The organism is Pseudomonas sp. MWU13-2862 (assembly GCF_023242495.1).
GTDB lineage: Bacteria > Pseudomonadota > Gammaproteobacteria > Pseudomonadales > Pseudomonadaceae > Aquipseudomonas > Aquipseudomonas gingeri_D.
On the sequence record NZ_JALMEZ010000026.1, the window covers coordinates 1 to 57671 of the forward strand.

Genomic DNA, 57671 nt, shown 5'->3' on the forward strand with positions numbered 1-57671 from the left:
GGCCGGTTCAGGCGCTGCAAGGCTTGCGGGCCTCATCGCCGGCAAGCCAGCTCCCACAGGTCGGTGTTCCACCTCAGGGACATTGTCGTGCCTGGCTCTTGTAGGAGCCGGCTTGCCAGCGATGACGGCCGTATGAGCGATACAAGGCTCAAGGCCTCCTCGGCAGCAACCCGCCCCCATGGCCAGGCACGGCTAAATCCCAGGCATAAAAAAACCACCTCTGCAGGTGGTTTCTCTATCAGCGTCCGGATCAGCCAAAGCGGCCAGTCACGTAGTCTTCGGTCTGCTTCTTCTTGGGATTGGTGAAGATGGTGTCGCTCATCGCATGCTCGATCAGCTCACCCATGAACATGAACGCGGTGTAGTCCGATACCCGTGCCGCCTGCTGCATGTTGTGGGTCACGATGATGATGGTGTACTGCTCTTTCAGTTCAGTGATCAACTGCTCGATGCGCCCGGTGGAAATCGGGTCAAGTGCGGAGGTCGGCTCATCCAGAAGCAAGACCTGTGGCCGCAAGGCAATCGTCCGCGCAATACACAGACGTTGCTGTTGACCGCCCGAGAGGCCCTGTGCGCTTTGCTTGAGCTTATCCTTGACCTCATCCCACAGCGCGGCACCACTCAAGGCCTGCTCGACACGCTCGTCCATCTCATGGCGGGATAGCTGCTCATGGTGGCGCACGGCATAGGCCACGTTGTCGTAGATCGACATCGGAAACGGTACCGGCTTCTGGAAGACCATGCCGACATGACTGCGCAGGCGGTTCATCGAGTAGCCCGGCGCGAGAATGTTCTCGCCGTTGAGCAGTACCTCGCCACGCGCCTCCTGCTTCGGATACATGGAGTAGATCCGGTTGAATACCCGCAGCAGTGTCGATTTACCGCAACCTGAAGGCCCGATGATCGCAGTGATGCGTTTCTCTGGAATATCCATGTCGATGGACTTCAGTGAGCGCTGGTTGTTGTAAAAAAACTCCAGGCCACGAACGCGAATTTTGGTTTTTTCGTTGCCAAGGTCACGGCTATTCATCAAGTCAACCTATTGCGCAAAAGGATCAAACGGGACAGAAGGCTGAGGATCAGTACGAACAAGGTCAGTACCAATGCGCCCGCCCAGGCCAGGGAATGCCAGTCCTCGAAAGGACTCATGGCGTACTGGAAGATCACCACGGGGACGCTGGCAATCGGCTTGAGCAGATTGCTGCTCCAGAACTGGTTGCCGAAAGCGGTAAACAGCAGTGGTGCCGTTTCACCGGTGATCCTGGCCAGCGCCAGCAAGATACCGGTCAGCACACCGGCTTTCGCCGCGCGCAGGACGATTTGCAGCGTCAATTTCCACTGTGGGACACCCAATGCCAGAGCAGCCTCGCGCAAGGTGGTGGGTTGCAGTTGAAGCATCTCGTCGGTGGTCCTGACCACCACCGGAATCACCAGGAGCGCCAAGGCCAGGGCCCCGGCGATCGCGGAGAAACCGGACTGGTGATTGGTCAGCAGGTTCAATGGCAGGATCACCGCCGTGTAGACGAACAAGCCCAGCACAATCGACGGCGCCGAGAGCAGGATGTCGTTGATGAAGCGAACGACGTTGCCCAGGCGCGAGTGACGGGCGAACTCCGCCAGCCAGATACCCGCCATCAAGCCGATCGGCGTGCCGATCAGCAGGGCGATCGCCGACATCAGGGCGCTGCCATAGAACGCGTTGGCCAGGCCGCCTTCCACACCCGGTGGCGGTGTCATCTGGGTGAAGAGGCGAAGATTGAGCGCCTGAAAGCCGTTGATGATCGTGGTCAGCAGGATCCACACCAACCAGACCAAGCCGAAGACCGTGGCGCCACAACTGAGCACCATCGCCAGCTGATTCTTGAAGGCACGGATTCGGTAGAGACGTTCGTTACCGGTCATACACCCTCCTTGCGTGAAAGCCGCATCAGCAGGAGTCGCGCCAGCGCCAATACGATAAAGGTGACGATAAACAGCAAGAAGCCCAGGGCAATCAGCGCCGAACGATGCAGGTCGGTATAGGCTTCGCTGAACTCGTTGGCGATGACCGAAGCGATGGAGCTGCTTGGCATCAGCAAGGAGGCCGAGAACTGTTGAGCGTTACCCAGTACGAAAGTCACCGCCATGGTTTCGCCCAATGCCCGTCCCAGTCCGAGGAAAATGCCGCCGACCACCGCAGAGCGGGTGTAAGGCAGGACGATGTCCCAGACCACTTCCCAGGTAGTGCCGCCCAACGCGTAGGCAGACTCTTTGAGTGGCGTGGGAACGCTACGAAACACTTCCTGCATGACCGAGGTGATGAAGGGCATGATCATGATTGCCAGGACGATGCCGGCGGTCAGCATGCCGATACCCAGGGGCGGCCCCTGAAACAGCGAACCGACCAAAGGCAGCGAACCCAGGTAATCGTTGATCCAGGGAGACAGATGTTCAGCCATGAACGGGCCGAATACGAACAGGCCCCACATGCCGTAGATGATCGATGGAATCCCCGCGAGCAATTCAACCGCCGAGGCGACGGGCATCCGTAGCCAAGGTGGTGCGACCTCTGTCAGAAAAATCGCAATGCCGAAGCTGACGGGAACCGCAATCAGCAACGCCAGGAAGGACGTCACCAGAGTGCCGTAAATCGGCACCAGGGCACCAAAGTGGTTATTGACCGCATCCCACTCAGTGCTGGTAAGAAAACCGAAACCGAAGGTCTTGAGCGCAAGACTGCCGCCCCAGAGTGTCGACGCTGCGATGCTTGCCAGGAGTAGCAGCACCAGCATCGCGGCGCCCATCATCGAGCGCTTGAACCAGAGATCATGACGATGATCGCGAGTCGCACGCGCATCACTCGCCACTTCGCCAGCGTAAATGGTCATGGTCGGAGGTTGCACTATATCGTTCATCAGAAGTCTGCTCACAAACAAACCCCTTCACTCGACAAAGACTGCTCGAGGAAGGGGTGTTTTAGCTATTGCTGGATCAATGGGCGAAGTCAGACTTCCAATAACCTTCGATGCGCTTGACGAGGGAGTCAGGCAAAGCCACATAGTCCAGCGCCGAGGCCTGTTGTTGGCCATTTTCCAGCGACCATTTGAAGAAGTTGAAGGCTGCCTGGCTCTGCTCGGCATTCTTCGGTTGTTTGTACATGATGATCCAGGTGGTCGCCGTGATCGGCCATGCGCCATCGCCAGGAGCGTTGGTCATGATCAGGTTGAAGTCTTTGGCGTTGGCCCAGTCGGCGGTGTCGGCAGCCGCCGCAAACGCTTTGGCGTTAGGCTGGATGAACTTGCCGGCGGCGTTTTTCAGCTGTGCGTGAGTCATCTTGTTCTGCAGAGCGTAAGCGTACTCGACATAACCGATGGAGTTCTTGATCTGCTTCACGTAGGCGGAGACACCTTCGTTGCCTTTGCCGCCGACGCCGACTGGCCAAGGCACGGTGGTACCGAAGCCGATTTTGGATTTCCAGCCATCGCTCACTTTAGCGAGGTAGTTGGTGAAGTTGTACGAGGTACCCGAGCCGTCAGAACGGTGAACCACGGTGATTTTACCGCCAGGCAGTTTCACGCCCGGGTTCAGGGCAACGATGGCCGGGTCGGTCCACTCGGTGATTTCACCCAGGAAGATTTTCGCCAGGGTTTCGCCGTCGAGCTTCAATTGGCCCGCTGCGACGCCGTCGATGTTCATCACCGGCACGATGCCGCCAATCACGCTAGGGAATTGACCCAGGCCGCCGGCCTTGAGGTCGTCCGCCGACAGTGGGGCGTCGGAAGCGCCGAAGTCCACGGTCGCCGCCTTGATCTGGGCAATACCGCCACCCGAGCCGATCGACTGGTAGTTGATGCGATTGCTGGAGTCTTTGCTGTAGTCCTGGGACCACTTGGACAGGACCGGATAGACAAAGCTGGAGCCAGCGCCGGTCACATCGGTCGCGTGAGCGACACCGCTCAGGCACAGAGAAGCCAGCAGGACAGACAGGCCTTTTTTAGTCAGCAACATCAAACACCTCAATGAAAGGGTTAAGTGGAGTGACCCACCTATAAAGAGACGTTACGATTTAATTCCTGAAATATTTCTGTCTGATGACTGTAGTGTGATTTTTAGTAATATTTTGAAATGAAGAATCATTCACGTGTCTCGGTTCCCTTGGGCGCATCAGGATGGACAGCGCCCTTTTCGAACCGTCAGACCCTGAAACGCTTGACCAGTAGTCCCAATTCCCGCGACAGCTGATCCAGCTCGACACACATTTCGTTGTTGCGCGTGGTGATGGCCTGGGTGTCGTTGATGTGCTGGCTGATTTGCGCCAGGCTCTGGTTCACCTCGGCGCCAATGCTCGACTGTTCTTCCGCGGCGGTCGCGATCTGGTTGTTCATGCCGTTGATTTCGGACACCGCATTGCTGACCTGGGCCAGGATCTGGCCGGTCCCGTTGACCTTGGTCACTGCCAGCTCGCTGCCACCGAGGCTGCTCTGCATGGTGCTGACCGCCGCTCGGGCGCCTTGTTGCAGTTGAGTGATCTTGGCCTGGATTTCCTGGGTGCTTTGCTGGGTACGCTGGGCCAGCGAGCGGACTTCGTCGGCGACCACGGCAAACCCACGTCCCTGTTCTCCCGCGCGGGCGGCTTCGATGGCGGCGTTGAGGGCCAGCAGATTGGTTTGCTCGGCAATGCCGCGGATCACATCGAGGATGGAGCCGATGGACTCCACATCGCTGCCCAGGGTCTGGATATCCTGGGCGGCTTTTTCGATATCCCGCGCCAGACCGCCAATGGCATTGACGGTGTCGCTCACGTTGGTTTGCATGGCCTGGGCCTGCTCATCGGTATTGCGGGTCGCCTGGGCGGCATTCTGCGCCGACTCCGCCACGTTGTGGGTGGCCAGGGCCATCTGCTCCATGGCGTGGGTGACTTGCTCGGCGTCACGGGTCTGGCGTGTCAGCGCATCGGCGGCATGCTGGGCACTTTGCTTGAGTTGTTCGTTACGCTCCTGCAACTGCTGGGCGCAGCGGGCCAGCTCCAGCACCATATGGCGGATTTTTCCGGCGAACTGATTGAAGGCACTGGCCAGCTCGGCGGTTTCCTCATTGCCATCGATGGGCAGCTGACGGGTGAGGTCGCCGTCTTCGCTGGCCAAGTCCTGCAAGCTGCGGGTCAGCAGGCCGAGTGGTCTGACGATGCTGCGAGCGACATAGGCTGCGACGAGGCTGAGCACGATCAGCAGCACCCCCATGATGCCCCATTGCTTCCAGCGCAGGGCATCCATGGCCTGCTGCTGGTGTTGCGTTTGCGTGGCGATCAGGGCGTCCAGGCCGTCGACATAAAACCCGGCGCCGACGATCCAGTTCCATTTGTCCAGGTAAATGGCGTAGGACAGCTTGGGGTAGGCGGTGTCGTCATTACCGGGCTTGGGGAAGTAGTAGGTGACGAAATCACCGCCGCGCTTGGCGGCACCGATCAGTTCTCGGATCAGGTAAGTGCCGTGGCTGTCTTTCAGGTCCCAGAAATTTTTTCCATCGTCCTTGCCGGCGGCCAGGAAAATCCTGTCGCCCTTGTCGTTGTAGCCGAAGAAATAACCGTCTTGCCCATAGTGAAGGTCGCGCAGTCGACGCTTGGCCTCCTCCTGGGTGGCGGGGCTCATGGCATCGGCCCCTTCATAAAGCGGCTTGATGGCGCTGTAGGCCAGATCGAGGTAATGCACCAGCTCGTCCTTGCGGGTTTTTATCAAGGTCTGGCGCGTCTCCTCGATACTTCGCTCGCCCATGGCCTGCTGCTCGGAAAAGGCCAGCAGTTGAATAATCAAAGCCAGCAGAAGGGCAGGAATCACGGATAGCAGCAGAACCTTGTTGCGTATTTTCCACTTCATAGGAAATCCCGGGTCGAGGAGCAAGCTTGTTATGTTTTTTTATATCGACTCACTGGCATGATTGTTCAGCTCCGTGAGTCGGTTTTTTCAAGGAGAGTCGCTACTGTTGTGACCATATCCGCCCATGGGGGCCGAAACATTGACGCAGGTCGACTGCACTCACGACCATGCATACTCTCTTTATTCAGCGGACGGGGCGATATGACTATCGACTGGCTTGACTTTACGCCGTGGTCGGCACTGGCTGGAGGCGCGCTGATCGGGCTGGCAGCGGCTCTGTTCATCCTCGCCAACGGCCGTATTGCCGGCATCAGCGGCTTACTCGGCAGCCTGCTTCAGCGCGGCAGCGAAGGGTGGGGCGAGAAGGCCTTGTTTCTACTGGGTCTGCTGCTGGCGCCGTTGTTGTGGGGGGCGTTCCATGCGCTGCCGACGATCCGCTTCGAGACCGGAGTCCCCGGCTTGGTGCTGGCGGGCCTGCTGGTGGGATTGGGAACCCGTTATGGCTCGGGGTGCACCAGCGGGCACGGTGTGTGTGGCATTTCACGGCTGTCGCCACGCTCCATTGTGGCCACGCTGTGCTTCATGGCCGCGGGATTTGCCACGGTCCATGTTCTTCGCCATGTGTTGGGAGTCTGGCTATGACCAAGCTGACGGCTTTTTTGGGCGGTCTGATATTCGGCATCGGCCTGCTGCTGGCCGGTATGGCCAACCCGGCCAAGGTGTTGGGGTTTCTTGATCTGGCGGGGGCCTGGGATCCTTCCCTGGGACTGGTCATGCTGGGGGCCGTGGTCGTGGCGGCCTTGCCATTCCGATGGGCCGGCAAACACAAGCACTCCCTGTTGGGAGCGCCCATGCAGATACCGCTCAAACGCGGGTTGGATGTCCGCCTGGTGGGCGGCAGCCTGCTGTTTGGCGTGGGCTGGGGAATCGCTGGCATCTGCCCGGGACCGGCGGTGGCGATTCTGCTGACCGGGCATTGGCAGGCCATCGTGTTCGTGCTGGCCATGCTGGCCGGTATCCAGCTGTTTGCGCTGCTGGAAAAACGCCAGGTGGGTCGTTAACGGGTTGCCTACTTGCCGTGGTCGATGCTGACAACCCTTCGTCCGAGTCTCAGGTTTTCGCGGCGCCTGACGATACCCTGTTGAAGACAACCGTAGAATCCGCTGCCGTGGGCTGAGGGTGTGTCTCAACTGGTTGATCAAGCCTCTATAGCTTTTGCCGCTACGCTTGGCAAAAGGTCGCTTTTTGCCTGGGATTTTGTACGATGCTGTAAAGTCGCTTGATGGCAAAATGCTGTTAGTTATTATCTGCGCGCGAAGGTAGCAGGGAAGCTGAACCCGCTCTGGTGATTGCCCACGGGCTCATCTTCTATTTCCCATGACAGGAATCTCGATGCTGGCGTATCACCAAAAAAACTTTCTTATCGTCGATGATTTCTCCGATTTCCGCAGTTCAGTCCGGTCCATGCTGCGGGAGTTGGGGGTCAAGGAAGTGGACACCGCCGACACCGGGGAACAGGCGCTGCGCATGTGTGCCCAGAAACGTTACGATTTCGTGCTGCATGACTACCACCTGGGCGATGGCAAGAAGAACGGCCAGCAGGTGCTCGAAGACCTGATGACCGACAAGCTGATCAGCCATGAAAGCGTGTTTGTCATGGTCACCGCCGAAAGCAGCCAGGCCATGGTGCTCTCGGCCCTCGAACACGAGCCCGATGCCTACCTGACCAAGCCGTTCAACCGTGCCAGCCTGGCCCAGCGCCTGGAAAAGCTGGTGCAGCGCAAGAACCTGCTCAAGCCGATCATGGAGGCGTTGGACCGCGACAAGCCGGCCGAGGTGCTGGCCGCCTGCACCCGCCTGACCCAGCAGGACAGCCGTTTCGCTCCGTTGTGCCTGCGCTACCGCGCCGACGCGATGTGGAACCTGAATCAGTTCGAACCCCTGGAGCGTTTTCTCACCGGCATCCTCGCCGACCGTCCGTTGCCCTGGGCTTATGCGCGCATGGGGCAGTTGTTGTTCAAGCGTAACCAGATCACCCAGGCCAAGGCGCTCTATGAGACCGCGCTCAAGGCCTTTCCAATGATGCCGGCGCTCTATGACGGCCTGGCCGAGGTGCTGGTGCAGGAAGGTGATACCCGGCGTGCGCAGAGCGTGCTGGAGGAGGCTGTACGCCTCTCGCCGCTGGCGGTGCGCCGACAGTCGATGCTGGGCAAGCTGGCCTTGGCCAACGAAGATTTTGAAAGTGCTTCCCGAGCTTATCGCCAGGCCGTGTACCAGGGCGAGCAATCGCGTTTCAAGGACCCTGAGAGCAACCTCGGCCTGGCCCATGCGTTGATCAGCAAGGGCAGCGAGCGTGGCCTGGACACCCGTACCCGGCTGGAGATCAACCAGACCCTGAGCGCGGTCGCCAAGGAAAACGCCAACGACCAGGGCTTGCAGGTGCGGGCGCGCTTGATGAAGGCCACCAGCCTGCTGCTCAACGATGCCGAAACCGCCGACAAGCTCACCGAGCAGGCGATGTCGCGCCTGGATGGCATGGAGAACTTCATGAGCGCCGAGGCCGCGCTGCTGGTGGCCAAGCAGCTGCAGCAACTGGGCCAGGCCGATGCCGGCGCTTCGATGCTGAAGAACTGCGTGGAAATCTACGGCGACGATCCGACGGTGATGAAAGGGATCGCCAAGCTGACCTCCGACCCGGAGATCCTTGGCGGCGGCAAGGCGGCCATCGATCTCAACGTGCAGGGCGTGCGCAGCTACAAGGGCGGCAACCTGGACGAGGCCGTGGACCTGTTCCGCCGCGCCCTGGCGCTGCAGCCGAAGAACATCAGTATTGCCTTGAACGCGGCCCAGGCCCTGCTCGTCATCGCCCAGAAGGGCGGTGATGCCGCAGTGCTCGAGGAGTGTCGCGGCTGTCTGAAAATGGTCGGCAAGATGCCGGACAGCGACCCCCGTTATGAGAGGTATCAGAAATTGCGTACCCGGGCATTTGGCGAATGAGTGAGACTCACGAGGGGCTGGATTTTTCCACGGTGATTGCATCCACCGTGCATGACATGAAGAACTCCCTGGCGATGTTGACACAGGCCCATGGCCAGTGGCTGGCGCGCTTGCCCGATGTCCAGCGCGAAACCCCCGAGCACAGTGTGATCGAGTATGAGTTCGCGCATCTCAATACCATGCTGGTGCAACTGCTCGGACTGTACAAGCTGGGGGTCAATCAGCTGCCGCTGCGTCCGGATTACCATGAGCTGGACGATTTTATCGGCGCGCAGCTGGCTGGGCGCCAGGAGCTGCTGAGCAGCCGTGGGATCGTCGCCAGCTGTGAGGTCGGCGATTTCAGTCCGCTGGGTTTCTTCGACCGGGAACTGATAGGTTCGGTGGTCGGCAATATCGTCACCAATGCCATCGGCTACGCCTGTCATGCGCTGCTGATCAGTGTCCGTGAAGAGGGCGAGCAGCTGGTGCTGACCATCAATGACGACGGTCCCGGTTACCCGGAGCAGATGGTCGAGCGCCAGGCCGATTATGTCCAGGGCATCAACCCGGCGACCGGCAGTACCGGCCTGGGGTTGTATTTCGCCGCGCGGATTGCCGGGCTGCACGAGCGCAACGGCGTGCGCGGGCGGATCGAGATCGCCAATGGCGGGACCTTGGGCGGGGCCTTGTTCAGTCTTTATCTGCCGTGAGTGCAATCGCCAGGGCGTACCCTGATTGTTCGGTCAGTCTTTTCTGTATTCCCTGCTTGAAATCCTGAACGGGTGATGCGTATTTTGTACAGGACGCCGTTAGCGGCCCGTACAACAACAAGGATTGAGTCATGACGACCGATGGCCAGCGTTCACTCGCCCAGCGACTGACCGGCATTGATGAGATTGAGTGTGTCACCCCGGACCTCAATGGCGTACCCCGCGGCAAGGTGATGACCGCCGAGGGCTTTCTCGAAGGGCGACGCCTGCAGATGGCTCGCGGGGTCTTGCTGCAATGCATCATGGGCGGTTACCCGCCGGCACGTTTCTACGGCAGTGACGACGGCGACCTGGCGCTCAACGCCGATCCCCAGCAGATTCACCGCCTGCCCTGGAGCCGGCAACCCCGTGCCCTGGCCATTTGTGATGCGGACGAACTGAGTGGCGAAAGCTCCAGCCTTTCGACCCGTGGCCAGCTCAAGGCGGTGATCGCGCGTTATGCGGCCCGTGGCCTGGCGCCAGTGGTCGCGACCGAGCTGGAGTTCTTCGTCTTTGCCCCGAACCCCGACCCGACCCAGGCCTTCCTGCCGCCAGTGGGCCTGGACGGTCGACGCGAGGAGGGCCATTCGGCGTTCAGCGTCAGTTCCAACAACGGCCTGCGCCCCTTCTTCAGCGAAGTCTACGAATGCATGGCCGCCCTGGGACTGCCCCGGGATACCTTCATGCACGAAATGGGCGTCAGCCAGTTCGAGATCAACCTGCTGCATGGCGATCCGTTGCTGCTGGCCGACCAGACTTTCCTGTTCAAGCACCTGCTCAAGGAAGTCGCCCTCAAGCACGGCCTGACCGTGGTCTGCATGGCCAAGCCGCTGGCTCACACCCCTGGCAGTTCCATGCATATTCATCAGAGCGTGGTGGCGGCCGACAGCGGGCGCAATGTGTTCAGCGATGCCAACGGCGAGCCGACCGCGACCTTCCGGCATTTCATCGGTGGGCAGCAGACCTGCCTGGCGGACTTCACCGCGCTGTTCGCACCGAACGTGAATTCCTACCAGCGGCTGTGCCATCCCTTTGCCTCGCCGAACAACGCTTGCTGGTCCCATGACAACCGCTCGGCCGGTTTGCGTATTCCGGCCAGCGCTCCAGTGGCGCGGCGGGTAGAAAACCGCTTGCCGGGAGCCGATGCGAATCCCTATCTGGCGATTGCCGCGAGCCTGGCGGCGGGCCTTTACGGGATCGAGCACGAGCTGGAACCGACGCCGGCTATCCAGGGTGAATTCGAAGTTCCGGATTCTTTGTCGTTGCCATGTACCTTGCATGCCGCGCTCGAACGTCTGAAACGTAGTCCGTTGGCCAGGGAGTTGTTCGGCAGCGTGTTCATCGAAGGCTATATCGCTTCCAAGAGCATGGAGCTGACCAGTTTCCTGGATGAAATTACCCCCTGGGAGCGTCGTGTTCTGGCCCCCCAGGCATAGCTGTAGCCGTCCCGTTCGGGCTATCTTGTCGGATAGCCCGATACCCTATTCAAGGAGCCGCTCGGAACGCCGATGCGCCAAATCTGGAAACCCTTTCGAGCACTGTATTTCGCCTCGCTGATGATGTTGATCGGCTCCGGCCTGCTGAGTACCTACCTGGCCCTGCGCCTGGCCGCCGAACATGTCGACAGCCTGTGGGTGGGTGCCTTGATGGCCGCCAACTACTTCGGCCTGGTGCTGGGCGGCAAGATCGGCCACCGGTTGATTGCCCGGGTCGGCCATATCCGCGCCTATGCCACCTGTGCCGGTATTGTCGGTGCGGCGGTGCTCGGCCATGGCTTGATAGACTGGCTGCCGGCCTGGCTGTTCCTGCGGATGATCGTGGGCCTGGGGATGATGTGCCAGTACATGGTCATCGAGAGCTGGCTCAACGAGCAGGCGGAAGCCAAGCAGCGCGGCGTGGTCTTCAGCGGCTACATGATTGCCTCCTACCTGGGGCTGATCCTCGGGCAGATGATCCTGGTCCTGCATCCGGCCCTGGGCCTGGAACTGCTGATGGCAGTGGCAATGTGCTTTGCCCTGTGCCTGGTGCCCGTGGCGATGACCCGGCGGATTCACCCTGCACCGCTGCATCCGGCGCCGCTGGAGCCGCGTTTCTTCATGAAGCGGGTGCCGCAGTCGCTGACCACCGTCCTGGGCGCCGGGATCATCGTCGGCTCCTTTTACGGCCTGGCCCCCTTGTATGCGTCCCAGCAGGGGCTTACCACCGAGCAGGTGGGTCTGTTCATGGGCTGCTGCATTTTCGCCGGTTTCCTGGTGCAGTGGCCGCTGGGCTGGATCTCGGATCGTTATGACCGGGCGGTGCTGATTCGCAGCATTGCCTTCTTGCTGGCGTTGGCCTCATTGCCCCTGGCAATCATGTCCCATGCGCCGCTGGAAGTGCTGTTCGCCTCGGGGTTCATGGTCTCCCTGCTGCAGTTCTGCCTGTATCCGCTGGCAGTGGCCTTTTCCAACGATCATATCGAAGGCGATCGCCGTGTCTCGCTGACGGCCATGCTGCTGATGACCTATGGCATTGGCGCCAGTATCGGGCCCTTGGTGGCGGGTGTGCTGATGAAACTGTTCGGCAGCCAGATGCTCTACGCGTTTTTCAGCTTCTTCGCCTTGATGCTGGTGTGGCGGATCCGGCCGAAGGCGGTGACCAACCTGCATCAGGTCGAGGATGCGCCGCTGCAACACGTGGTCATGCCGGAAGCCATGTCACCCCTTGGCGCGGCGCTTGACCCACGGGTCGATGAGCAGATCGTGCTGGATCAGATGTGTGACAGCGTCGTGCCGACACCGCCCGAGGCTGAGGTCGTGCCCGAGGTGGACGAGTCGGACCCGGAGCCGGCGCACAAGTCGAGCAACTGAAACGTTGAACGTAAAAAAACGGGCCACCTGATAAGGGTGGCCCGTTTTTTATGGCGACTGCTGGATCAGAAGTCGTCGTCTTTATCGAAGCGCCGTGCTTCACGCTGCAACTGATAGACGAAGCGCTCGACCTGGCGCTGGACCAGACCGCTCATGTTGTGGAAGCGCACGCCGGCGAAGGTGGTGTTGATCCTTTCCTCGAAGTGCAGGTGGCGCAGTTCCACGGGGGCGGTCATCGGGCCGAAGGGCAGGGCGGCAATAAAACGCTCGTAGACCTGGCCCAGTTGCAGGCGGTCGGAAATATCGCCGTCGAAACGCAGTTTGCAACCGGTGGCGGAGATGTCCAGCAGTTTGCCGGTCAACGGCGCCTTGAGCTTTTCGCCACCCAGCTCGACATTGACCAGCGCGGCCAGCTTCAGGGCGGCACGGAAGGCATTGCGACGTTGGTGATAGACCACTTCATCGGGCATCGAGCCACGGTAGCAACCATTGGTCTCGTCGATGGTCATGGGTTGCGGCTGTTCCCAGGCGATTCGCACGCCCTCATGGAAACCTTCGACCCGGAACGGCTCGCCGGCCAACAGGAAGCGTTCGCCGTCGCGCGGCATCATTTCGTCCAGGGCCAGGGTGCCGGCTTCGCGGTTGACGTCGATCACAAAACTCTGGAAGCGCTGGCTGCGCTCATGAAAGGTGATGATCAGCGGGTCGTGACTTTCCTGCAGCATCCGCAGGTTGGCGGAAATTTCCAGAGGCGTGCTAAGCACCTTGGGTGGCTGCGGAGCATCATCCGCGCTTGGGGCATTGGACACGGTTCATCAATCTCCAGACAAAATACAACTGCACGCAAGAGCTAGCATTTTGCCAGCATGTTGCGCGCCTTGATAGAGCACGCGCAAGGCCCGGTTCAAGCCTGACTGAGCGGGCGCGGTTTCATGGACCTGGCCGTTGAGCCGCGCGCATCATAGAGGGCGGGGGTTTCACCGCCGGTCAGGATCTTCAACTGGTTTGCGGTAGTTGCTTGCTGGACCTGGATATTACGACCGTTGAGCTCGTTGGCGGTCTGGCAATCGGCCAGCAACTGGGTCAACACATCGCTCTGACTCAGCAATTGCTCACCAATACTGGACTGCGCGGCGAGTTGTTCCAGGCCTGCACGGTTGGTGGGCAAATTGAGGCCGGCGAGTAGCTGGCTACGCTTGCGGCCATGCTGTTCCAGCAGAACGATCAGCGCTTGCTTGCGCGCCAGAATCTCTTCCAGCTCGAGCATATTGCGACCATGGAGCGCCAGGGATTCGGCGCGCAGCAACTCAAGCAGGTCTTGAGCGGGGGCAAAATCATCGGTGATCAGTTGCAGCAGAGTGGTGTCGTGCATGGCTGGCCTTGGTTTTTAAGCGTCCAAAAGCCTGACGCAGGCCGGAGCCTAGCGTTGGGCTTCGAAGTTGAGCAATTTGCTGGCGACGCGGTTGCTGTCGACTTTGTAGCTGCCATCGGCAACCGCCTGCTTCAACTCGGCCACGCGGGCGCTGTTGACAACAGGTTGGTCGCGCAGCTTGTCAGTGACTTGTTGCAACTGCTGAGCCTCATTACTGAGGTGTACCGATTCCCCGCTCTGGCTGACGGAGGCGGCCGGAGTGCTCACGGACGCGGATTTGCCTGAGCCGTCGGCTTCCTTGCTGGCGCTGGTGCGCGTACTGCCTGTCAGTGACGGGGGGTTATTCAAACGACTGAAATCGATGACCATGATGAAAAAAACCTCTGGGTATTTGGACGCTTGCCTTGTTTTCGGCCATACCCGGAAAAACTTTAGGCTCAGATAAGAATGAGCCGGCACGTGTTGGCGGTGCTCCTTGGTGCAGCACAGTTTAGGAAAAGCTGCGGCTTAGCGCCAGTTCTCTACAACGCGACTTCCACCTGTCCCGGCCCGGTCACCCGTGCCTTGATCACCCGCTGGGAGTTCAGGTTCTTGATCCTGATCTGTTCATTCAGGCCGCCATTGGACAAGGCCTCACCCGGCATCTTGACCACCAGGCCACCGCTTGTCGCGCTGATGACCACCTGATCGCCCTTGCGAACCACCTCGGCCTGCTCCAGATGAACCAGGGTGATGACCTGATCCATGACCATTGGTCGGACAAGTTTCTGCCCGATAGCCTCATCCGTGGACGTCAGGAAGCCCTGGCCGGCCAGGCTGATGTCGCGCTCGCGCAGGGTGACATCGCCGGGCTCAATGATTCCGGTGCGTTTCAACGGGCGCGTGGTGACCACCACATTGCGGAACAGCTTGACCTGGGCCGGCACGAACACGGTCCAGGGCGAGCTGCCTTCACAGCGGACCTTGACCGTGACCCGGCCAATCGGCGTGGCCGGGCTTTCCAGGTTGGCTGTCAATTCCTTGTCGCAAGCCGCCATGCGCAGGCGCGGGTCGAGCTGGTTGACCTGGATTTCGTAGCGTCCTTCGGTTTGACTGGTAGCCAGATAGTCTTCTACCGTGAACTCAAGAAAGCCTTGGGTCACGCCGATAAGCTGATCAGGCAGGGTCGCCGAGTCGGCAAAGGCAGGGCCGCCGGGGTTCAGACTGCATAAAACCGCCAAGACCCAGAGCAATCTGCGGTACTGTGATGTCAGGCGTCGAAAAAATGTCGTTTGTGCTTTCATAACAGTATAAAAAGCAAGGCTCGTGCCGTTTAATGCTGAATAGGCGTCGGATCATGAAGCTTGTGTGAGAGGTGGCTGGCATGGCGGGTGTAATGGATTCGGTGAACCAGCGTACGCAACTGGTCGGGCAGAATCGCCTCGAGTTGTTGTTGTTTCGTCTGGACGGTCAGCAGTTGTATGGGATCAACGTGTTCAAGGTGCGGGAGGTGCTGCAGTGCCCCAAGCTGACCCTGATGCCCAAATCCAGCCCGGTGGTCTGTGGCGTGGCGAATATCCGTGGGGCAACCATTCCCATCCTGGATCTGGCGATGGCCACCGGGGCGGGCGGTCTCAAGGATCAAAGTAATCCGTTTGTGATCATTACCGAGTACAACACCAAGACCCAGGGTTTCCTGGTGAAGTCGGTGGAGCGCATCGTCAACATGAACTGGGAAGAGATCCATCCGCCGCCCAAGGGCACCGGACGCGATCACTACCTGACCGCGGTGACCCGGATCGACAACCAGTTGGTGGAAATCATCGACGTGGAGAAAATCCTCGCCGAAGTCTCGCCGACCTCCGAATCCATCTCCCACGGGGTGGTCGATGTCGAGACCCAGGCCAAGGCGATTTCCATGCGGGTGCTGACGGTGGATGACTCCTCGGTGGCGCGCAAGCAGGTTACGCGTTGCCTGCAGACCGTGGGCGTGGAAGTGGTGGCGTTGAACGACGGCCGGCAGGCGCTTGATTACCTGCGTAAGCTGGTCGAGGAGGGCAAGAAGCCGGAAGAGGAATTTCTGATGATGATTTCCGACATCGAAATGCCTGAAATGGATGGCTACACTCTGACGGCCGAGATCCGCAACGACCCACGCATGCAAAAACTTCACATCATCCTGCATACTTCCTTGTCAGGGGTCTTTAATCAGGCAATGGTCAAGAAGGTCGGCGCCGATGATTTCCTGGCCAAGTTCCGACCCGATGACCTGGCAGCCCGGGTAGTGGGGCGGATCAAGGCAGCAGAATAAGCGATCAGGGACCTCCGTTCCTGGCGGTACGAACGATTGTAGAGGCGGCATCATTTGTCTACGGGTAATTTGGATTTCGAACAGTTCCGGGTCTTCCTGGAAAAGGCCTGTGGCATCCTGCTGGGTGAAAACAAGCAGTATCTGGTTTCCAGCCGTCTCAATAAACTGATGGAGCAGCAAGGGCTCAAATCCCTTGGCGAGCTGGTCCAGCGCATCCAGACCCAGCCCCGCAGCGGTTTGCGCGAGCAGGTGGTGGATGCCATGACCACCAACGAAACCTTGTGGTTTCGCGACACCTACCCCTTCGAGGTCCTGAAGAACAAGGTGTTGCCGGAAATGATCAAGGCCAGTCCCGGCCAGCGTCTGCGGATCTGGTCGGCGGCGTGTTCGTCGGGGCAGGAACCCTATTCGATCTCGATGTCGATCGATGAGTTCGAGCGGACCAACATGGGCCAGCTCAAGGGCGGTGCGCAGATTGTCGCCACCGACCTGTCCGGGCTGATGCTCACCAACTGCAAAAGCGGTGAGTACGACAGCCTGGCGATTGGCCGCGGCCTGTCGCCCGAGCGCCTGCAACGCTTCTTCGACCCCAAGGGGCCGGGACGCTGGGCGATCAAGGCGCCGATCCGCAGTCGCGTGGAGTTTCGTTCGTTCAACCTGTTGGACAGCTATGCGAGCCTGGGCAAGTTCGACATCGTGTTCTGTCGCAACGTATTGATCTACTTTTCCGCCGAAGTGAAAAAAGACATCCTGCTGCGTATCCACAGCACCCTGAAGCCGGGTGGCTATTTGTACCTCGGGGCCTCGGAAGCCCTGAACGGTCTGCCGGACCATTACCAGATGGTGCAATGCAGCCCGGGGATCATCTACCAGGCCAAGTAAGGCGCCAAGCCTCACACAAAACGGGAACCCCAATGGGGTTCCCGTTTTTTTTACGGCGCTTTTGCCGCTTTACCGGCATCCGGCGGAAATGCCTTGCCGCTTTTCTGGCATTGCCGCCCGCCACCTGCCCGCAAGCCCTTGATTTGCTTGCATCGAGAAATTGGCATGGGCCTTGCTTTGTCTCTTGCAACGAAAAGCCTGTTCCACAAAATCAGGTCAACCCGCTAAAGGTTTCCCGACATGAGCATCAACTTCGATAAAGCGCTCGGCATTCATGAGCAAGCACTGGCCTTCCGCGCCCAGCGCGCCGAAGTTCTGGCGAACAACATCGTCAACGCCGATACCCCGAACTACAAGGCGCGGGACATGGACTTTTCCTCGGTGCTCGCTGAACAGAGTGACAAGGCCAAGAACGGCAGTTTTGCGTTGAACACCACCAACAGCCGCCATATCGAAGCTGAAGGCCTGAGCAACGGCGACGCCGCATTGCAATACCGCACACCGACGCAGCCGTCGCTGGACCAGAACACCGTGGATGCGCAGATCGAGCAATCGAACTATGCGCAGAACTCGGTCGATTTCCAGGCCAGCTTCACCCTGCTGAACGCACGATTCAAAGGGCTGGTTTCAGCCCTGCGTGGAGAATAAGTCATGTCCCTAGCCAGTGTTTTCAACATTGCCGGTACCGGCATGAGTGCCCAGACCACTCGCCTGAACACCGTCGCCAGTAACATCGCCAACGCCGATACCGTCTCCTCTAGCATGGACCAGACCTATCGCGCCCGGCATCCGGTGTTCGCCACCATGTTCCAGAACGGCCAGGGCCAGACTGACAACTCGCTGTTCCAGAACCAGGACGGGGCGGGTGCCGGCGTGCAGGTCACCGGCGTGGTCGAGGACCCCAGCAACCTTGAAGCCCGTTATGAGCCGAACCATCCGGCCGCTGACGCCAATGGGTATGTCTACTACCCCAACGTCAACGTGGTTCAGGAAATGGCCGACATGATTTCCGCGAGCCGCTCGTTCCAGACCAACGCGGACATTATGACCACCGCCAAAACCATGATGCAGAAGGTCCTGACCCTCGGTCAGTGATAAAGGGCGATTCCTATGACGGTTTCCAGCACCCCTTCAAGTGGCAACTCGACACTTGATACGATCATCGCCAACTCCCAGACGGCGAACACTGGCAGTACGGATGCGTTGGGCAATGCCATCAGCAGCGCCGCCGGCGGCCAGACCCTGGGCAAGGACGCGTTCCTGCAACTGCTGGTGACCCAGTTGAAGAACCAGGACCCGCTCAACCCCCAGGACAACAGCGCCTTCGTCGCGCAGTTGGCCCAGTTCAGCAGCCTGGAAGGTATCCAGACGCTCAACACCAGCGTGAACAATATTGCCAGCTCCTTCACATCGTCCCAGGCGCTGCAGGCCTCGTCGATGGTCGGGCGTTCGGTCATCGTGCCGACCAGCCAGGCGGTGGTCGATACCAGCAAGACCTTCACGGGGACGGCAACAGTTCCGAGCTCGGTCAGCGATGTGACCCTGAAGATCAGCGATTCCACTGGCAAAGTGGTCCGCACCATCGACATGGGCTCGCAGGCGGCCGGTAATGCTGCCTTTTCCTGGGACGGCAAGGACGATTCCGGCACCTTGCTGTCCAGTGGTACCTACACCTTTGCTGCCACCGCGCCGATCAGTGGCACGGCCACGGCGCTCACGACCAACCTGCCGGCGACTGTCAGCAGCGTGACCCTGGGTCAGAACGGCGGCGAAATGATGCTCAACCTGGCGGGCCTGGGCAGTATTGCTCTGTCCAAAGTCCAGACCATTGGCCTGTAAGAGCCGACCAACACGAAGTAAGGAGTGAACCATGTCTTTCAATATCGGTTTGAGCGGTCTCTCTGCGGCCAGCAAGCAACTTGACGTCACCGGCAACAACATTGCCAACGTCAACACCACCGGCTTCAAGTCGTCCCGTGCGGAATTTGCCGACGTGTACTCGGCGACCAAGCTGGGTACGGGCTCCAAGAGCGTCGGTAACGGTGTGAACCTGGCCAACGTCTCGCAGAACTTCGGCAACGGCGGCATGGACAGCACCGGCAACGTGCTGGACATGGGCGTGCAGGGCAACGGCTTCTTCGTCCTGAGCAGCAACGGCTCGCTGAGCTACACCCGTGCCGGTACCTTCAAGACCGACAAGGACGGCTACGTCACCAACACCGACGGCACCGCGAAACTGCAAGGTTTTGCCGCCGATGCCAACGGCAACATCATTCCGGGTGTGCTGACCAACTTGCGGATCGACACCTCCAACCTGTCGCCGCAGACCACTACCCAGATCGGTTCGACGATCAACCTTGACTCCAAGTCGGCAGTGATCAGCGTACCATTTGATCCCGCGACGACTTCGACCTATACCAAGCCGTTCAGCACCACTATCTATGACACCCAGGGTAACTCCCACTCCCTGGACCAGTATGCGGTCAAGACCGGTGCCAATACCTGGAACGTCTATTCGTTGATCGACGGTCGCAACCCGAACGGTACGGCGCCGACGATTGCAACCGTTCCGCCTACCGTTCCGCCGGCAGCAACTGACCCTGTCCCGGTGGCTGTGACCTTTGACTCTTCGGGCAAGTTGGCAAGCATCGGCGGTAGCGCCACCGCGACCAGCATCACGGTGACCGGTTGGGTGCCTGGCACAGTGACCGCGGGCGTCTTCACACCGAACGGTGCGTCAGCCAATGCCGCCGGCATTGCCGTCGACTTTTCGAAAACCACCCAGTTCAATGCTGATACAGCTCGTAACAACATCACCAACGACGGTTATGCCACTGGCCAGATCACCGACGTCACCATCGATGCCTCTGGTGTGATCTCCGCCAACTTCAGTAACCAGCAGCACAAGGCGATCGGCCAGGTGGCCCTGGCTACCTTCACCAATGAGCAAGGTCTGCAGGCGGTCGGTGGTACCAGTTGGAAACAGACGTTCTCGTCCGGCCAGCCAGCCTTTGACGGCGGTGCGGTCGGCACCAACGGTTCGATCCTTTCCGGTTCCCTGGAAGCCTCGAACGTGAACCTCACCAGCGAGCTGGTGGACCTGATCAAGGGCCAGAGCTACTACCAGGCGAACGCCAAGACCATCTCCACCCAGAGCTCCATCATGCAGACCATTATCCAGATGGCGTGATGCGGCTTAGCTGAAAACGCTTGGCAAGAAAGCCCCTTGAATGGGGCTTTTTTGTGCCTGCGATCTTGCCCGTGAAAGCTTTTGGCGGCCGTGAGGGCACCATTGCCGGCAAGCTGGCTCCTACAAAAAGGCAGACAAAAGAAAACCCCCGCCAGGCCCAAGGCCTGACGGGGGTTTCTCAACCCGCGCGGTAAGGCGCGGGTCTGGCTCAGCTTATTGGCAAGCTTCGCAATCCGGCTCGTCGATCGCACAGGCCTTTGGCACTGGCGCCGGGCCGGCTGGCGCGGTAGGTGCCGCCAGGACCGAATCGTCGCCGTGGTTGCCGCCGCTGGAAACAGCGTTCAGCTTGCCGGTGTTGATGGTCGACTTCTCGGTGCTGGTCGCGGCCAGGGCACGGAGGTAGTAGGTGGTCTTCAGACCACGGTACCAGGCCATGCGGTAGGTCACGTCGAGTTTCTTGCCCGAAGCACCGGCGATGTACAGGTTCAGCGACTGCGCCTGGTCGATCCACTTCTGGCGACGGCTGGCGGCATCGACGATCCACTTGGTTTCCACTTCGAACGCGGTCGCATACAGCTCCTTGAGCTCTTGCGGAATGCGTTCGATCTGCTGCACGGAACCGTCGTAGTACTTCAGGTCGTTGATCATGACCGAGTCCCACAGACCGCGAGCCTTCAGGTCGCGAACCAGGTACGGGTTGATCACGGTGAATTCGCCCGACAGGTTCGATTTCACATACAGGTTCTGGTAGGTCGGTTCGATCGACTGCGAAACGCCAGTGATGTTGGCGATGGTCGCGGTCGGTGCGATGGCCATGATGTTGGAGTTACGAATGCCTTTCTGTACACGGGCGCGAACCGGTGCCCAGTCCAGGCTTTCGGTCAAGTCGACATCGATGTACTTCTGGCCACGGGACTCGATCAGGATCTGTTGCGAATCCAGCGGCAGGACGCCCTTGGACCACAGCGAACCCTGGAATGTCTCGTAGGCGCCACGCTCGTCGGCCAGGTCGCAGGACGCCTGGATCGCGAAGTAGCTGACCGCTTCCATGGACTTGTCGGCGAAGTCGACGGCGGCATCCGAACCGTAAGGGATGTGCTGCAGGTACAGCGCATCCTGGAAGCCCATGATGCCCAGGCCGACCGGACGGTGCTTGAAGTTGGAGTTCTTCGCTTGCGGCACCGAGTAGTAGTTGATGTCGATCACGTTGTCGAGCATGCGCACGGCGGTGTTCACGGTGCGTTGCAGCTTGGCCTTGTCCAGCTGGCCGTTGACGATGTGGTTCGGCAGGTTGATCGAGCCCAGGTTGCAGACGGCGATCTCGTCCTTGTTGGTGTTCAAGGTGATCTCGGTGCACAGGTTCGAGCTGTGCACCACGCCCACGTGTTGCTGCGGGCTGCGCAGGTTGCACGGGTCCTTGAAGGTCAGCCATGGGTGGCCGGTTTCGAACAGCATGGACAGCATCTTGCGCCACAGGTCCTTGGCCTGGACGACCTTGAACAACTTGATCTTGTTGTACTCGGTCAGGGCTTCGTAGTACTCGTAGCGCTCTTCGAAAGCCTTGCCGGTCAGGTCGTGCAGGTCCGGCACTTCCGATGGCGAGAACAGGGTCCACTTGCCGTCATCGAAGACGCGCTTCATGAACAGGTCAGGGATCCAGTTGGCGGTGTTCATGTCGTGGGTGCGACGACGATCATCACCGGTGTTCTTGCGCAGCTCGATGAACTCTTCAATGTCCATGTGCCAGGTTTCCAGGTAGGCACAGACCGCGCCCTTGCGCTTGCCGCCCTGGTTGACCGCTACGGCGGTGTCGTTGACCACTTTGAGGAACGGCACGACGCCCTGGGATTTGCCGTTGGTGCCCTTGATGTACGAACCCAGTGCGCGCACCGGCGTCCAGTCGTTGCCCAGGCCACCGGCGAATTTCGACAGCATGGCGTTGTCGTGGATCGCGTGGTAGATGCCCGACAGGTCGTCCGGCACGGTGGTCAGGTAGCAGCTCGACAGCTGTGGGCGCAGGGTGCCGGCGTTGAACAGGGTCGGGGTCGATGCCATGTAGTCGAAGGACGACAACAGGTTGTAGAACTCGATGGCACGCTCTTCACGTTGTTTCTCTTCGATCGCCAGGCCCATGGCCACGCGCATGAAGAAGATCTGCGGCAGTTCGAAACGCACGCCGTCCTTGTGGATGAAGTAACGGTCGTACAGGGTCTGCAGGCCCAGGTAGGTAAACTGCTGGTCGCGCTCGTGGTTGATCGCCTTGCCGAGCTTTTCCAGGTCGAACTCGGCCAGGACCGGGTTCAGCAGTTCGAATTCGATACCCTTGGCGATGTAGGACGGCAGGGCCTTGGCGTACAGCTCGGCCATTTCGTGGTGGGTGGCGCTGTCGGCGACTTCGAGGAAGCTCAGGCCTTCGGCACGCAGGGTGTCCATCAGCAGGCGAGCGGTCACGAAGGAGTAGTTCGGCTCGCGCTCCACCAGGGTCCGGGCGGTCATCACCAGGGCGGTGTTGACGTCTTTCAGGGCCACGCCGTCGTAGAGGTTCTTCAGGGTTTCGCGCTGGATCAGGTCGCCGTCGACTTCTTCCAGGCCTTCGCAGGCTTCAGTGACGATGGTGTTCAGGCGACCCATGTCCAGTGGCGCGACGCTGCCGTCGGCGCGGGTGATGCGGATCGACGGGTGAGCGTTGACCGGCTCTTCGGAAGGGGCGCGGATGGCGCGTTCCTTGGCCCGCGAATCACGGTAGATCACATAGTCACGGGCGACTTTCTGCTCGCCGGCACGCATCAGGGCCAGTTCGACCTGGTCCTGGATTTCTTCGATGTGGATGGTGCCGCCCGAAGGCATGCGCCGTTTGAAGGTCGCGGTGACCTGTTCGGTCAGGCGGGCAACGGTGTCGTGGATGCGCGACGAGGCGGCGGCGGTGCCGCCTTCAACTGCGAGGAACGCTTTGGTGATGGCGACGGTGATCTTGTCATCGGTATAAGGAACGACAGTGCCGTTACGCTTGATCACGCGCAGTTGGCCCGGCGCGGTGGCGGACAGATCCAGATTCGAATCGGCGGCCTGCGGCACGGTGCCTTGCGGGTTCTCGCGAGTTGTGTCGGTTTGCATGGGTGTCTCCACGTTCTCTATGTTTGTTTGGGCACCATGAAGGTGCCCACCGTTCTGTCCTGAAGCACTACAACCGAACGATGTCGGGCATAACCACTTCGGGACAGGGGAAGAGGGCTTTCGGGCGCCGCTTCCTTGCCGAAGTTTGCAACGCTGCGGGTCGCTGACCCGAAACGGTATTCCTGATGGGTGACAGTTTTGTCCTGCAACACCCGTACCGTTTTCCCACGCAAGAAGGAAGAACGGCTGCCATCCGCGTATGCGGTTTGGGCTTTCAAATCGGTGTTTAGTTCAACCCCGCGGATGCAAGAAAAGAGCTTGAGTTCCTGACGCGAAATGTGGTTGGGGATTTTGGGCGAAAACCCTACATGTTGGGTTTTTTTGCTGCCGAGATACAAGATAATGCGTTTTGGGGGATGATTGCAATGTACTGCCTGTGGATAAATCTGTGCGTAATTTGTGTATGAAAGCCTGAAACCGCGCGTAGGCCGCGGCAGGCCGGGATTACGCCGCCTGTCATTGTTTTTTACCGCTGCGGACCACGTGCGTGGATTTTTGCGGGCGCGAACCCTATCACAAAAAAAGCCCATGACCGAGCGCGAATCCTGACGTGTGTGCGATGACCCTGTCGTTGCTACAATCGGCCGGCCTTACCCTTTCTATATCCGCCTCAATCATGACAAAAAGACGGGCGGAGCCTTTCAACGCTGAACATTTGCACGCAGAGGTCGCCCGTGGAGCAAGCCTGGCAGGTATTGATAGTCGAGGATGACCAGCGTCTGGCCGAGTTGACTCGCGAGTATCTGGAGAGCAACGGCTTGCGGGTCTCCATCGAGGGCAACGGTGCCCGGGCCGCCGCGCGGATTATCGCCGAGCAGCCCGACCTGGTGATTCTCGACCTGATGCTGCCCGGCGAGGATGGTCTGAGCATCTGCCGCAAGGTGCGCGAGCGCTACGACGGGGTGATCCTGATGCTGACCGCGCGCACCGACGACCTCGACCAGATCCAGGGGCTGGACCTGGGGGCCGATGATTATGTCTGCAAGCCGGTGCGCCCGCGCCTGTTGCTGGCACGGATCCGCGCGCTGCTGCGGCGCGGCGAGCCGCTCCAGGGCGCGGCCGAGGAAAAGGTCCGGCGCCTGCGGTTCGGCCCGCTGCTGATCGACAGCGCCTTGCGCGAGGCCTGGCTGAGCGGGGCGGGGATCGAACTGACCAGTGCCGAGTTCGATCTGCTCTGGCTGCTGGTGGCGAATGCCGGGCGGATCCTCTCGCGGGAAGAAATCTTCACCGCCTTGCGCGGCATCGGTTATGACGGCCAGGACCGCTCCATCGATGTGCGTATTTCGCGCATCCGCCCGAAAATCGGCGATGACCCCGAGCACCCGCGGCTGATCAAGACCGTTCGCAGCAAAGGCTATCTATTTGTCCCTGAAGCGTTCGCAGACCTGCCGTCGTGAACTCGATCTTCCTGCGCATCTACGGTGGCATGTGTGCCGCCCTGGTGCTGGTGGCGTTGCTCGGGGTGCTGGCCCTGCACCTGCTCAACCAGGTGCGCGGCGAGCAATACCGCGAGCACCTGGCCCATGGCACCTTCTCGCTGATGGCCGACAACCTGCGGCCGATGGACGAAATCGAGCGCCGTCGGGCCCTGGCGATATGGGAGCGACTGCTGGGTATTCCACTGTCCTTGCAGCCGCTGGCCGATGTGCACCTGGATCTCGGCCAGCGTACCCGGGTGCTGCGCGGCCAGGCCCTGGTGGAACAGACCGGGCCTTATGCGGCGAAGATCTATCGATTGCTCAGTGACTCGGAGCAGTTGGTATTAACAGGCGAGGTCCAGCAGATCAGCGAGCAGTTGGCCCGGGCGACCATCTACCTGTTGGCCGACGAACTGGTGCGCTACCCCGATGCCGAGCAGCCGGCACGCCTGGCGGCGCTCAAGCGTGACAAGGGCTTTGGTTTCGACATGAAGCTGGTCACCCCGGACCAGGCCGATATGGATGAAGACCAGCGCCGGCGGATCAGCGAAGGCGATACGGTCATGGCCCTGGGCAAGGGCGGCGATTCGATCCGGGTGTTTGCCGGCCTGTCCGGTACGCCCTGGGTCCTGGAAATCGGTCCGCTGTACCAGATGAACCCCTATCCGGCGCAATGGCTGGTGTTGATTGCCGTGCTCGGCTTGAGCCTGATCGGCCTGATCGTCTACCTGCTGGTGCGACAGTTGGAACGGCGCCTGCGCGCAGTGGAGTCGGCGGCCACGCGGCTGGCCCAGGGCAATCTGGAAACCCGCGTGCCGGCCGCTGGCGCGGACTCCATCGGACGCCTGGCCGCGGCATTTAATGGCATGGCCGAGCACTTGCAACGCTCGCTGATGATCCAGCGCGAATTGGTGCGAGCGGTGTCCCACGAACTGCGCACGCCGGTGGCGCGCCTGCGTTTCGGCCTGGAAATGATTGGCGATGCGCAGACGCCCGAGGCGCGGCACAAGTATATGGAAGGCATGGACGGCGATATCCAGGACCTCGACCGGCTGGTGGACGAGATGCTGACCTACGCCCGGCTGGAGCAAGGCACCCCGGCGTTGAGTTTCCAGCGGATCGACCTCAGTGCCCTGGTCGACCAGGTGATCGGCGAGCTGGCACCGTTGCGGGTGGAGGTGCGGGTGACGCGCGGGCTGTGCTTTCCGCTGGCCGCCGGGGACGAGGTGTGGGTCGAGGCCGAGCCGCGTTACCTGCACCGGGCCTTGCAGAACCTGGTCAGCAACGCGATGCGCCATGCGCAGTCGCAGGTCTGCATCAGCTACCAGGTCGGGCCCTTGCGTTGTCGGGTGGATGTCGAGGATGACGGCCCCGGCGTGCCGGAAAGTGCCTGGGAGCGGATCTTCACGCCGTTCATGCGCCTGGATGACAGCCGGACCCGGGCTTCGGGCGGGCATGGCCTGGGGTTGTCCATCGTGCGCCGGATCATCCACTGGCACGACGGCCGGGCGCTGATCGGCAAGAGCCAGTTGCTTGATGGCGCGTGCTTCAGCCTGAGCTGGCCGCGTTATCAGGACAAGGCCTGACGCGGCGGTTCACGCCGGGATGGCGACCAGGCTCAGCAATTGCCCGTCATGCAGGCCGAACTGCGCCTGCAACTCTGTGCCGTGGCACCATTCACTGGACAGGTCGGTCAGCAGGCGCAAGCGCACCTGCCCACTGATATTCCACTCCAGCACTTCGGCGTGCTCGAAGTAAAAGCGTTTTTGCACCAGCGGGTAGAGCGCCTTGAACAGGCTTTCCTTGACCGAGAAGGTCAGGGTCACCAGCAGGGCGATCTGCTCGGCGGAACCTGCGGCCATGCGCTGCATTTCGGCTGGAATGAGGATTTCGCCGGCCAGTCGCTCGGCTCGTTCTGCGCTCAGCAGGTCTTCCAGGTCCATCCCCAGGCCCCGCCAGTGGGATTTAGGCGCGACGATGGCGGCGGCCCGGCCGGTGCCATGGGTGATAGAGCCGGTGATATGGGCCGGCCAGATCGGCGCACGGTCCTCACCGATGGCCGGAACGCTGTCGGTACCGTCCAACTGCCGCAGGGCGGCGCGGGCACAGAGGCGCCCGGCGAGGAATTCGGCCTGGCGCTTGGCCACCGAGCGCTGAATACTGGCCGGCGGATCGATGCGGCTACGCTGGAAGTCGTCCGCGGCGAGCTGCGACGGGTTGAATCGGGTGCTGAGCAAGACGCAATGCGCCAGAGCCTCGGGCAACGGCCAATGGGCGTCGAGGGGCGTGCAGCAAACGGGCAGGGCGGGGAGGTTGTTCATGGCGGGCATTTTGCCGGGTTGGAACGGCGCTTTCCAGAGCCGATTCCCTTGTCCATCCAAATGTGTTCAGGGGGAGTTCAGGGCCACTTGTTTACTCTGTAACAATGATGATGCGCAAATCTGCTCCTGGCCGGTCGGCCGTGTCTTTCATGAAACACTTTGGCTGAACTGAGTTACCGTTATGGGCGAAGCGATGCCGGTAGCGTTGGGAGAGCATTATGAAATTGCTGGTGGTAGAAGACGAGGCGTTGTTGCGCCATCACTTGCAGACCCGCTTGAGCGACAGTGGTCATGTGGTCGAGGCGGTGGGCAATGCCGAAGAGGCGCTGTACCAGACCGAGCAGTTCCATCATGACCTGGCGGTGATCGATCTCGGCCTGCCGGGCATGGGCGGACTGGATCTGATCCGCCAACTGCGCTCGCGCGGCAAGGTTTTCCCGATCCTGATCCTCACCGCGCGTGGCAACTGGCAGGACAAGGTCGAAGGCCTGGCCGCCGGTGCCGACGACTATCTGGTCAAGCCCTTCCAGTTCGAGGAACTGGAGGCGCGAATGAATGCCTTGCTGCGGCGCTCCAGCGGTTTCACCCAGTCGACCATCACCGCCGGCCCCCTGCTGCTGGACCTCAATCGCAAGCAGGCCTCCCTCGACGACCAGCCCCTGGCGCTGACGGCCTACGAATACCGGATTCTCGAATACCTGATGCGTCACCACCAGCAGGTGGTGGCCAAGGATCGCCTGATGGAGCAGTTGTACCCGGACGACGACGAGCGTGATCCGAATGTGATCGAGGTACTGGTCGGGCGCTTGCGGCGCAAGCTGGAAGGGCCGGTCGGGTTCAAACCTATCGATACCGTGCGGGGCCTGGGCTACCTGTTCAACGAGCGCTGCCGGTGATTCGTTCGCTACGGGTGCGGCTGATGCTGGCCGCCACCATCCTGGCGATATTGTTCATGTTGGCCTTGTTGCCGGCGATGCAGGGGGCGTTCAGCCTGGCCTTGCAGGATTCCATCGAGCAACGCCTGGCTTCGGATGTGACCACGCTGATTTCCGCGGCGCGCATCGAAAAACAGAAACTGCAAATGCCCGATCTGCTCCCCGACGAGCGATTCAACCTGCCCGACAGCCGCCTGCTGGGCTATATCTTCGACCGCGACGGGCGCCTGGTCTGGCGTTCGCGGGCAACCCAGGAAGAGCACATCAACTACCGTCCGCGGTATGACGGGCGCGGCAACGAGTTCGCGAAAATCCGCGAGGACAACGGCAACGAGTTCTTCGTCTACGACGTCGAGGTCAAGTTGCTCGGCGGCAAGAGCGCCGCCTACAGCTTTGTCGCCCTGCAGCCGATGCGCGAATACAACATGACCCTGGCCGGCCTGCGGGAAAAACTCTACCTGGGCTTCGGCGCGGCCTTGTCCGTGCTGCTGGCGCTGCTCTGGCTCGGCCTGACCTGGGGCCTGCGCGCGCTGCGGCGGTTGAGCCAGGAACTGGACCAGATCGAGAGCGGCGAACTGGAAAGCCTCAGCGAGGAGCATCCGCGGGAACTGCTGCGCCTGACCGGTTCCCTCAACCGCTTGTTGCGCAGCGAGCGCGAACAGCGCAGCCGTTATCGCGATTCCCTGGACGATCTGGCCCACAGCCTGAAAACGCCCCTGGCGGTTCTGCAAGGGGTCAGCGAGGGGATGGCGCAGCGGCCCCAGGATCGCGATCAGGCCAGGGTCCTGCAGAGCCAGATCGAACGGATGAACCAGCAGATCAGCTACCAGTTGCAGCGCGCCAGCCTGCGCAAGAGCGGTCTGGTCCGGCACCAGGTCGAACTGCGTCCGGTGCTCGACAGTCTGTGCAGCACCCTGGACAAGGTCTATCGCGACAAACAGGTGGTGGTCGCCATCGACGTGCCGCAGTTCAGTCATGTGCCGATCGAGCAGGGGGCGTTGCTGGAACTGTTGGGCAACCTGTTGGAGAACGCCTACCGCCTGTGTCTGGGCAAGGTGCGGGTCAGCCTGCGCCGAGGTTTGCAGGGCATCGAGGTGTATGTCGAGGACGACGGGCCGGGGGTGCCGCCCGACCAGCGGGCGCGTGTTCTGCAACGGGGTGAGCGCCTGGACCGCCAGCACCCGGGGCAGGGCATCGGCCTGGCGGTGGTCCAGGACATCATCCAGAGCTACGACGCCGAGATGACCCTGGGGGATTCGACCCTGGGGGGCGCATCGTTCCGCATTCATTTCCCGCCGCAATAACCGCCGGGCGCGCCTCTACAGTTCCTGGGCGCGATAGGCGCCGGGGGTCAGGCCGGTCCATTTCTTGAAGGCCCGGTGAAAGGCCGAGGGCTCGGAAAAACCCAGCTGTTCGGCGATCTGTTGCAATGACAGTTCGCTGCGGCCCAGGTGGTAGATGGCGATGTCCCGCCGCAGTTGATCCTTGAGTTCCTGAAAACTCGTGCCTTCTTCGCGCAAGTGCCGCCGCAGGGTTTGCGGGCTGATATGCAGGTGCTGGGCGACCGCCTCCAGGTCCGGCCAGCGACTGGCATCCCGACTGAGCAGGCGCCGCAGTTGGCTGCTCAGGCTGTCGCCGTCGTCGGGACGGGCCAGCAGGTCGGCGGGGGCGCGACCGAGGAACTGCTTGAGCGTGCGTTCATCCTGTTGCAACGGCAGGCCCAGGTAACGGCTGCTGAACAGCAGGCTGCTGCTGGCGGCGTCGAAGGTCAGGGGACAGGGAAACAACAGGTCGTATTCACTGGCGTGGTCGGGCCTCGGGTAACCGAAGTCGGCCTCGAGCAGGCGAATACGCTGGCCGATCAGCCAACTGCCCAGGCGGTGCCAGACCACCAGCAGGCATTCGCTGAGAAAGTGATCCGGGTCCCACAGGTTCGAGGCATCCAGGCTCAGGCGCGTGCAGTCGCCTTCGCGGCTGAGCTGCAGGCGTGGGGCGTCGGGGAACAGGCCGTAGAACCGCAGGCCACGGTCCAGGGCCTTTTCCAGCGTCGGACAATGAATCAGCGCATGCATCATCATGGCGAAGGTGCCGCGTCGGCAGCGGCTCTGGCCGAACCCCAGGTATTCGTCGTCCAGCTCCAGCCAGAGCCCTTGCAGTAACTGGGTGAACTGCTCCGGCGCCAGGCGCGCCCGCGGCTCGTCGAGCCACTGCGCGGCGATGCCCAGGCGTTGCAGCAGCGGCGCGCAGTCGTGACCCTGCCGACGTGCCCCTTCCAGGGCGGCGCGGGCGAAGTGGCTGGCGATACTGCGTTCACGCATGGGGCGCTTCCGTCCATTGGGTGGCCGATGTTAGTCATGGAAATGACGCAGGGACAAGGCGGATATCCGCCAAAACCTCGGGTGCTTTGGGGTGGATGGGCGGAAATCCGCCATCTATGCTATAGGGGCGGAGCGCGATAACCCCCGCAAGGGATGATGGCTAAAGGCTTTGCCGCGATTTTGTAAAAGTGGCACGGGCTTTGCGAAGAGATAAGAGGTCTGCCCACGCAGTTCGACAAAAAACAAAAATCCCTCCGGTGCAGGAGGGTTCGTGCTTCAGGTCCCATGGCCGCTGATGGATAACGGGCGTGTGATCTCTTGAGGAACTTTGCAATGACGACTCGTCAGCCACTGTACAAATCCCTGTATTTCCAGGTGGTCGTAGCCATCGCTATCGGCATCCTGCTCGGCCATTTCTACCCACAGACCGCAGTGGCCCTCAAGCCACTGGGTGACGGCTTCATCAAGCTGATCAAAATGGTCATTGCCCCGATCATCTTCTGCACCGTTGTCAGCGGCATCGCCGGCATGCAGAGCATGAAAGCGGTCGGCAAGACCGGCGGCTACGCGCTGCTGTACTTCGAAGTGGTTTCGACCATCGCCCTGCTGATCGGCCTGGTCGTGGTCAACGTGATCCAGCCGGGTAACGGCATGCACATCGACGTGGCCACCCTGGACGCTTCGAAAGTCGCGGCCTACGTCACCGCTGGCGCAGACCAGAGCGTGGTTGGCTTCATCCTCAACGTGATCCCGAACACCATCGTCGGTGCCTTCGCCAACGGCGATATCCTGCAAGTGCTGATGTTCTCGGTGATCTTCGGTTTCGCCCTGCATCGCCTGGGTGCCTATGGCAAGCCGCTGCTGGAGTTCATCGATCGTTTCGCCCACGTGATGTTCAACATCATCAACATGATCATGAAGCTGGCGCCCCTGGGTGCGCTGGGTGCCATGGCCTTCACCATCGGTGCCTACGGTGTGAGCTCCCTGGTGCAACTGGGCCAGTTGATGATCTGCTTCTACATCACCTGCATCCTGTTCGTGGTGGTGGTGTTGGGCGCCATCTGCCGTGCACACGGTTTCAGCGTGTTGAAACTGATTCGTTATATCCGTGAAGAGCTGCTGATCGTACTGGGGACTTCCTCTTCGGAATCGGCCCTGCCACGCATGCTGGTCAAGATGGAGCGCCTGGGCGCGAAGAAATCCGTCGTCGGCCTGGTGATCCCGACCGGCTACTCCTTCAACCTCGACGGTACCTCGATCTACCTGACCATGGCGGCCGTGTTCATCGCTCAAGCGACTGACACCCACATGGACATTACCCACCAGATCACCCTGTTGCTGGTGCTGCTGCTGTCCTCCAAGGGTGCGGCGGGCGTGACCGGTAGTGGTTTCATCGTACTGGCGGCGACCCTGTCGGCCGTAGGTCACCTGCCGGTGGCTGGCCTGGCACTGATCCTCGGTATCGACCGCTTCATGTCCGAAGCCCGTGCCCTGACCAACCTGGTGGGCAACGCCGTGGCGACCCTGGTGGTGGCCAAGTGGGTCAAGGAACTGGACGAAGACCAACTGCACACGGAACTGGCTTCCGGTGGTCGCGGTATTGAAGACGAACGCGCACTGGACGACCTGGGCGTAGCCGAAGGCTCGGCGCCAAGCGTCAAGTAAGCTTCAGCGGTAAGTTGAGAAAACCCATCTTCGGATGGGTTTTTTTATGCCTGGGCGTTTGTGTCAGGTTTTCTGAGCGTTGTGGTGCTTGCCGCCGAGTGGTGGGCTGCCTAGTCTGGAGATCCGTCGATCTGGAAAATGGAAAGCCCATGCAAGGTCCATTGGCGTCACTCAAGGTGCTGGATTTCTCGACATTGCTGCCGGGGCCGTTCGCCTCGCTGTTGCTGGCGGACATGGGCGCCGAGGTGTTACGCATCGAATCACCCGCGCGCCTGGACCTGCTGCGGGTATGGCCGCCCCACGATCGCGACATTTCCGCCAGCCACGCCTGGCTCAATCGCAACAAGCGCAGCCTGGCCCTGGATTTGAAACAGGCCGGAGCGGTGGCGGTGATCCATGACCTGGTGCGCGAGCATGACATCGTCCTGGAGCAGTTCCGTCCCGGGGTGATGGATCGGCTGGGGCTGGGTTATGAAGCCCTGAAGGCGATCAATCCGCGCTTGATCTATGTGTCGATCACCGGCTACGGGCAGACCGGTCCTTACCGTGATCGTGCCGGCCATGACATCAACTACCTGGCGTTGTCGGGGTTGGCCAGCTACACCGGGCGCCGGGAGGGTGGGCCGCTGCCCCTGGCGATGCAGGTGGCGGATGTGGCGGGCGGTTCGTTGCACGGGGTGATCGGCTTGCTGGCGGCGGTGATCGCCCGGCAGCAGACGGGGTTGGGGCAATACGTCGATGTCAGCATGACCGACTGTGCCTTCAGCCTGAATGCCATGGCTGGGGCGGGGTTTCTCGCTTGCGGGGTCGCGCCTGCGCCCGAGGGGCAGATGCTCAATGGCGGCAGTTTCTACGACTATTACCGTAGTCGGGAAGGGCGCTGGTTTGCCGTGGGGAGTCTGGAACCGGCGTTTATGCAGCAGTTGTGCGGGGCATTGGGGCGAGCGGAGTTGGCGGTTCAAGGACTGTCGTCCGAGCCTGAGGTGCAACAGGCGTTGAAGCTGGCGTTGCAGAGCGAGTTTGAACAACGAGATTTCGATGAGTTGTGCGCTTTGTTTGCCGGGCTGGATGCTTGCGTCGAGCCGGTGCTCAGCTTGGGCGAGGCGGTCGGGCATCCGCAGTTGCAGGCCCGGGAGGTGGTGGTGCAGGTGCCCCGCGGCGATGGCAGCACGCAGGCGCAGATGGCCTGTCCGCTGAAATTTTCCCAGGGGTTGCCGACGCCGAGGCATATCGGCGCACGGTTGGGTGAACATGGTGATGAGGTGTTGCGCGAACTGGGGTACAGCGAAGAGCGGATAGCGGTGTTGCGGGAGGCCGGTGTCATGGCCTGATGATGTTGCGCCTGTTCTATCGTTTTCGCGGGCAAGCCCTGCTCCTACAGTTCGGTGTCGAACACAAATCCTGCGTTCCCCACAGAACTGTAGGAGCAGGGCTTGCCCGCGAAGAGGCCGGTAAGGCCACCATCACGTAAAAAACTTACTCCACTCGCATTTCACCGCTGAACACCAAGGTATTTCGGCAGCGTCGGCACAGATAACGTCGCCCTTCACTCACCAACCGATGACGCTGGGCCGAAAACGCAAAGTCGCTTTCAGCGCATGGGCAGCGGTAGATATACCGCGTCACCCGGCGGCGCTGGACCTCATAGGTGTGGCAACGATTGGGCGGCAGTTCGTAGACCCCACGCATGATCAACTGCCATTCCTCGCCATGGGGCTGGATACGTTCGCCGAACAACTGATGAGCGATCAGGTGCGCGACCTCGTGGGCCACGGTCTGCTTGAGGAAGTCTTCGCTGTTTTCCCGGTACAGCTGCGGATTGAAACGCAGCAGGTTTTCATGCAAATGCGCCACGCCAGCCTTCTGGCCACGCAGCTTGAGGCTGACCACAGGACGCTTGAAAGGTCGTTTGAAAAAGGATTCGGCTTGTTGGAAACAGTCTTCGACGCGGGTCTTGAGTTGCTCGGGCATGCTGTACGGATCTCCAGAGGCGTCGAGTATGCCGTAAACCCGGGGATTTCCGAATCCGCCAGGCGCCGAATGGTCGTGGCGCGTTAAAAGGCCGCCTTGCGGCGGCCTGTGTTGGCAGTTATGGCTTTGTTTTATTCAGTTGGTGTACACCGGGCCGACGCCCAGCCCCCAGACGATCACGGTAAAGGCCATGATCGCCACCAGCACCACCAGGCCGACAGCCAGGACGGAGCTGGAGAACAGGAAGCCTTCGTCCGAAGGGATGTTCATAAAGGTCGGCAGGCCGACGTACAGCAGATAGACGGTGTAGCAGATGGCCGCCGTGCCGACGATCATCCCCAGCCACATATGCGGGTAGAGCGCCGCCAGGCCGCCGATGAACAGCGGTGTGGCGGTGTAGGTGGCGAAGGCCACGCAACGGGCCAGGCTCGGATTGGCGTCGTAGGTGCGGGCCATCCAGTGGATAAATGCGCCCATCACCGCCACACCGCCGAGCATGGCGATATAGGACATGAGGGTCATCCAGATGGCGCTGTCCTGGGTCAGCATCACTGGCGCGCGGTTGCCGATGACCCAGCCGATCCGGGTGGTGCCGATAAAGGCCGAAATGGCCGGGATGGCGGCGAGGATCAGGGTGTGGGTGAGGTACATATGGCCGATGCTTTCCTCGGCGTCGCCACGGATTTGTCGCCATTCCTGATCAGGGTGGGTGAACAGTCCGACTACGTGATGGATCATGCCAGTCACTCCTTTTGTTATTGCCATCGCCCCCCGGTGGAGCGCCTGCGGGCCAAGTGGCCGAAGTCAGGTCTGGATTTATATGCGACCTTATATCGCAGTATAGGGAGGGCGGGCCGCACGCTTTAGAGCAAATCGAACTGTCGGGCGGGACTGTAATCGCATTGTCGTATTTGTTTTCTATGGAAGCCGAACCCGTGGGAGCGGAGCTTGCCCGCGAAAAGGCCCTTGAGAGCGCTAAAAGCTTCGCGGGCAAGCACCGCTCCCACACAAGCACTGCTCCCGCCATGGAGTCTTCGCCTGCCGTGGGTTTATAGGTAAAATAATCGGCTTTTCGACACACCTCGCGCGGATTTCAAGGGTTAGGGCAAGAGCTATGGGCACTCTTTCGGTCAATCAGAACAAACTGCAGAAACGCCTGCGCCGCCAAGCGGGTGAGGCGATCGCCGACTTCAACATGATTGAAGAGGGTGACAAGGTCATGGTCTGCCTGTCCGGCGGCAAGGACAGCTACACCATGCTCGACGTTCTGATGCACTTGCAGAAAGTGGCGCCGATCAAGTTCGACATCGTCGCCGTGAACATGGACCAGAAGCAGCCCGGTTTCCCCGAACATGTACTGCCCGCCTACCTGAAAGCGCTGGGCGTGGAGTATCACATCGTCGAGAAGGATACCTACTCGGTGGTCAAGGAACTGATCCCCGAAGGCAAGACCACCTGCTCCCTGTGTTCGCGCCTGCGTCGCGGCACGCTGTACACCTTCGCCGACGAGATCGGCGCGACCAAGATGGCCCTGGGGCATCACCGCGACGATATCGTCGAAACCTTTTTCCTCAATATGTTCTACAACGGCTCGCTCAAGGCCATGCCGCCCAAGCTGCGGGCCGACGACGGACGTAACGTGGTGATCCGGCCGCTGGCCTATTGCAGCGAGAAGGACATCCAGGCCTACTCGGACCTCAAGCAATTCCCGATCATTCCCTGCAACCTCTGCGGCTCCCAGGAAAACCTGCAACGCCAGGTGGTCAAGGACATGCTCCAGGAGTGGGAACGCAAGACCCCCGGGCGTACCGAAAGCATCTTCCGTGGTTTGCAGAATGTCGTGCCATCGCAGCTGGCCGACCGCAACCTGTTCGACTTTACCCACCTTCGAATCGATGAGACCGCCGCATCGCGCTTCGTCAACGTAGTGAACCTCTGAATGCGCGATTACAAATGGTTGCATGAGTACTGCCTGAACCGCTTCGGTTCGGCCGCCGCGCTGGAGGTTGAATTACCGGTGCCGGCCAGTTCGCAGCAACTGCGTGAATTGCCGGACGACCGTTATCTGTCGATGATCGCCTTGCGGGTCTTTCGCGCCGGCCTCAAGCACAGCCTGGTGGACGCCAAGTGGCCGGTGTTCGAGCAGGTGTTTTTCGGCTTCGACCCGGAAAAAGTGGTGTTGATGGGCGCCGAGCATCTGGAGCGCCTGATGCAGGATGCGCGAATCATTCGTCACCTGGGCAAGCTCAAGAGCGTGCCGCGCAATGCGCAGATGGTGTTGGACGTGGCCAGGGAGAAGGGCAGTTTCGGTGCGTTGATCGCCGATTGGCCGGTCACTGAAATCACCGGGTTGTGGAAGTACCTGGCCAAGCACGGCCATCAGTTGGGCGGGCTATCGGCGCCGCGTTTTCTGCGGATGGTCGGCAAGGACACCTTCGTTCCGACCTATGACGTGGTGGCGGCGCTGAATGCGCAGAAGATCGTCGACAAGGTGCCCACCAGCCTGCGGGATCTGGCGATCGTGCAGGACGCCTTCAACCAGTGGCATGCCGAGAGCGGCCGGCCGATGTGCCAGCTGTCGATGATGTTGGCGTACACCACCAATCATTGAAGAACATTGACTCCGGTTCGGGCGATAGACCGCGTTATCGTTCTTCGCGGGCAAGCCCTGCTCCTACAGTTCTGCGTCGAACACAAATCTTGTATCCACCACAATCCTGTAGGAGCAGGGCTTGCCCGCGAAAGCGTCAGTCCAGGCGCTACACGGCTTGAACCTGGCCTTCTCCGGCCAACCGCCGATTCAACTGATGACGCCAGCGCACATAGACCATCGCGCTGCAGAACACCGCCACGCTCGCGGCCATCTCCAGCACTCCGAACAGCTGTCGATTGGGATCGAACGCCGCCAACGCGCCCTTGATGAAGTACAGGTTCACCACATAGCAGGTGAACGAGTGTCCACGCGCGCTACCCAGCAACATGCCCGGCAGCAAGAGTAACAACGGCACCAGTTCGATCAACAGGATCACCCAGGGCCGCGCGCCGTGCAGGTCGGCGAACATCAGGTAATAGATGCTCAGAAAGGCCATCAGGCCGAGAAAGCACGCCAGCGCCAGGCCACGGCTCCAACGCACGCGCGGTTCCAGCCAGGCCTGGGGCGGCAACACCTTGGGCTTCCTAGCCACGGCCGTTCTCCAGGCTCAGGGCAGTCTTTGCCAGACGCAGGCCGAGTGCCCGGCACAAGGCGATTTCATGTTCGTCCAACGCGCGCTTGCCGTCGACGCCGGTATGGTGGCTGGCGCCATAGGGTGTGCCACCACCACGGGTGTCGAGCAAGGCCGACTCGCTGTAGGGCAGGCCGGTGACCAGCATGCCGTGGTGCAACAGCGGCAGCAGCATCGACAACAAGGTGCTTTCCTGGCCGCCATGCAGGCTCGACGTCGAGGTAAAGACCCCGGCCGGCTTGCCCACCAGGGCACCGGTCAGCCACAGGTTGCTGGTGCCGTCGATAAAGTACTTCAGCGGCGCCGCCATATTGCCGAAACGGGTGGGGCTGCCGAGGGCCAGGGCCGCACAGTTTTTCAGGTCATCGAGGATGGCATACAGCGCGCCTTCCTCGGGAATCTCCGGCGCCACGGCTTCGCACTGGCTGGAAATCGCCGGTACGGTGCGCAGGCGCGCTTCCAGTCCGGCCTGCTCGACGCCTCGGGCAATCTGCCGGGCCATTTCGCGGGTGGAGCCGTTACGGCTGTAGAACAACACCAGAACGTAAGGTGCACTCACGGCAGGATCTCCAGCACATTCTCCGGTGGACGACCGATGACCGCCTTGTCACCGACCACCAGGATCGGCCGTTCCATCAGCTTGGGGTGTGCGGCGATGGCGGTGATCAGCTGTTCTTCACTGAGCTGGCTGTCGGCCAGGTTCAACTGTTTGTACTCATCCTCGCCGGTGCGCAGCAATTGCCGCGCGCCGATGCCGAGCTTGCCGAGCAACGCCTTGAGCTGCGCGGCGTCCAGCGGGGTTTCCAGGTAGTGCACGACGATGGGCGTGAGGCCACGGCCCTGGAGCAGTTCCAGCGCACCGCGGGATTTCGAGCAGCGCGGGTTGTGATAAAGCGTCAGATCGGTCATGTGCGGGTCGCATCTTGCGTAAGGTGGCGGGTATTCTACCTGCCTGGCGAGCGCTCCTGAACCTTGTGAGGTAAAGGGTCGCAGTCGATAACGTATTTGATGGGGGATTGTGCACATGGCAAGGCGATTGGCCGCCGCATTGGCGATGATGGGGGCGTTGCTGCTGAGCGGTTGCGGCAACGATTACGGCGTCGACCAGAACGGCCAGAAGGTCGCGTCCGAGCGCCTGGACAAACAGTGGAAGGTGGTCAACTACTGGGCTGAATGGTGTGGCCCGTGCCGCACTGAAATCCCCGAGCTGAACAAGTTGTCCGAGCAGCTCAAGGGCCAGGCGACCGAAGTGTTCGGGGTGAACTTCGACGGTTTGCAGGGCGAAGACCTGCGCAAGGCCGGTGAAACCCTGGGCATCCGTTTCACGGTGCTGGCCCAGGATCCGGCGGACTTCTTCGACCTGCCGCGCAGCGAAGCCTTGCCGGTGACCTACATCATCGATGACAAGGGCAAGGTTCGCGAGCAGTTGATGGGCGAGCAGACCGCGGCAGGCGTATTGGCCAAGCTCAAGGCCTTGCGCGGCTGAGCTTCAGCCTTCTTCCGACCACAGCCGCAGCGGCTGGCCTTCCTGCGGCCAGAAACGCACCTGCTCGATGGGCGAGATATCCCAGCGCTGGACATTCTCCAGCGCCTGGAGGAAGCGTTTTTCCTGCTCCATCAACGCCGGTGCGCAGAGTTTGCGAGTGCTGCCGACTTTGCCGAAGCTCAGGTTCCCGCCCTCCAGGGTGTAGGGCGCGAACCAGTGGTTGCAGCCACCGGTGCCATAGGCCCGGCCATCGTCGCCGAGGGTGACGGTCAGATGGCTGTTGTCGATCAACGGACGTTCGCCGATCCACTCCAGCACGTAGCTGTGATCCTGCTGCAAGTGCACCTGTTCGCCGGCGCAGCCGTACAGGCCGGCGCCCAACATTCCCAGAATCACCACGCGTTTCATTACTTTGCCTCCTGGCATCTCGGGCACAGATGTTTCTCGCCCTGTGTCTTCCAGCCCAGCTCGGCGATACGCGCCGTGGCGGCTGGTTTTTGCGCGGGGGTGCCGAGCTTGGCGTCCACCGCGAATTCGAAGTTCAGTTCCTTGGCGCAGCTGTCGCAGTTGACCTGCCACTGGTGGATCGCCAGTTCGCCGAAGACCGGCCCCTTGGCGACCGCGACCCATTGGCCGGGCGGATTGATCAGATGGCGAACGGTGTCCACGGTCAGGCGCATGGACAGGTCCTTGCTGCCCTTGAGGGTCACCAGCAGGACATCGTCGGCGCGGATCGAGCCACCGTTGCCGGTGACCTGATAGCGTCCCGGCACCAGGGCGCGGCATTCGGTCAGGGTGTGCTGCGGGTTCATCAGGCTGTAGCGGAAATCGTGTTCGACCATGGGTCCTCCAAATTATGGCCGGTATGCTAGCACGCAGACGCCGCGCAAATGGCAGGGGTGTATGACCTTCGATCCGGTGACGGGGGGGCGCTGACGATCATGGTACGCGGGCCGTGCCCGGCCCTTGCCATGGATCAGGCACTGACACGGGCCTCGGCGGCCAGTCGGGCGATGGCGACGTCCAGTTCGTCCAAGGCTTGGCGGGCATTGGGCGCGTCTTGCTTGAGCAGGGTTTCGCTACGCTGGCAGGCCGCGCGCAATTGCGGCACGCCACAGTAGCGGGTGGCGCCGTGGAGGCGGTGCACCCGTTCGATCAGGGCATTGTGGTCGTTGGCGTTGCGGGCCTGGCGAATCGCTTCGCGGTCGGCTTCCAGGGAGGCCAGCAGCATCGCCAGCATATCGGCGGCGAGATCGGGCTTGCCGGCGGCCAGGCGCAGGCCTTCGTCCGGGTCAAGCACCAGCAGCTCGCTGCCGACGCGGCCCTGTTCGCCGGCCCGTTCCGGCCCCTGGTTGCGCAGGGCCAGGCCGGTCCATTTGAGCACCACCTGGGCCAGTTGCCGCTCGCTGATGGGCTTGGTCAGGTAGTCGTCCATGCCGCTTTGCAGCAGGGCGCGTTTTTCGTTGGCCATGGCGTGGGCGGTGAGGGCGACGATGGGCAGCGGAGTGCTTTGCCGCTCATGCTCCCATTGGCGAATCGCCTCGGTGCTTTGCCGGCCATCCATGCCCGGCATCTGCACATCCATCAACACCAGGTCGAAGGCTTCGCGTTGCACGGCGTCGATGGCCGCGTAACCGCTGTCCACCGCCAGCACCCAGGCGCCCATGTCTTCGAGCAGGGTCTGCACCAGCAGCAGGTTGGCCGGATTGTCGTCGACGCAAAGCACTCGCGGTGCCCGGCTGCCGAGGGGCTCGACGGGCTCCAGGCGTGCCGGGCGCGGGGTGATCAGTTCCGCCAGGGCCCGACGCAGTTTGCGCGTACAGGCCGGCTTGGCCTGGAGCTGGCCGTGGGGGTTGGGCACGCAGAGCTGGAACAGCGTCTGCTCGGTGGTCGGGCACAGCACCAGCACTTTGCAGCCGAGGTGTTCGAGGTCCCAGATATGCTGGCTCAGGCGTTCCGGCGGCATTTCCTGGGCGGTGACGCCGAGGACCGCGAGGTCGATGGCCTGGTCGGTCTGGTGCGCCCCGGTCACCCCATTGGCGAGGTTTTGCAGGCTGTTGAACGGGGTCACTTCCAGGCCGCAATCCTCCAGTTGGTGCTGGAGAGCCTGACGTGACAACTCGTGATTTTCCAGCACCGCCACGCGGCGCCCGAGCAATGGCGCGGCGGGCAGGTCCTCGATATCGTCGCGGGTCTTGGGCAGGCTCAGGCTGATCCAGAATTCCGAGCCTTCGCCCGGAGTGCTGTCGACGCCGATCTCGCCGCCCATCTGTTCGATCAGGCGCTTGGAGATCACCAGGCCCAGGCCGGTGCCGCCGGGTTGCCGCGACAGCGAGTTGTCGGCCTGGCTGAAGGCCTGGAAAAGTGCCCGGACATCCTGGCTCGACAAGCCGATGCCGGTGTCCTGCACGCTGATGCGCAACTGCACGCTGTCTTCGTGTTCTTCCTCGAGCATGGCCCGGGCGACGATGGTGCCTTCGCGGGTGAACTTGATCGCGTTGCTCACCAGGTTGGTGAGGATCTGCTTGAGCCGCAGCGGGTCGCCGATCAGCGACAGCGGGGTATCGCGATAGACCAGGCTGACCAGTTCCAGCTGCTTGGCGTGGGCCGCCGGGGCGAGGATGGTCAGGGTGTCCTGGAGCAGGTCGCGCAGATTGAACGGAATGCTGTCGAGCACCAGCTTGCCGGCCTCGATCTTCGAGAAGTCGAGAATTTCGTTGATGATCCCCAACAGGCTGTCGGCGGACTTCTCGATGGTGCCCAGGTAGTCGAGCTGGCGCGGGGTCAGTTCGCTTTTCTGCAGCAGGTGGGTGAAGCCGAGGATGCCGTTGAGCGGGGTGCGGATCTCATGGCTCATATTGGCGAGGAACTCGGACTTGATCCGGCTGGCCTCCAGGGCCTCCTTGCGCGCCAGGTCCAGCTCGATGTTCTGGATCTCGATGGTTTCCAGGTTCTGCCGTACGTCCTCGGTGGCCTGGTCGATGCTGTGCTGCAATTCTTCCTGGGCGTTCTGCAGGGTCTCGGCCATGCGGTTGATGCCCGAGGCCAGTTGATCCAGCTCCTGGCTGCCAAGTGGCGGCAGGCGGGTTTCCAGATTGCCTTCCTTGAGCTGGGCCACGGCTTGCTTGATCTTGCCGAGCGGCGCGTTGATCGTGCGGCTCATGCGCAGGGCCAGCAAGGCGGTGCCGAGCAGGCCGGTGGCAATCAGCAGCAGGCTGGCGAACAGGCTGCGATAGCCGCGCAGCAACATATTGTTATGGGACAGCTCCAGTTCGACCCAGCCCAGCAGGCGATCCGCTTCCTCCGGGATCACGTCGCCGGAAATATTGCGATGGCGGCCGAAGACCGGCAATAGATAGCGGGTGGCATCGTTGCCGGTGCGTTGCAGCAGGTGGCTGCTGTTACCGATGGGCGGCTGGTTGAGCATGCTCGGGCCGGCATGGGCCAGTTGCTCGCGGTTGGCGCCGAGAAAGGAGACGGCGCGCACGTCGGCCTGTTCCAGGGACTGGGTGGCGATGCGCTCCAGCAGGTCGACATCGTTATGGCCCAGGGCCGGCGCGACCAGCGGCGCGAGCTGTTCGGCGATCATCTCGCCGCGCTGGAGCAGTTGGGTCTGCAGGTCCGACTGTTGCAGCCAGGTGAAATACCCGCCCAGCACCAACGCCATCAGCGTGGTCGGCAGCAGGGTGAGCAGCAGTACGCGGCCTTTGATGCCCAGGTTTTTAAGCACGCAACACTCTCCGTCAGATACAGCGTCCGGCAGACACGCCCATCTTCGATTCTCGGCGCGCGCATCCTGCGCTCGCTCCACTTGGGCAGTGTAGCCATTTGCGGGGGGCGAAATCTCGCAAAGTTCTCTGGGACCTCAGTGACCGCACGCCCTCGGGGGAACAGCCCGCGGCCGATGGCTCGCCGAGTATTCTGGCAATCGAAGGTGACAGGCTGCTTATTGCTTATACCTATAAGCCATAAGCACCATACTTTGCGTGATATGGAGCGTCGACGTTTGTCGGTATGATGTCAGCCCCCGCAGTCTGGATTGCGAATACGCCATGACCTTGCAGTACCCTACCATCGCCGATTGCGTCGGCAACACGCCCCTGGTCCGCTTGCAGCGCCTGCCCGGCGCCACCAGCAATACCCTGCTGCTCAAGCTTGAAGGGAACAACCCAGCGGGCTCCGTCAAGGATCGTCCGGCACTGTCGATGATCACCCGCGCCGAATTGCGTGGGCAGATCCAGGCCGGCGACACCCTGATCGAAGCCACCTCGGGCAACACCGGGATCGCCCTGGCCATGGCCGCCGCGATCAAGGGCTACAAGATGATCCTGATCATGCCGGACAACTCCACCGCCGAACGCAAGGCGGCGATGACCGCCTATGGCGCCGAGTTGATCCTGGTGACCCGCGAAGAAGGCATGGAGGGCGCCCGTGACCTGGCCGAGCGCATGCAGGCCGAAGGCCGTGGCAAGGTGCTCGACCAGTTCGCCAATGGCGACAACCCCGAGGCCCACTACACCAGCACCGGCCCGGAAATCTGGCGCCAGACCCAGGGCACCATCACCCATTTCGTCAGCTCCATGGGCACCACCGGGACCATCATGGGCGTGTCGCGCTACCTGAAAGAGCAGAACCCCGAGGTGCAGATCGTCGGTCTGCAACCGATGGAAGGCGCCTCGATTCCGGGCATCCGCCGCTGGCCCCATGAGTACCTGCCGAAGATTTTCCAGGCCGACCGTGTCGACCGTATCGTCGACATGGGCCAGGAAGAGGCGGAGGACGTGATGCGTCGTCTCGCCCGTGAAGAAGGGATCTTCTGTGGTGTGTCCTCGGGCGGTGCGGTGGCGGCGATGTTGCGTCTGTCCCGCGAAGTCGAGAACGCGGTGATGGTCGCAATCATCTGTGACCGAGGCGACCGCTACCTGTCGACCGGCATCTACGACGCGCCCAACTGATGGCCAAGCATGAACGCGGCCTGCGCTTCCAGCCCACTGGCGGTAGCCGGGCACCACAAGTGCCGACGGGCAAGAAGCAGCGCCTGACCATCGAGCGGCTGTCCAACGACGGTCGTGGCATTGCCTTTATTGAAGGCCGCACCTGGTTCGTCGCCGGTGCCCTGGCCGGTGAAGAAGTCGAAGCGCGGGTGCTGGCTGCCCACGGCAAGGTGGTCGAGGCGCGCACCGAACGGGTGTTCCTCGCCAGTGATCGGCGTCGCCCTGCGCCCTGCGCCCATGCCGGGCGTTGCGGCGGTTGCAGCGTGCAGCATATGCCCCACGACGACCAACTCGCCCTGAAACGGGGCATGCTCGCCGAGCAACTGTCCCGTGTTGCGGGTGTCGAACCGCTGGAGTGGGCGGCGCCCCTGACCGGTCCGGAATTCGGCTATCGGCGACGGGCCCGTGTGGCCGTGCGTTGGGACGCCAAGGGCAAGACCCTTGAAGTCGGTTTTCGCGCCGCCTCCAGTCAGGATATCGTCGCCATCGATGACTGCCCGGTGCTGGTACAGGCCTTGCAACCGCTGATGCGCGAATTACCAGCTATGCTGCGGCGCTTGAGCAAACCCCAGGCCCTCGGCCATGTGGAATTGTTCAGCGGTTCGGCGGTGGCTTTGTTGTTGCGGCATATGGCGCCGTTGTCGACGCAGGACCTGCAAGTACTACAGGAATTTTGCAGTGCCCATGACGCGCAACTCTGGTTGCATGGCGAAGACGGCCCGCAACCGGTGGACCCGTCGTTGCCGCTGGGCTATCGCCTGGAGACCTGGGATCTGGAGTTGGCGTATCGGCCGGGGGACTTCGTCCAGGTCAATGCCGGGGTCAACGAGGCCATGGTCGCCCAGGCGCTGGACTGGTTGAAGCCGGCAGCCGATGAGCGGGTCCTGGATCTGTTCTGCGGGCTCGGCAACTTTGCCTTGCCCCTGGCTCGTCAGGTGCGCGAAGTGGTGGCGGTGGAAGGCGTGGCGACCATGGTCGAACGGGCCGCCGCCAATGCCTTGAGCAATAATCTGCATAACGCGCATTTTTTTCAGGCCGATTTGTCCCAGCCTTTGAGTGATGCCGGTTGGGCCAAAGACGGCTTTTCTGCGGTACTCTTGGACCCACCCCGTGACGGTGCGTTCGAGGTGGTGGGCAAGCTCGCTGCCCTGGGGGCCGAACGGTTGGTGTACGTGTCCTGCAATCCGGCGACGCTGGCGCGGGACACGGTTGAATTGATCAAGCAGGGCTACCGGTTAAAACGTGCCGGGATCCTCGACATGTTTCCGCAGACCGCGCATGTCGAGGCCATGGCGTTATTTGAAGCGAGCTAGGATGCTCGTCTGGTCCGACTGACTGCCGCCGTATTCTGCCAGCCCAGCCAGACTGCGGGGGCTACAACAGGTCAGCGATTTTGACGCATAGAATCTGCGTCGTAGGGAAGGTAAGCAAGATGGTACAGGTGAGAGCACACCAGCCGATCAACACCGACGGCAGTATCAATCTCGAGGCATGGCTCGATCATACGGTGAGCGTCGATCTGGCGTTGGACCGTGAGGCCTTGAAACAAGCCTGCGAATACGCACGGCTTGCCGAACAACAGACCAACGCGGCGCAGAACCTCTGGCCCGAAGGCGGTTCCAGTTTCAGCACCGGCCTGGAGATCGCCGAGATCCTCGCCGACCTCAAGCTGGACCAGGATTCGCTGGTGGCGGCGGTGCTGTATCGCTGCGTGCGCGAGGGGCAGATTCCCCTGACCGCGGTCAGCCAGAAATTCGGCCCGGTGGTGGCCAAGCTGATCGACGGCGTGCTGCGCATGGCCGCCATCAGTGCCAGCCTCAGTCCACGCCAGTCCCAGGTACTGGGCAGCCAGACCCAGGTGGAAAACCTGCGCAAGATGCTGGTTGCCATGGTCGACGATGTCCGCGTGGCCTTGATCAAGCTGGCCGAGCGGACCTGCGCGATCCGTGCGGTGAAGACCGCCGACGACGAGAAGCGCAACCGTGTCGCCCGCGAAGTCTTCGATATCTACGCGCCCCTGGCCCACCGCCTGGGCATCGGCCATATCAAGTGGGAACTGGAAGACCTGTCGTTCCGTTACCTGGAGCCTGACCAGTACAAACAGATCGCCAAGTTGCTGCACGAACGGCGGCTGGACCGTGAGCGTTTTATCAGCGAGGTGATGAACCAGCTGGAAAACGAATTGCTCGCCACCGGGGTCAAGGCCGATATCAGCGGCCGGGCCAAGCACATCTATTCGATCTGGCGCAAAATGCAGCGCAAGGGCCTGGAATTCAGCCAGATCTATGACGTGCGCGCGGTCCGTGTGCTGGTGCCGGAAATGCGCGACTGCTACACCGCGCTCGGCATCGTCCACACCCTGTGGCGACATATCCCGAAAGAGTTCGACGACTACATCGCCAACCCGAAAGAGAACGGCTACCGCTCGTTGCACACGGCGGTGATCGGTCCGGAAGGCAAGGTCCTGGAAGTGCAGATCCGCACCCATGCCATGCACGAAGAGGCCGAGCTGGGGGTTTGCGCGCACTGGAAGTACAAAGGCACCGACGTCAAATCCGGCTCCAATCACTACGAAGAGAAAATCTCCTGGCTGCGTCAGGTGCTCGAGTGGCACGAAGAGCTGGGGGATATCGGTGGGTTGGCCGAGCAGTTGCGGGTCGATATCGAGCCGGACCGGGTCTATATCTTCACCCCTGACGGCCATGCCATCGACCTGCCCAAGGGCGCGACACCGCTGGACTTCGCCTACCGGGTGCACACCGAGATCGGCCACAACTGCCGGGGCGCGAAGATCAACGGGCGGATCGTGCCGCTCAACTACAGCCTGCAGACCGGCGAGCAGGTGGAGATCATCACCAGCAAGCACGGGACGCCGAGCCGTGACTGGCTGAACCCGAACCTGGGCTACATCACCACGTCCCGGGCACGGGCGAAGATCGTCCACTGGTTCAAGTTGCAGGCCCGCGACCAGAACGTCGCGGCCGGCAAGACCCTGCTCGAACGCGAGTTGGCACGCCTTGGCCTGCCACAGGTGGATTTCGACAAGCTGGCCGACAAGGCCAACATGAAAACCGCCGAGGACATGTTCGCCGCCCTCGGCGCGGGTGATCTTCGCCTGGCGCAACTGGTCAATGCCGCCCAGCAACTGGTGGAGCCGGAGCGCGGCAACGAACAGCTGGAACTGATTCCGCGCAAGGCCACCGGCTACAAGCCGGGCAAGCGTGGCGATATCCAGATCCAGGGCGTCGGCAACCTGATGACCCAGATGGCCGGCTGCTGCCAACCGCTGCCGGGGGATGCCATCGTCGGCTATATCACCCAGGGCCGTGGCGTGAGCATTCACCGCCAGGACTGTGCCGCGGTGCTGCAACTCGCTGGGCGCGAGCCGGAGCGGATCATCCAGGTCAGCTGGGGGCCGGTACCGGTGCTGACGTATCCGGTGGATATCATCATCCGTGCCTACGATCGTTCCGGTTTGCTGCGCGACGTGTCCCAGGTGCTGCTCAACGAGCGGATCAACGTACTGGCGGTCAATACCCGCTCGAACAAGGAGGACAACACCGCGTTGATGTCCCTGACCATCGAGATCCCGGGGTTGGATGCATTGGGGCGGTTGCTGGGGCGGATTTCCCAGTTGCCGAACATTATCGAAACCCGGCGTAACCGCACCCCTTGATCATCCGCGGCCTTGAATGCGCCGCAAAACTGTAGGAGCAGGGCTTGCCCGCGAAGGCGTCCTTGAGGGCGCCAAAAGCTTCGCGGGCAGTCGAGCGTCGACCGGCCGCTCCTACAAGGTTCGCGGTGTTTCCCTGGTCGTGACAAAACCGAACGAGATCACTGATGTACAGCCTTCAAGACCTGCTCCACCTTATGGCCCGTCTGCGCGACCCGCAATACGGCTGCCCCTGGGATATCAAGCAGACCTACGCGACGATTGTTCCCTACACCCTGGAGGAGGCCTACGAAGTCGCCGACGCCATCGAGCGCAGCGACTTCGAGCACTTGCAGGGTGAACTGGGCGATTTGCTGTTCCAGGTGGTCTATTACAGCCAGCTGGCGCGGGAAGAAGGGCGTTTCGAATTCGACGGCGTGGTCGACAGCATCACCCGCAAGCTGATCCGTCGTCACCCCCACGTCTTTCCCACCGGTGATCTCTACGCGCCCGTGGACCTGCCGCGCTTGAGCGAGGAGCAGGTCAAGTTGCGCTGGGACGAGATCAAGGCCCAGGAGCGTGCGGAGAACCACCGCGCGCCCGAGCAACTGTCCCTGCTCGACGATGTCCCGGCCGCCTTGCCGGCCTTGTCCCGGGCGGCGAAGTTGCAGAAGCGCGCGGCCGGTGTCGGTTTCGACTGGCCGCACGCCTTGCCGGTGGTGGACAAGATTCGCGAAGAGCTCGACGAAGTGCTCGAAGCCATGGCCGACAACGACCCGGCGGCGATCACCGATGAAGTCGGCGACCTGCTGTTTGCGGTGGTCAACCTGGCCCGGCACCTCAAGGTCGACCCGGAAAATGCCTTGCGGGGCGCCAATGGCAAATTCGACAGACGTTTCCGTTTTATCGAACAGGCATTGCGCGACACCCACCGTCCCATGGAAGATTGCACCCTCGAAGAGTTGGACGCCTTGTGGGGCGAAGCCAAACGTCAGGAAAAGAATAGGCCCAGCTGCGGCTGAGCCGTTGCCCAAGTGAGTAAGCACCATGAGTCTTTCCCTTCGCGACCAGTTGCTCAAAGCAGGACTGGTCAACCAGAAGCAGGCCAAACAGGTCGGCAAAGAGAAACAGAAGCAGCAGCGCCTGGTCCACAAGGGCCAGATCGAGGCTGACGACACCCAGGCGCGCCTGGCCCAGGAAGCGCAGGCCGAGAAGGTCAAGCGCGACCAGGAACTGAACCGCCAGCAGCAGGAAAAGGTCGAGGCCAAGGCCCGTGCGGCCCAGGTCAAGCAATTGATCGAAACCTCGCGCCTGCCCAAGCTGACCACCGAGGACTACTACAACTTCGTCGACGACAAGAAGGTCAAGCGCCTGTCGGTCAACACGCTGATGCGCAACAAGCTGAGCAACGGCTCCCTGGCGATCGTCCATCACGGTGGCGGTTATGAGGTGATCCCCCGTGAAGCGGCGCTGAAGATCCAGGAGCGGGCCCCTGAGCGTATCGTCCAGCTCAACGTCCTGAGCGAAGCCCAGGTGCCGGACGAGGATGATCCGTACGCGGCCTACCAGATCCCTGACGATCTGATGTGGTAACGCGCTGAACACAATGAACCCCGCCTAAAGGCGGGGTTTTTGTTTATGGGGGCTGCGCTACTGAATGGGCTCGTTACGGGAAGCTGATCATGAACAGGGAGCCCGGTGGCGACCCGGGCCGCCCGATGTGACGGGTTGTGTCGATACTGAAATAATTTGGTACAATTTATTGACGCCACTAAATAGCCACCTTATGATCGCGCCCTGTTGATGGCATAAGGCCATCTAGAGGGATCTATGATGTGGGTTTTGGCGCTCAGGACGAGGCGTGGTCTGCTGTCCGTTATCTTTTTGCTTGGGGTTTTCGGCACGGCTCATGCCGCTCCCACCCCGGGTGATACCGACCTGATGCGTGATCGTCAGGATCGCCTGCTCGACGAGCAGCGCCGCCGTCTTGAAGAACTCAAGGAACTGCCTGGTAAAGCGGCGGCTCCCGTGACGCCGACGGCTCCGGCCGAGACCCGCTGTTTCCCGATCAAGCGCATCGACCTGCAAGGCGCCGACGCCTTGTCCGCGAGCGAGCGCGAACGCCTGCTCAAGCCTTACATCGGCCAGTGCCTGGGCGTGCCGCAGCTCAATGAGTTGCTCAAGGTCATCACCGATCGCTACATCGAAAAGGGCCTGGTCACCAGTCGTGCCTACTTGCCACAGCAGGACCTGTCCACGGGCAACCTGAAGGTGCTGGTGGTCGAGGGCAAACTCGAAGGGCTGAAGGGCGCCGACGGCAGCGGCCTGTCCGATCGCGAACTGGCGATGAGTTTTCCGGGCAGGCAGGGCGAGTTGCTCAATCTGCGCGAGATCGAGCAGATGGTCGACCAACTGAATCGCCTGCCATCGAACCAGGCGCAGATGGAGCTGGCCCCGGGCAAGGCTGTGGGTGGCAGCGAGGTGCTGGTCAAGAACACCCCGCAGAAACCTTGGCGTGCGGGGCTTTCCTACGGCAACGACGGGCAGCGAAGCACTGGCGAGCAACAGGCCGGGACGACCTTCGATTGGGACAGTCCGTTGGGGTTGGCTGATCAGTTGTCCTTGCGCGCCGGCCATGATGTGGTTAGCGACCAAACGAAGAACTCGCGCAACGCCATGCTCTACTACAACCTGCCATTTGGCTGGTGGAACCTGAGCTACACCTACAGCGAAAGCGACTACCGCTCCCAGGCCCAGGCCAACGGTTTCAACTTCCAGCAGACCGGCGATAGCCAGAACAATCAGTTGAAGCTGGAACGGGTGATCTACCGCGACGCCGTGAGCAAGACCTCGCTCAGTTCTGGCCTGAGCACCTTGCGCACCAATAACTTTATCGAAGGCAGCAAGCTGGCCCAGAGCAGCAACCGCCTGAGCGAAGCGCAGTTCGGCATCAACCATGGTCGGCGGATCGGCAGCGCCTTCGTCAACCTCGACCTGGGGATGCAGGACGGCATCAGTGCCTTTGATGCCCAGGACAACGTCGCGAACTTCACGCGGGGATTACCCGACGCCCGTTATCGCAAATACACCGCCACACTCAGCTACCTGCAACCGTTCAAGCTATGGGACGAGTCGTTCAGCTTCAGTAGCCTGATGACCGGCCAGCGTAGCGAGGACGTGCTGTTCAGTTCGCAGCGTATGAGCCTGGGGGGGCAGTCTTCCATTCGTGGCTACAAGGATCAGACGTTGTCCGGTGACAGCGGCGGTTACTGGCGTAACGACCTGCGCTGGAGTCGGCCGGTCACCTGGGGCTGGTTGCAGCCCGTGCTCTCCGAGTACGGCACCAGCCTTGGTTATGACCAGGGCGTGATCCGCCATGACCGTTACAACGCCGAGCAGCACGGGCGCATGACCAGTGACTCTATCGAGCTGTTTGCCCGGGGCAAACATATCGCCGCCACCGTGACGTTCGCCAATTCCCTGGAGCGACCGGCGCCGATCACCGAACGCGAAGCACCGATCTATTTCCGTATGGATTTCTTCCTTTAACGCCATTCACCGCACTCGTTGCATTGAGATTCCGACATGGACGTTCGTCAGTTTGCCTTCCTCGCGGGTCAGCCTTCTGCTGCCCTGAAAAACCGTGAGCACTTCCTGGGGCTGCCCAAGCGCGGGCTGGCGTTCATCCTGGCGAATGCGATGTTCTGGCAACCGTTGCTGGCCCAGGCGGACGGGGTCGTGGTCAGTGCGCCGGGCACCACGCTCGGCCAGGCGGGCAATGGCGTGCCCATCGTCAATATTGCCGCGCCGAATGCCCAGGGGCTGTCGCACAACCAGTTCAGTGACTACAACGTCGGGGCCAACGGGGTCATCCTCAACAATGCCACGGCGCGCACCCAGTCCACGCAACTGGGCGGGATCATAGTCGGCAACCCGAATTTCACTGGCGCCGCGGCCAACGTCATCCTCAACGAAGTGAATGGCGGCAGCCCGAGCCAGTTGCGCGGGTACACCGAAGTGGCAGGGCAGTCGGCCCATGTCATCGTCGCCAACCCGTACGGGATCAGTTGCAACGGTTGCGGTTTTATCAATACCCCGCAAGCGACCTTGACCACCGGCAAGGCGGTGATCACCAACGGCCAGGTCACGGGCTATCAGGTTGACCAGGGCAGCGTGTCCATCGACGGTGCTGGCCTGAATGCCAACAACGTCGACCAGTTCGAAATCATCACCCGCGCCGCGAGCATCAACGCGCAGATCAATGCCAAGCAACTGACGATCATTGCCGGTCGCAACGATGTCGACGCCCGCACGCTCAGTGCCACGGCGCGTGCCGACGACGGCAGCAGCAAGCCCCAGGTGGCCATCGATTCTTCGGCGCTGGGCGGCATGTACGCCGGCGCCATCAAGCTGGTCGGTACCGAAGCCGGGGTCGGGGTCAAGCTGGCCGGTAATCTGGCCGCCAGTGGCGGTGATATCCAACTTGATGCCAACGGCCAACTGAGCCTGGTCCAGGCCACGGCCAGTGGCGCGGTCAACGTGAAGGCCGCGAGCCTCGATGCGCAGGGTCCGGTCTACGCCGGCAGCAGCTTGAACGTGCAGACCTCGGGGGACCTGACCAGCCGGAACAACCTGGCGGCCAGAGACAGCATCACCCTCAACAGCGGCGGCCAGTTGACCAACCTCGCTATCATCGAGGCCGGGGTCAATGCCGACAACACCCGCAACAGCACCGGCGATGTCAGCGTCACCGCGCAGAACATCAGCAACAGCGGCCAGAGCGTGATCGCCAGCCGCGACCTGAGCGTCAGCGCCACGCAGGCCCTGGGCAACCAGGGCGGTACCTTGAGCGGGCAGCGGCAAACCAGTGTCAGCGCCGCCACCCTCGACAACCAGAACAAAGGCCGGATCCTCAGCGCGGGCACCCTGGGCGTTACGGTTGGACAACTGCTCAATGCCCAGGGCGGACTGATTCACAGCAATGGCTCGCTGACCGCCAACCTGGGCGCGTTGAGCAACGGCCAGGCCGAGATCTCCAGCCTGGCCGACGTCAACCTGACGCTGGCCAGCCTGGACAACGTTGCCGGCCTGATCGCGGCCGGCAGTACCCTGAATATCAATGCCAGCGGAGCCTTCAACAACCAGGGCGGGCGCCTGGCCGCGCAACAGAACCTGCAAGTCAACGCGGCGTGGCTGGACAACAGCCAGCAAGGTTCGATCGTCAGCCAGGGCAACCTGGGCCTGACGACCCGCGGCGTGCTGGACAACCATCAGTCCGGTCAGATCCAGAGCAACGGCGCCGCCGTGATCAACAGTGCCAGCCTGGACAATCACCAATCCGGCCTGCTGAGCAGCAACAATGCCCTGAATCTGACTAGCGGCCAGGTGAACAACAGCGAGAGCGGTCGTATCACCAGCGCCATGGCCTTGACCGTCAACGCCACCGGCCTGGACCAGCACACCCAGGGCCAGTTGAGCGGCACCACCGGCCTGACCCTCGACCTGAACCAGGGTCTGCTCAATAACCAGAACGCGCTGATCACCACTCCGGGCGCGCTGTTGCTCAAGAACCTTTCCACGGTGGTCAACCAGAACGGCGAAATCTCCAGCCATCAGGGTTTCACCCTGGCGGCCAACAGCCTGGACAACAGCGCCGGCGGCAAGGTCCTGAGCGACGCGGCCCTGGCCCTGTTGGTCAACCAGACCTTGAACAACGCCCAAGGCGTGCTGTCCGGCAACAGCCTGGCGATCCAGACGGCCAGCCTGCTCAACACGGGCGGACGGGCCACGGCCCAGTCTGCGCTGAACCTGACCCTCGGCAGCCTCGACAACAGTGCCGGCGGTACGCTGTCCAGCCAGGGTAACCTGAGCCTCGGTGCAACCGGGGCGCTGAGCAACCTGGGCGGGCAGATCAGCAGTGGGGCCGACCTGACCCTGAGCGGCGCCAGCCTCGACAACCGCCAGGGCGGTAACCTGTACGCCAAGGGCAACCTGGGCCTGACCCTGAGCGACCAACTGCTCAATGCCCAGGGCACCCTCAAGGGTGACGGCTCGGTCCTGCTCAACACCGGCAGCCTGAACAACGACGGCGGTCAGTTTTCCAGCGTCCAGGGCATGACCCTCAACAGCCTTGGCAGCCTGAGCAACCTGGGCGGCACCCTCACCAGCGGCGATACCCTGGACCTCATCGGCGGCCAGCTCAACAACGGTGGCAGCCTGTCCAGCGCCAAGGCCCTGACCGCGCGGGTCAGTGGCCTCGACCAGCAGGGCGGCAAGCTGTTCAGCAGCAGTACCCTGAGCCTGGACCTCACCAACGGCTCACTCAACAACCAAAACGGCCTGATCAACGCCAGCGGTCTTTTGTCGTTGAAAAACCTCAAGGACGTGGCGAACCGCAACGGCGAAATCTCCAGCGACCTGGGCTTCACCCTGGCCGCGCAAAGCCTGGACAACAGCGGGGGCAAGGTCATCAGTCAGCAGGCCTTGCTTCTGCGCATCGACCAGGCGCTGAGCAACGTCAAGGGACTGGTGACGGGCAACGGCCTGGACGTGTACGCCGCCAGCCTCGACAACTCCAATGGCACCTTCGGCAGCGATGCCGGCCTGGGCCTGACGGTCCTCGGCGCGGTCGGCAACCGCAACGGCGTCCTGTCCAGCGCCGGGCAGGCGAGTCTCAAGGCCGCCAGTCTGGACAACACCGGCGGCCAACTGACCGGCGACCTGGGCTTGAGCATCGACCTCAGTGGTGCCCTGGATAACCATGCCGGCAGCCTCGGTTCCGGCAAGGCCCTGCGCCTGACCGCCGCCAACCTGGACAACCGCGCGGCGGGCAGCCTGCTGGCGGTCGACGGCCCGCTGACCGCGACCATCAGCGGCGCCTTCGACAACCGCGAGCAGGGCAAGCTGCGCGCCGGCCAGGCCATCGACCTCGGCACCGGCAGCCTCGACAACCGTGGCGGCAGCCTGGCGGGCAAGGCTCTACTGACCTTGCGCAGCGCCTCGGCAGACAACCGTGGTGGTGTGATTCAAGCCGACCAGGACTTGAAGTTGCTGGTCGATCAACTGGACAACCGCGACAAGGGCAATCTGATCGGCAAGGCCGCCATCGGCTACGAAGGTACCCGTCTGGACAACAGCGGCGGCCTGCTCAGTGCGGTCGGCCCGGTCAGCCTCAAGGCGCAGGAAATCGCCAACGCCGCTGGCCGCATCGCCAGCCAGGGTGATCTCAGCGCCAACGTCGACAGCCTGAACCAGCAGGGCGGGGCGCTGGTGGCCCAGGGCAGTTTGCTGTTGACCGGTAAAACCCTCGACAACCGCAACGGCGGTACGGTCGCCAGCACCCAGGCCCTGACCCTCAATGTCGAGCAGATCGACAACCGTGCCGGTGAACTCTCCAGCACTGCCAGCCGTGTCACTGTCACCGGCCAGCGTCTGAACAACAGCGACGGTGGCAAGCTGCTGACCGAGACCGATCTCGGGCTGACGGTGGCGCAACTGATCAACCAGACCAAGGGACGGCTGTTCGCCAAGGGGACCGCGCGCCTGGCCGGCAGTACCCTGGATAACAGCGGTGGCAACTTCTCCGGCCTCAAGGGCCTGGATATCCGCCTCGATGGCGCATTGCTCAACCACACCGGGTTGCTCAGCAGCGAAGGTGCACTGACCGTCAATGCCTCGAGCCTGGACAACAGCGCGGGCCAACTCGGCAGTGGGGGCGCCTTGTCGATCACCAGCCTCGGCGCCGTGCTCAACCAGGGCGGTTCGATCCTCACGGATCAGGGCTTGACCCTTGCCAGTGCCAGCCTCGACAACCGTCAACAAGGCGTGATCAACGGCACCGGCACGACCCGCGTTACGACTGGTACCTTGGACAACAGCCAGGGCGGCCACCTGACCAGTGACGACAGCCTGGACCTGAGTGCCACCCAGGTCACCAACCAGGGCGGCCGCATCGCCAGCGAGAAGACCCTGACTGTCAGCGTCACCGGCCTCGACCAGCAAGGCGGCGAACTGTTCAGTAAAACCCGCCTGAACCTGGACCTGCACAACGGCCAGTTGAACAACCAGCATGGCGTGATCAATGGCCCGCTGCTGGTCCTGAACAACCTAAACGGGGTCGCCAACCAGAACGGCGAAATCTCCAGCGCCCAGACCTACACCCTGGCCGCGCAAAGCCTGGATAACAGCAACGGCAAGCTGCTGAGCGAGCAGGGCCTGACCCTGCGCATCACCCAGGCGCTGGGCAACCTCAATGGCCTGATTTCCGCCGCGTCCCTCGACAGCCGTAGCGCCAGCCTGGACAACAGCCAGGGCCTGATCAGCAGCCGGGGCGCGGTCGACCTGGGGGTGACCAATGCGTTCACCAACCAGAACGGCACCCTGATCGGTGACGGCACCTTGTTGCTGACCGCCAACAGCCTGGACAACAGCAACGGTGCGGTCTCTGGCAAGCTCGATGTGACGGCGAACATCGCCAGCCTGAACAACCAGAACGGCCAGCTGATCGCCGGCGGCGCACTGACCCTCAACGGCAGCGCCCTGGATAACCGCCAGGGCGGCCTGATCGGGGCGACAGAAGCGCTGAAACTCACTGTCGATCAGATCGACAACCGCGCGGGCGAGATTTCCGGCAGCGCTGACCTGAGCCTGACTGGCACGCGCCTGGACAACAGCGCGGGCGGCAAGGTCCTCGCCAACACGGCGTTGGGCCTCAAGGTCGCCCAGGTCATCAACCAGAGCCTGGGCCAGTTGCGCAGCCAGGGCAGCGCCAGCCTCAGCGGTGCCAGCCTGGACAACAGCGGCGGCACCCTGAGTGCCCAGTCGGGCCTGGTCATCACCCTCGACAATGCCCTGACCAACCGGCTCCAGGGCCTGATCAGCAGCGAAGGCAACCTGACGCTCAACGTCGCCAGCCTGGACAACTCGGCGGGCAGCCTGTCGAGCGCGGGGGCCTTGAACCTCACCAGCGCCGGTGCACTGATCAACCAGGGTGGCCGATTGGTCACCGACAACCCACTGACCTTGAACAGCACCAGCCTCGACAATACCCAACAAGGCGTGATCAGCGCCAAGGGCGCGGTCAGCGTGAGCACGGGGGCGTTCGATAACAGCAACGGCAGCCTGGGCAGCGCCGACAGCCTGAGCCTCACCGCCGGGCAGGTCACCAACCAGGGTGGCAGCCTCGGCAGCGAAAAGGCCCTGACCGCCAGCGTCAGCGGCCTGGACCAGCAGGGCGGCAAGCTCTTCAGCCATACCGCGCTGAGCCTTGACCTGAACCACGGCCAGTTGAACAACCAGAACGGCTTGATCAACGCGCCGTCGCTGGTGCTGAACAACCTCAAGGGCGTGAACAACCAGGGCGGTGAACTCTCCAGCGCCCAGGCCTTCAGCCTGCTCGCCGACAGCCTGGACAACAGCAACGGCAAGCTGCTGAGCAACCAGGCGCTGACCGTGCGGGTCAACCAGGCCTTGAGCAACCTCAAGGGCCAGATCGCCGCCGCCGCGCTCGATGTGCGGGCGGCCAGTCTGGATAACAGCGGCGGGACGCTTACCAGTCGCAGCGACCTCAGCCTGACGACGACCGGCCTACTGACCAACCAGAGCCTGGGCCTGATCAACGCCGCCCAGACCCTGAACATCACCAGCGCCGACCTGAACAACCAGGGCGGCACGCTGCTCGGCAGCGGCGCCGTGACCCTCAATGCCATGGCCCTGAACAACACGGCCAATGGCTTGATCAACAGCCAGGGCGGCTTGACGATCACCGCCAACAGCCTGGATTCCAGCAACGGCGGTGAGGTCTCGGCCAAAGGCGATATCGGCTTGAACCTCGGCGCCCTGACCCAGAACGGTGGGCGTCTGCTGGGTAGCCAGGCGCTCAGCCTGGACCTGGCCGACGGCGACCTGGATAACCGCAACGGTCTGTTGAACGCCCGGGGACCGTTGAGCCTCAACCGCCTGCGCGACCTGAGCAACCAGAACGGTGAGCTGTCCAGCAGCCAGAGTTTCAATATTGCAGGCCGTACCCTGGATAACAGCGGTGGCAAGCTGATCAGCAGTAACCAACTGGGCGTGACCGCCAACAGCGTGGTCAACCAGGGCGGTTTGATTTCCGGCTGGCAGGGGCTGGCGGTCAACGGTGGCAGTCTCGACAACCGTAACAGCGGCACGGTCTCCAGCCGTAGCGGCAACCTCGGCGTGACCCTCAGTGGCGCGTTGCTCAACAGTGGCAACGGTGCCTTGGTCAGCCAGAACAGCCTGACTGTCAACGCCGCCAGTCTCGATAACAGTGGCGGCATTCTGTCCAGCGGCGCGGCTCAGCAACTGACCGTCAGTGGTCTGCTGAACAACACA

At 61.8% G+C, this 57671-nt stretch carries 49 protein-coding genes (1 of these 49 running past the window's edge); 28 read left to right on the forward strand and 21 right to left on the reverse strand.

What is annotated here, in order from left to right:
• Positions 1-250: 250 nt before the first annotated feature.
• The 5 genes from pstB to M5C56_RS31205 all read right to left on the reverse strand — a co-directional run bounded on the left by pstB (position 251) and on the right by M5C56_RS31205 (position 5852).
• The gene (pstB, locus tag M5C56_RS31185) at positions 251-1030 is read right to left on the reverse strand and encodes a phosphate ABC transporter ATP-binding protein PstB (RefSeq protein ID WP_100944227.1); all 780 of its coding nucleotides are present in this window, start codon (positions 1028-1030) and stop codon (positions 251-253) included.
• Positions 1030-1902 carry a phosphate ABC transporter permease PstA gene (gene pstA, locus M5C56_RS31190; protein ID WP_103497235.1) on the reverse strand — a complete coding sequence of 291 codons (873 nt, stop codon included), beginning with the start codon at positions 1900-1902 and terminating at the stop codon, positions 1030-1032. Before pstA ends, pstB begins: the two co-directional genes overlap by 1 nt.
• Entirely contained in the window at positions 1899-2894 is a 996-nt protein-coding gene (pstC, locus tag M5C56_RS31195; protein WP_103497236.1) for a phosphate ABC transporter permease subunit PstC, read from the reverse strand. Before pstC ends, pstA begins: the two co-directional genes overlap by 4 nt.
• 76 nt (positions 2895-2970) lie before the next feature.
• Positions 2971-3987: a phosphate ABC transporter substrate-binding protein PstS gene (pstS, locus tag M5C56_RS31200; RefSeq protein WP_177102045.1), complete on the reverse strand. Its 1017-nt coding sequence runs from the start codon at positions 3985-3987 to the stop codon at positions 2971-2973.
• 185 nt (positions 3988-4172) lie between these two features.
• The gene (locus M5C56_RS31205; RefSeq protein ID WP_247263482.1) at positions 4173-5852 is read right to left on the reverse strand and encodes a methyl-accepting chemotaxis protein; all 1680 of its coding nucleotides are present in this window, start codon (positions 5850-5852) and stop codon (positions 4173-4175) included.
• Positions 5853-6053: 201 nt separating this feature from the next.
• Here M5C56_RS31205 and M5C56_RS31210 point away from each other — a divergent pair, with 201 nt between their 5' ends.
• The 6 genes from M5C56_RS31210 (at position 6054) to M5C56_RS31235 (ending at position 12426) form a co-directional block, all read left to right on the forward strand.
• Complete coding sequence (locus M5C56_RS31210) at positions 6054-6494, forward strand: YeeE/YedE (protein ID WP_103497238.1); 441 nt, start codon at positions 6054-6056, stop codon at positions 6492-6494.
• Positions 6491-6913 carry a DUF6691 family protein gene (locus M5C56_RS31215; RefSeq protein WP_103497239.1) on the forward strand — a complete coding sequence of 141 codons (423 nt, stop codon included), beginning with the start codon at positions 6491-6493 and terminating at the stop codon, positions 6911-6913. Before M5C56_RS31210 ends, M5C56_RS31215 begins: the two co-directional genes overlap by 4 nt.
• A gap of 331 nt (positions 6914-7244) precedes the next feature.
• Positions 7245-8849: a tetratricopeptide repeat-containing response regulator gene (locus M5C56_RS31220; RefSeq protein ID WP_103497240.1), complete on the forward strand. Its 1605-nt coding sequence runs from the start codon at positions 7245-7247 to the stop codon at positions 8847-8849.
• A complete protein-coding gene (locus tag M5C56_RS31225) occupies positions 8846-9538 on the forward strand; it encodes a HAMP domain-containing sensor histidine kinase (protein WP_103497241.1) in 693 nt (230 codons plus the stop codon). The genes M5C56_RS31220 and M5C56_RS31225 overlap by 4 nt, the downstream gene beginning before the upstream one ends.
• 233 nt (positions 9539-9771) lie before the next feature.
• Positions 9772-11013 carry a glutamine synthetase family protein gene (locus tag M5C56_RS31230; RefSeq protein ID WP_247263483.1) on the forward strand — a complete coding sequence of 414 codons (1242 nt, stop codon included), beginning with the start codon at positions 9772-9774 and terminating at the stop codon, positions 11011-11013.
• A 72-nt stretch (positions 11014-11085) separates the two neighbouring features.
• Positions 11086-12426, forward strand: a complete 1341-nt coding sequence (locus tag M5C56_RS31235) for an MFS transporter (RefSeq protein ID WP_103497243.1) — start codon at positions 11086-11088, stop codon at positions 12424-12426.
• A gap of 65 nt (positions 12427-12491) precedes the next feature.
• Here the strand turns inward: M5C56_RS31235 and M5C56_RS31240 are convergent, their stop codons facing one another.
• From M5C56_RS31240 to flgA, 4 genes are all read right to left on the reverse strand, one after another.
• Positions 12492-13235 carry a flagellar brake protein gene (locus M5C56_RS31240; protein WP_103497244.1) on the reverse strand — a complete coding sequence of 248 codons (744 nt, stop codon included), beginning with the start codon at positions 13233-13235 and terminating at the stop codon, positions 12492-12494.
• Positions 13236-13330: 95 nt separating this feature from the next.
• Positions 13331-13798, reverse strand: coding sequence for a flagellar protein FlgN (locus tag M5C56_RS31245; protein WP_103497245.1), 468 nt, complete (start codon positions 13796-13798; stop codon positions 13331-13333).
• Between the two features lie 48 nt (positions 13799-13846).
• Positions 13847-14167, reverse strand: a complete 321-nt coding sequence (gene flgM / locus M5C56_RS31250; protein ID WP_103497246.1) for a flagellar biosynthesis anti-sigma factor FlgM — start codon at positions 14165-14167, stop codon at positions 13847-13849.
• Between the two features lie 152 nt (positions 14168-14319).
• Positions 14320-15081 carry a flagellar basal body P-ring formation chaperone FlgA gene (gene flgA / locus M5C56_RS31255; RefSeq protein ID WP_103497247.1) on the reverse strand — a complete coding sequence of 254 codons (762 nt, stop codon included), beginning with the start codon at positions 15079-15081 and terminating at the stop codon, positions 14320-14322.
• An 80-nt stretch (positions 15082-15161) separates the two neighbouring features.
• On the opposite strand from flgA, the gene M5C56_RS31260 reads away from it, so the two are divergent.
• The 6 genes from M5C56_RS31260 (at position 15162) to flgE (ending at position 20160) form a co-directional block, all read left to right on the forward strand.
• Positions 15162-16088 (forward strand): chemotaxis protein CheV, encoded by a 927-nt coding sequence (locus M5C56_RS31260; protein WP_103497248.1) that lies wholly within the window; start codon positions 15162-15164, stop codon positions 16086-16088.
• 54 nt (positions 16089-16142) lie between these two features.
• Entirely contained in the window at positions 16143-16970 is an 828-nt protein-coding gene (gene cheR / locus M5C56_RS31265; protein ID WP_103497249.1) for a protein-glutamate O-methyltransferase CheR, read from the forward strand.
• Positions 16971-17210: 240 nt separating this feature from the next.
• The gene (gene flgB, locus M5C56_RS31270) at positions 17211-17618 is read left to right on the forward strand and encodes a flagellar basal body rod protein FlgB (protein WP_103497250.1); all 408 of its coding nucleotides are present in this window, start codon (positions 17211-17213) and stop codon (positions 17616-17618) included.
• A gap of 3 nt (positions 17619-17621) precedes the next feature.
• Entirely contained in the window at positions 17622-18065 is a 444-nt protein-coding gene (flgC, locus tag M5C56_RS31275; RefSeq protein WP_103497251.1) for a flagellar basal body rod protein FlgC, read from the forward strand.
• Positions 18066-18080: 15 nt separating this feature from the next.
• Positions 18081-18809 carry a flagellar hook assembly protein FlgD gene (gene flgD, locus M5C56_RS31280; protein ID WP_103497252.1) on the forward strand — a complete coding sequence of 243 codons (729 nt, stop codon included), beginning with the start codon at positions 18081-18083 and terminating at the stop codon, positions 18807-18809.
• A 31-nt stretch (positions 18810-18840) separates the two neighbouring features.
• Complete coding sequence (gene flgE, locus M5C56_RS31285) at positions 18841-20160, forward strand: flagellar hook protein FlgE (protein WP_103497253.1); 1320 nt, start codon at positions 18841-18843, stop codon at positions 20158-20160.
• A 213-nt stretch (positions 20161-20373) separates the two neighbouring features.
• Here the strand turns inward: flgE and M5C56_RS31290 are convergent, their stop codons facing one another.
• Both M5C56_RS31290 and M5C56_RS31295 read right to left on the reverse strand, forming a co-directional pair.
• Positions 20374-23274: a ribonucleoside-diphosphate reductase subunit alpha gene (locus M5C56_RS31290; RefSeq protein WP_103497254.1), complete on the reverse strand. Its 2901-nt coding sequence runs from the start codon at positions 23272-23274 to the stop codon at positions 20374-20376.
• Between the two features lie 17 nt (positions 23275-23291).
• A complete protein-coding gene (locus M5C56_RS31295; protein ID WP_177102087.1) occupies positions 23292-23864 on the reverse strand; it encodes a hypothetical protein in 573 nt (190 codons plus the stop codon).
• A gap of 144 nt (positions 23865-24008) precedes the next feature.
• Here M5C56_RS31295 and M5C56_RS31300 point away from each other — a divergent pair, with 144 nt between their 5' ends.
• Together M5C56_RS31300 and M5C56_RS31305 are read left to right on the forward strand one after the other, a co-directional pair.
• Positions 24009-24731, forward strand: a complete 723-nt coding sequence (locus tag M5C56_RS31300; protein ID WP_103497255.1) for a response regulator — start codon at positions 24009-24011, stop codon at positions 24729-24731.
• Positions 24728-26338, forward strand: coding sequence for an ATP-binding protein (locus M5C56_RS31305; protein WP_103497256.1), 1611 nt, complete (start codon positions 24728-24730; stop codon positions 26336-26338). The genes M5C56_RS31300 and M5C56_RS31305 overlap by 4 nt, the downstream gene beginning before the upstream one ends.
• A 9-nt stretch (positions 26339-26347) precedes the next feature.
• On the opposite strand, the gene M5C56_RS31310 is transcribed toward M5C56_RS31305, so the two are convergent.
• Positions 26348-27073 (reverse strand): 4'-phosphopantetheinyl transferase, encoded by a 726-nt coding sequence (locus tag M5C56_RS31310; RefSeq protein ID WP_247263481.1) that lies wholly within the window; start codon positions 27071-27073, stop codon positions 26348-26350.
• Between the two features lie 218 nt (positions 27074-27291).
• Here M5C56_RS31310 and M5C56_RS31315 point away from each other — a divergent pair, with 218 nt between their 5' ends.
• Positions 27292-27969 (forward strand): response regulator, encoded by a 678-nt coding sequence (locus tag M5C56_RS31315; protein WP_100944205.1) that lies wholly within the window; start codon positions 27292-27294, stop codon positions 27967-27969.
• Positions 27966-29312 (forward strand): ATP-binding protein, encoded by a 1347-nt coding sequence (locus M5C56_RS31320; RefSeq protein WP_103497258.1) that lies wholly within the window; start codon positions 27966-27968, stop codon positions 29310-29312. Before M5C56_RS31315 ends, M5C56_RS31320 begins: the two co-directional genes overlap by 4 nt.
• Positions 29313-29327: 15 nt before the next feature.
• On the opposite strand, the gene M5C56_RS31325 is transcribed toward M5C56_RS31320, so the two are convergent.
• Complete coding sequence (locus M5C56_RS31325) at positions 29328-30326, reverse strand: AraC family transcriptional regulator (protein WP_103497259.1); 999 nt, start codon at positions 30324-30326, stop codon at positions 29328-29330.
• A gap of 333 nt (positions 30327-30659) precedes the next feature.
• Between M5C56_RS31325 and M5C56_RS31330 the strand changes: the two genes are divergently transcribed.
• On the forward strand, positions 30660-31991 hold the full coding sequence (locus M5C56_RS31330) for a dicarboxylate/amino acid:cation symporter (RefSeq protein WP_103497260.1): 1332 nt from the start codon (positions 30660-30662) through the stop codon (positions 31989-31991).
• 149 nt (positions 31992-32140) lie between these two features.
• Complete coding sequence (locus M5C56_RS31335; RefSeq protein ID WP_103497261.1) at positions 32141-33322, forward strand: CaiB/BaiF CoA-transferase family protein; 1182 nt, start codon at positions 32141-32143, stop codon at positions 33320-33322.
• 145 nt (positions 33323-33467) lie between these two features.
• Here the strand turns inward: M5C56_RS31335 and M5C56_RS31340 are convergent, their stop codons facing one another.
• On the reverse strand, positions 33468-33962 hold the full coding sequence (locus M5C56_RS31340; protein ID WP_103497262.1) for a SprT family zinc-dependent metalloprotease: 495 nt from the start codon (positions 33960-33962) through the stop codon (positions 33468-33470).
• A gap of 135 nt (positions 33963-34097) precedes the next feature.
• Positions 34098-34700, reverse strand: coding sequence for a Yip1 family protein (locus M5C56_RS31345; RefSeq protein WP_100944199.1), 603 nt, complete (start codon positions 34698-34700; stop codon positions 34098-34100).
• 376 nt (positions 34701-35076) lie between these two features.
• On the opposite strand from M5C56_RS31345, the gene ttcA reads away from it, so the two are divergent.
• Entirely contained in the window at positions 35077-35901 is an 825-nt protein-coding gene (ttcA, locus tag M5C56_RS31350) for a tRNA 2-thiocytidine(32) synthetase TtcA (protein ID WP_100944198.1), read from the forward strand.
• Positions 35902-36573: a DNA-3-methyladenine glycosylase I gene (locus M5C56_RS31355; RefSeq protein ID WP_103497264.1), complete on the forward strand. Its 672-nt coding sequence runs from the start codon at positions 35902-35904 to the stop codon at positions 36571-36573.
• Between the two features lie 148 nt (positions 36574-36721).
• On the opposite strand, the gene M5C56_RS31360 is transcribed toward M5C56_RS31355, so the two are convergent.
• Genes M5C56_RS31360 through arsC form a run of 3 tightly spaced genes read right to left on the reverse strand, consistent with a single transcriptional unit; the run spans position 36722 to position 38095 of the window.
• Positions 36722-37147, reverse strand: a complete 426-nt coding sequence (locus tag M5C56_RS31360; RefSeq protein WP_103497265.1) for a DUF2069 domain-containing protein — start codon at positions 37145-37147, stop codon at positions 36722-36724.
• Positions 37140-37745, reverse strand: a complete 606-nt coding sequence (gene wrbA / locus M5C56_RS31365; RefSeq protein WP_103497266.1) for an NAD(P)H:quinone oxidoreductase — start codon at positions 37743-37745, stop codon at positions 37140-37142. The genes M5C56_RS31360 and wrbA overlap by 8 nt, the downstream gene beginning before the upstream one ends.
• The gene (arsC, locus tag M5C56_RS31370; protein WP_103497267.1) at positions 37742-38095 is read right to left on the reverse strand and encodes an arsenate reductase (glutaredoxin); all 354 of its coding nucleotides are present in this window, start codon (positions 38093-38095) and stop codon (positions 37742-37744) included. The genes wrbA and arsC overlap by 4 nt, the downstream gene beginning before the upstream one ends.
• A 115-nt stretch (positions 38096-38210) precedes the next feature.
• Here arsC and M5C56_RS31375 point away from each other — a divergent pair, with 115 nt between their 5' ends.
• Entirely contained in the window at positions 38211-38672 is a 462-nt protein-coding gene (locus M5C56_RS31375) for a TlpA disulfide reductase family protein (protein ID WP_103497268.1), read from the forward strand.
• A gap of 3 nt (positions 38673-38675) precedes the next feature.
• Here the strand turns inward: M5C56_RS31375 and M5C56_RS31380 are convergent, their stop codons facing one another.
• The 3 genes from M5C56_RS31380 to M5C56_RS31390 form a co-directional block, all read right to left on the reverse strand.
• Complete coding sequence (locus M5C56_RS31380) at positions 38676-39080, reverse strand: META domain-containing protein (protein WP_103497269.1); 405 nt, start codon at positions 39078-39080, stop codon at positions 38676-38678.
• The gene (locus M5C56_RS31385; RefSeq protein ID WP_103497270.1) at positions 39080-39514 is read right to left on the reverse strand and encodes a hypothetical protein; all 435 of its coding nucleotides are present in this window, start codon (positions 39512-39514) and stop codon (positions 39080-39082) included. Before M5C56_RS31385 ends, M5C56_RS31380 begins: the two co-directional genes overlap by 1 nt.
• Before the next feature lie 134 nt (positions 39515-39648).
• Positions 39649-42402 (reverse strand): response regulator, encoded by a 2754-nt coding sequence (locus M5C56_RS31390; protein ID WP_103497271.1) that lies wholly within the window; start codon positions 42400-42402, stop codon positions 39649-39651.
• A gap of 322 nt (positions 42403-42724) precedes the next feature.
• Between M5C56_RS31390 and cysM the strand changes: the two genes are divergently transcribed.
• The 7 genes from cysM to M5C56_RS31425 form a co-directional block, all read left to right on the forward strand.
• Complete coding sequence (gene cysM, locus M5C56_RS31395; protein ID WP_100944188.1) at positions 42725-43627, forward strand: cysteine synthase CysM; 903 nt, start codon at positions 42725-42727, stop codon at positions 43625-43627.
• Positions 43627-44979: a 23S rRNA (uracil(1939)-C(5))-methyltransferase RlmD gene (gene rlmD, locus M5C56_RS31400; RefSeq protein ID WP_103497272.1), complete on the forward strand. Its 1353-nt coding sequence runs from the start codon at positions 43627-43629 to the stop codon at positions 44977-44979. The genes cysM and rlmD overlap by 1 nt, the downstream gene beginning before the upstream one ends.
• A 119-nt stretch (positions 44980-45098) precedes the next feature.
• Positions 45099-47342 (forward strand): GTP diphosphokinase, encoded by a 2244-nt coding sequence (relA, locus tag M5C56_RS31405; protein ID WP_103497273.1) that lies wholly within the window; start codon positions 45099-45101, stop codon positions 47340-47342.
• A gap of 164 nt (positions 47343-47506) precedes the next feature.
• Entirely contained in the window at positions 47507-48340 is an 834-nt protein-coding gene (mazG, locus tag M5C56_RS31410; RefSeq protein ID WP_103497571.1) for a nucleoside triphosphate pyrophosphohydrolase, read from the forward strand.
• Between the two features lie 25 nt (positions 48341-48365).
• On the forward strand, positions 48366-48911 hold the full coding sequence (locus tag M5C56_RS31415; RefSeq protein WP_100944184.1) for a DUF2058 domain-containing protein: 546 nt from the start codon (positions 48366-48368) through the stop codon (positions 48909-48911).
• Positions 48912-49151: 240 nt separating this feature from the next.
• A complete protein-coding gene (locus M5C56_RS31420; RefSeq protein ID WP_103497572.1) occupies positions 49152-50867 on the forward strand; it encodes a ShlB/FhaC/HecB family hemolysin secretion/activation protein in 1716 nt (571 codons plus the stop codon).
• A gap of 36 nt (positions 50868-50903) precedes the next feature.
• A protein-coding gene (locus M5C56_RS31425) for a filamentous hemagglutinin N-terminal domain-containing protein (protein ID WP_103497570.1) crosses the window boundary here: on the forward strand, positions 50904-57671 show its 5' end (the start). It continues 7107 nt past the right edge of the window; 6768 of the gene's 13875 nt are visible here — the first part of the coding sequence; the start codon lies at positions 50904-50906; its stop codon lies off the right edge, out of view.

Excerpts from the sequence above, each read along its gene's own strand:
- pstB (WP_100944227.1), bottom strand. The coding sequence starts at position 1,030 with ATGAATAGCCGTGACCTTGGCAACGAAAAAACCAAAATTCGCGTTCGT.
- pstA (WP_103497235.1), bottom strand. The coding sequence starts at position 1,902 with ATGACCGGTAACGAACGTCTCTACCGAATCCGTGCCTTCAAGAATCAG.
- pstC (WP_103497236.1), bottom strand. The coding sequence starts at position 2,894 with ATGAACGATATAGTGCAACCTCCGACCATGACCATTTACGCTGGCGAA.
- pstS (WP_177102045.1), bottom strand. The coding sequence starts at position 3,987 with ATGTTGCTGACTAAAAAAGGCCTGTCTGTCCTGCTGGCTTCTCTGTGC.
- M5C56_RS31205 (WP_247263482.1), bottom strand. The coding sequence starts at position 5,852 with ATGAAGTGGAAAATACGCAACAAGGTTCTGCTGCTATCCGTGATTCCT.
- M5C56_RS31210 (WP_103497238.1), top strand. The coding sequence starts at position 6,054 with ATGACTATCGACTGGCTTGACTTTACGCCGTGGTCGGCACTGGCTGGA.
- M5C56_RS31215 (WP_103497239.1), top strand. The coding sequence starts at position 6,491 with ATGACCAAGCTGACGGCTTTTTTGGGCGGTCTGATATTCGGCATCGGC.
- M5C56_RS31220 (WP_103497240.1), top strand. The coding sequence starts at position 7,245 with ATGCTGGCGTATCACCAAAAAAACTTTCTTATCGTCGATGATTTCTCC.
- M5C56_RS31225 (WP_103497241.1), top strand. The coding sequence starts at position 8,846 with ATGAGTGAGACTCACGAGGGGCTGGATTTTTCCACGGTGATTGCATCC.
- M5C56_RS31230 (WP_247263483.1), top strand. The coding sequence starts at position 9,772 with ATGACCGCCGAGGGCTTTCTCGAAGGGCGACGCCTGCAGATGGCTCGC.
- M5C56_RS31235 (WP_103497243.1), top strand. The coding sequence starts at position 11,086 with ATGCGCCAAATCTGGAAACCCTTTCGAGCACTGTATTTCGCCTCGCTG.
- M5C56_RS31245 (WP_103497245.1), bottom strand. The coding sequence starts at position 13,798 with ATGCACGACACCACTCTGCTGCAACTGATCACCGATGATTTTGCCCCC.
- flgM (WP_103497246.1), bottom strand. The coding sequence starts at position 14,167 with ATGGTCATCGATTTCAGTCGTTTGAATAACCCCCCGTCACTGACAGGC.
- flgA (WP_103497247.1), bottom strand. The coding sequence starts at position 15,081 with ATGAAAGCACAAACGACATTTTTTCGACGCCTGACATCACAGTACCGC.
- M5C56_RS31260 (WP_103497248.1), top strand. The coding sequence starts at position 15,162 with ATGGCGGGTGTAATGGATTCGGTGAACCAGCGTACGCAACTGGTCGGG.
- flgB (WP_103497250.1), top strand. The coding sequence starts at position 17,211 with ATGAGCATCAACTTCGATAAAGCGCTCGGCATTCATGAGCAAGCACTG.
- flgC (WP_103497251.1), top strand. The coding sequence starts at position 17,622 with ATGTCCCTAGCCAGTGTTTTCAACATTGCCGGTACCGGCATGAGTGCC.
- flgD (WP_103497252.1), top strand. The coding sequence starts at position 18,081 with ATGACGGTTTCCAGCACCCCTTCAAGTGGCAACTCGACACTTGATACG.
- flgE (WP_103497253.1), top strand. The coding sequence starts at position 18,841 with ATGTCTTTCAATATCGGTTTGAGCGGTCTCTCTGCGGCCAGCAAGCAA.
- M5C56_RS31290 (WP_103497254.1), bottom strand. The coding sequence starts at position 23,274 with ATGCAAACCGACACAACTCGCGAGAACCCGCAAGGCACCGTGCCGCAG.
- M5C56_RS31295 (WP_177102087.1), bottom strand. The coding sequence starts at position 23,864 with ATGGGCTTTTTTTGTGATAGGGTTCGCGCCCGCAAAAATCCACGCACG.
- M5C56_RS31310 (WP_247263481.1), bottom strand. The coding sequence starts at position 27,073 with ATGAACAACCTCCCCGCCCTGCCCGTTTGCTGCACGCCCCTCGACGCC.
- M5C56_RS31315 (WP_100944205.1), top strand. The coding sequence starts at position 27,292 with ATGAAATTGCTGGTGGTAGAAGACGAGGCGTTGTTGCGCCATCACTTG.
- M5C56_RS31325 (WP_103497259.1), bottom strand. The coding sequence starts at position 30,326 with ATGCGTGAACGCAGTATCGCCAGCCACTTCGCCCGCGCCGCCCTGGAA.
- M5C56_RS31330 (WP_103497260.1), top strand. The coding sequence starts at position 30,660 with ATGACGACTCGTCAGCCACTGTACAAATCCCTGTATTTCCAGGTGGTC.
- M5C56_RS31335 (WP_103497261.1), top strand. The coding sequence starts at position 32,141 with ATGCAAGGTCCATTGGCGTCACTCAAGGTGCTGGATTTCTCGACATTG.
- M5C56_RS31340 (WP_103497262.1), bottom strand. The coding sequence starts at position 33,962 with ATGCCCGAGCAACTCAAGACCCGCGTCGAAGACTGTTTCCAACAAGCC.
- M5C56_RS31345 (WP_100944199.1), bottom strand. The coding sequence starts at position 34,700 with ATGATCCATCACGTAGTCGGACTGTTCACCCACCCTGATCAGGAATGG.
- ttcA (WP_100944198.1), top strand. The coding sequence starts at position 35,077 with ATGGGCACTCTTTCGGTCAATCAGAACAAACTGCAGAAACGCCTGCGC.
- M5C56_RS31355 (WP_103497264.1), top strand. The coding sequence starts at position 35,902 with ATGCGCGATTACAAATGGTTGCATGAGTACTGCCTGAACCGCTTCGGT.
- arsC (WP_103497267.1), bottom strand. The coding sequence starts at position 38,095 with ATGACCGATCTGACGCTTTATCACAACCCGCGCTGCTCGAAATCCCGC.
- M5C56_RS31375 (WP_103497268.1), top strand. The coding sequence starts at position 38,211 with ATGGCAAGGCGATTGGCCGCCGCATTGGCGATGATGGGGGCGTTGCTG.
- M5C56_RS31380 (WP_103497269.1), bottom strand. The coding sequence starts at position 39,080 with ATGAAACGCGTGGTGATTCTGGGAATGTTGGGCGCCGGCCTGTACGGC.
- M5C56_RS31385 (WP_103497270.1), bottom strand. The coding sequence starts at position 39,514 with ATGGTCGAACACGATTTCCGCTACAGCCTGATGAACCCGCAGCACACC.
- cysM (WP_100944188.1), top strand. The coding sequence starts at position 42,725 with ATGACCTTGCAGTACCCTACCATCGCCGATTGCGTCGGCAACACGCCC.
- rlmD (WP_103497272.1), top strand. The coding sequence starts at position 43,627 with ATGGCCAAGCATGAACGCGGCCTGCGCTTCCAGCCCACTGGCGGTAGC.
- relA (WP_103497273.1), top strand. The coding sequence starts at position 45,099 with ATGGTACAGGTGAGAGCACACCAGCCGATCAACACCGACGGCAGTATC.
- mazG (WP_103497571.1), top strand. The coding sequence starts at position 47,507 with ATGTACAGCCTTCAAGACCTGCTCCACCTTATGGCCCGTCTGCGCGAC.
- M5C56_RS31415 (WP_100944184.1), top strand. The coding sequence starts at position 48,366 with ATGAGTCTTTCCCTTCGCGACCAGTTGCTCAAAGCAGGACTGGTCAAC.
- M5C56_RS31420 (WP_103497572.1), top strand. The coding sequence starts at position 49,152 with ATGTGGGTTTTGGCGCTCAGGACGAGGCGTGGTCTGCTGTCCGTTATC.